The organism is Alphaproteobacteria bacterium, from assembly GCA_019635875.1.
GTDB lineage: Bacteria > Pseudomonadota > Alphaproteobacteria > Reyranellales > Reyranellaceae > JAFAZJ01.
The window spans coordinates 386,402-442,455 of sequence record JAHBYP010000005.1 but is presented as its reverse complement, the minus strand read 5'-3'; the positions used below and the strand labels follow the sequence as shown (position 1 = coordinate 442,455).

At 68.3% G+C, this 56,054-nt stretch carries 51 protein-coding genes (1 of these 51 cut by a window edge); 28 read left to right on the top strand and 23 right to left on the bottom strand.

Annotation, left to right across the window (positions count from 1 at the left end; genetic code table 11):
- Positions 1-1,806 carry the 5' portion of a cytochrome c gene (locus KF889_20100; protein ID MBX3501751.1) on the bottom strand. The gene continues 408 nt to the left of window position 1, outside the view, so 1,806 of the gene's 2,214 nt are visible here — the first part of the coding sequence; it begins with the start codon at positions 1,804-1,806; the stop codon falls past the left edge of the window.
- A 139-nt stretch (positions 1,807-1,945) separates the two neighbouring features.
- On the opposite strand from KF889_20100, the gene KF889_20095 reads away from it, so the two are divergent.
- Complete coding sequence (locus KF889_20095) at positions 1,946-4,243, top strand: penicillin acylase family protein (protein MBX3501750.1); 2,298 nt, start codon at positions 1,946-1,948, stop codon at positions 4,241-4,243.
- Positions 4,244-4,341: 98 nt separating this feature from the next.
- Here the strand turns inward: KF889_20095 and KF889_20090 are convergent, their stop codons facing one another.
- The 3 genes from KF889_20090 to KF889_20080 all read right to left on the bottom strand — a co-directional run bounded on the left by KF889_20090 (position 4,342) and on the right by KF889_20080 (position 6,925).
- A complete protein-coding gene (locus tag KF889_20090) occupies positions 4,342-5,121 on the bottom strand; it encodes a fumarylacetoacetate hydrolase family protein (GenBank protein ID MBX3501749.1) in 780 nt (259 codons plus the stop codon).
- A gap of 96 nt (positions 5,122-5,217) precedes the next feature.
- A complete protein-coding gene (locus KF889_20085) occupies positions 5,218-6,024 on the bottom strand; it encodes an N-acyl homoserine lactonase family protein (protein ID MBX3501748.1) in 807 nt (268 codons plus the stop codon).
- Positions 6,025-6,028: 4 nt separating this feature from the next.
- Complete coding sequence (locus KF889_20080; protein MBX3501747.1) at positions 6,029-6,925, bottom strand: NAD(P)-dependent oxidoreductase; 897 nt, start codon at positions 6,923-6,925, stop codon at positions 6,029-6,031.
- On the opposite strand from KF889_20080, the gene KF889_20075 reads away from it, so the two are divergent.
- Both KF889_20075 and KF889_20070 read left to right on the top strand, forming a co-directional pair.
- Positions 6,884-7,852, top strand: a complete 969-nt coding sequence (locus KF889_20075; protein ID MBX3501746.1) for a TIGR03084 family protein — start codon at positions 6,884-6,886, stop codon at positions 7,850-7,852. The two genes, KF889_20080 and KF889_20075, sit on opposite strands and share 42 nt — an antisense overlap.
- Complete coding sequence (locus KF889_20070) at positions 7,852-8,982, top strand: amidohydrolase/deacetylase family metallohydrolase (GenBank protein ID MBX3501745.1); 1,131 nt, start codon at positions 7,852-7,854, stop codon at positions 8,980-8,982. The genes KF889_20075 and KF889_20070 overlap by 1 nt, the downstream gene beginning before the upstream one ends.
- A gap of 135 nt (positions 8,983-9,117) precedes the next feature.
- On the opposite strand, the gene KF889_20065 is transcribed toward KF889_20070, so the two are convergent.
- Both KF889_20065 and KF889_20060 read right to left on the bottom strand, forming a co-directional pair.
- Positions 9,118-9,405 carry a hypothetical protein gene (locus KF889_20065; GenBank protein ID MBX3501744.1) on the bottom strand — a complete coding sequence of 96 codons (288 nt, stop codon included), beginning with the start codon at positions 9,403-9,405 and terminating at the stop codon, positions 9,118-9,120.
- Positions 9,406-9,477: 72 nt separating this feature from the next.
- On the bottom strand, positions 9,478-10,182 hold the full coding sequence (locus KF889_20060) for a hypothetical protein (protein MBX3501743.1): 705 nt from the start codon (positions 10,180-10,182) through the stop codon (positions 9,478-9,480).
- A gap of 146 nt (positions 10,183-10,328) precedes the next feature.
- Between KF889_20060 and KF889_20055 the strand changes: the two genes are divergently transcribed.
- The 4 genes from KF889_20055 (at position 10,329) to KF889_20040 (ending at position 14,099) form a co-directional block, all read left to right on the top strand.
- On the top strand, positions 10,329-10,820 hold the full coding sequence (locus KF889_20055) for a peptide deformylase (protein ID MBX3501742.1): 492 nt from the start codon (positions 10,329-10,331) through the stop codon (positions 10,818-10,820).
- 171 nt (positions 10,821-10,991) lie between these two features.
- Positions 10,992-11,540 carry a carboxymuconolactone decarboxylase family protein gene (locus KF889_20050; protein MBX3501741.1) on the top strand — a complete coding sequence of 183 codons (549 nt, stop codon included), beginning with the start codon at positions 10,992-10,994 and terminating at the stop codon, positions 11,538-11,540.
- Between the two features lie 4 nt (positions 11,541-11,544).
- Complete coding sequence (locus KF889_20045) at positions 11,545-12,627, top strand: LLM class flavin-dependent oxidoreductase (GenBank protein ID MBX3501740.1); 1,083 nt, start codon at positions 11,545-11,547, stop codon at positions 12,625-12,627.
- A 95-nt stretch (positions 12,628-12,722) separates the two neighbouring features.
- Entirely contained in the window at positions 12,723-14,099 is a 1,377-nt protein-coding gene (locus tag KF889_20040) for an IS1380 family transposase (GenBank protein ID MBX3501739.1), read from the top strand.
- A gap of 237 nt (positions 14,100-14,336) precedes the next feature.
- Here the strand turns inward: KF889_20040 and KF889_20035 are convergent, their stop codons facing one another.
- Positions 14,337-15,584, bottom strand: coding sequence for an LLM class flavin-dependent oxidoreductase (locus KF889_20035; protein ID MBX3501738.1), 1,248 nt, complete (start codon positions 15,582-15,584; stop codon positions 14,337-14,339).
- 178 nt (positions 15,585-15,762) lie between these two features.
- Between KF889_20035 and KF889_20030 the strand changes: the two genes are divergently transcribed.
- On the top strand, positions 15,763-17,370 hold the full coding sequence (locus tag KF889_20030) for an NAD(P)/FAD-dependent oxidoreductase (GenBank protein MBX3501737.1): 1,608 nt from the start codon (positions 15,763-15,765) through the stop codon (positions 17,368-17,370).
- A gap of 80 nt (positions 17,371-17,450) precedes the next feature.
- Here the strand turns inward: KF889_20030 and KF889_20025 are convergent, their stop codons facing one another.
- Genes KF889_20025 through KF889_20015 form a run of 3 tightly spaced genes read right to left on the bottom strand, consistent with a single transcriptional unit; the run spans position 17,451 to position 20,412 of the window.
- Entirely contained in the window at positions 17,451-18,227 is a 777-nt protein-coding gene (locus tag KF889_20025) for a nucleotidyltransferase domain-containing protein (GenBank protein MBX3501736.1), read from the bottom strand.
- Positions 18,224-19,282, bottom strand: coding sequence for an amidohydrolase family protein (locus tag KF889_20020; protein ID MBX3501735.1), 1,059 nt, complete (start codon positions 19,280-19,282; stop codon positions 18,224-18,226). Before KF889_20020 ends, KF889_20025 begins: the two co-directional genes overlap by 4 nt.
- A gap of 2 nt (positions 19,283-19,284) precedes the next feature.
- Entirely contained in the window at positions 19,285-20,412 is a 1,128-nt protein-coding gene (locus KF889_20015; protein MBX3501734.1) for an iron-containing alcohol dehydrogenase, read from the bottom strand.
- 94 nt (positions 20,413-20,506) lie between these two features.
- On the opposite strand from KF889_20015, the gene KF889_20010 reads away from it, so the two are divergent.
- The 8 genes from KF889_20010 (at position 20,507) to KF889_19975 (ending at position 28,561) form a co-directional block, all read left to right on the top strand.
- On the top strand, positions 20,507-21,592 hold the full coding sequence (locus KF889_20010) for a Zn-dependent alcohol dehydrogenase (GenBank protein MBX3501733.1): 1,086 nt from the start codon (positions 20,507-20,509) through the stop codon (positions 21,590-21,592).
- Complete coding sequence (prpB, locus tag KF889_20005) at positions 21,592-22,515, top strand: methylisocitrate lyase (GenBank protein MBX3501732.1); 924 nt, start codon at positions 21,592-21,594, stop codon at positions 22,513-22,515. Before KF889_20010 ends, prpB begins: the two co-directional genes overlap by 1 nt.
- A gap of 26 nt (positions 22,516-22,541) precedes the next feature.
- Positions 22,542-22,931, top strand: coding sequence for a hypothetical protein (locus KF889_20000; GenBank protein ID MBX3501731.1), 390 nt, complete (start codon positions 22,542-22,544; stop codon positions 22,929-22,931).
- A 24-nt stretch (positions 22,932-22,955) separates the two neighbouring features.
- Positions 22,956-23,894 carry an NAD(P)-dependent oxidoreductase gene (locus KF889_19995; GenBank protein MBX3501730.1) on the top strand — a complete coding sequence of 313 codons (939 nt, stop codon included), beginning with the start codon at positions 22,956-22,958 and terminating at the stop codon, positions 23,892-23,894.
- 152 nt (positions 23,895-24,046) lie between these two features.
- Complete coding sequence (locus tag KF889_19990) at positions 24,047-25,192, top strand: ABC transporter substrate-binding protein (GenBank protein MBX3501729.1); 1,146 nt, start codon at positions 24,047-24,049, stop codon at positions 25,190-25,192.
- Between the two features lie 3 nt (positions 25,193-25,195).
- A complete protein-coding gene (locus tag KF889_19985) occupies positions 25,196-26,053 on the top strand; it encodes a branched-chain amino acid ABC transporter permease (GenBank protein MBX3501728.1) in 858 nt (285 codons plus the stop codon).
- Positions 26,050-27,861 carry a branched-chain amino acid ABC transporter ATP-binding protein/permease gene (locus tag KF889_19980; GenBank protein ID MBX3501727.1) on the top strand — a complete coding sequence of 604 codons (1,812 nt, stop codon included), beginning with the start codon at positions 26,050-26,052 and terminating at the stop codon, positions 27,859-27,861. Before KF889_19985 ends, KF889_19980 begins: the two co-directional genes overlap by 4 nt.
- A complete protein-coding gene (locus KF889_19975) occupies positions 27,842-28,561 on the top strand; it encodes an ABC transporter ATP-binding protein (GenBank protein MBX3501726.1) in 720 nt (239 codons plus the stop codon). The genes KF889_19980 and KF889_19975 overlap by 20 nt, the downstream gene beginning before the upstream one ends.
- 155 nt (positions 28,562-28,716) lie before the next feature.
- Here KF889_19975 and KF889_19970 read toward each other — a convergent pair whose 3' ends face one another.
- A complete protein-coding gene (locus KF889_19970; protein MBX3501725.1) occupies positions 28,717-29,412 on the bottom strand; it encodes an alpha/beta hydrolase in 696 nt (231 codons plus the stop codon).
- A gap of 141 nt (positions 29,413-29,553) precedes the next feature.
- Here KF889_19970 and KF889_19965 point away from each other — a divergent pair, with 141 nt between their 5' ends.
- From KF889_19965 to KF889_19925, 9 genes are all read left to right on the top strand, one after another.
- Complete coding sequence (locus KF889_19965; GenBank protein ID MBX3501724.1) at positions 29,554-30,606, top strand: LLM class flavin-dependent oxidoreductase; 1,053 nt, start codon at positions 29,554-29,556, stop codon at positions 30,604-30,606.
- 237 nt (positions 30,607-30,843) lie between these two features.
- Positions 30,844-31,482 (top strand): nitroreductase family protein, encoded by a 639-nt coding sequence (locus KF889_19960; protein MBX3501723.1) that lies wholly within the window; start codon positions 30,844-30,846, stop codon positions 31,480-31,482.
- A 2-nt stretch (positions 31,483-31,484) separates the two neighbouring features.
- Complete coding sequence (locus KF889_19955) at positions 31,485-31,964, top strand: hypothetical protein (GenBank protein ID MBX3501722.1); 480 nt, start codon at positions 31,485-31,487, stop codon at positions 31,962-31,964.
- Between the two features lie 18 nt (positions 31,965-31,982).
- Positions 31,983-32,336 carry a hypothetical protein gene (locus KF889_19950; GenBank protein MBX3501721.1) on the top strand — a complete coding sequence of 118 codons (354 nt, stop codon included), beginning with the start codon at positions 31,983-31,985 and terminating at the stop codon, positions 32,334-32,336.
- A gap of 161 nt (positions 32,337-32,497) precedes the next feature.
- Entirely contained in the window at positions 32,498-32,968 is a 471-nt protein-coding gene (locus KF889_19945; protein ID MBX3501720.1) for a (2Fe-2S)-binding protein, read from the top strand.
- A complete protein-coding gene (locus KF889_19940) occupies positions 32,965-35,082 on the top strand; it encodes a xanthine dehydrogenase family protein molybdopterin-binding subunit (protein MBX3501719.1) in 2,118 nt (705 codons plus the stop codon). Before KF889_19945 ends, KF889_19940 begins: the two co-directional genes overlap by 4 nt.
- An 8-nt stretch (positions 35,083-35,090) precedes the next feature.
- Entirely contained in the window at positions 35,091-36,005 is a 915-nt protein-coding gene (locus tag KF889_19935; protein ID MBX3501718.1) for a hypothetical protein, read from the top strand.
- Between the two features lie 169 nt (positions 36,006-36,174).
- The gene (locus KF889_19930; protein ID MBX3501717.1) at positions 36,175-37,269 is read left to right on the top strand and encodes a mandelate racemase/muconate lactonizing enzyme family protein; all 1,095 of its coding nucleotides are present in this window, start codon (positions 36,175-36,177) and stop codon (positions 37,267-37,269) included.
- A gap of 160 nt (positions 37,270-37,429) precedes the next feature.
- Positions 37,430-38,629 carry an MFS transporter gene (locus KF889_19925; GenBank protein ID MBX3501716.1) on the top strand — a complete coding sequence of 400 codons (1,200 nt, stop codon included), beginning with the start codon at positions 37,430-37,432 and terminating at the stop codon, positions 38,627-38,629.
- 178 nt (positions 38,630-38,807) lie between these two features.
- Here KF889_19925 and KF889_19920 read toward each other — a convergent pair whose 3' ends face one another.
- Genes KF889_19920 through KF889_19885 form a run of 8 tightly spaced genes read right to left on the bottom strand, consistent with a single transcriptional unit; the run spans position 38,808 to position 47,243 of the window.
- Positions 38,808-39,122 carry a Na+/H+ antiporter subunit G gene (locus tag KF889_19920; GenBank protein ID MBX3501715.1) on the bottom strand — a complete coding sequence of 105 codons (315 nt, stop codon included), beginning with the start codon at positions 39,120-39,122 and terminating at the stop codon, positions 38,808-38,810.
- 9 nt (positions 39,123-39,131) lie between these two features.
- Entirely contained in the window at positions 39,132-39,401 is a 270-nt protein-coding gene (locus tag KF889_19915; protein ID MBX3501714.1) for a K+/H+ antiporter subunit F, read from the bottom strand.
- A complete protein-coding gene (locus tag KF889_19910) occupies positions 39,395-39,892 on the bottom strand; it encodes a Na+/H+ antiporter subunit E (protein MBX3501713.1) in 498 nt (165 codons plus the stop codon). Before KF889_19910 ends, KF889_19915 begins: the two co-directional genes overlap by 7 nt.
- Positions 39,889-41,430, bottom strand: a complete 1,542-nt coding sequence (locus KF889_19905; protein MBX3501712.1) for a monovalent cation/H+ antiporter subunit D — start codon at positions 41,428-41,430, stop codon at positions 39,889-39,891. Before KF889_19905 ends, KF889_19910 begins: the two co-directional genes overlap by 4 nt.
- Positions 41,427-41,756, bottom strand: coding sequence for a Na+/H+ antiporter subunit C (locus KF889_19900; protein ID MBX3501711.1), 330 nt, complete (start codon positions 41,754-41,756; stop codon positions 41,427-41,429). The genes KF889_19905 and KF889_19900 overlap by 4 nt, the downstream gene beginning before the upstream one ends.
- Positions 41,757-41,761: 5 nt before the next feature.
- Positions 41,762-44,575: a monovalent cation/H+ antiporter subunit A gene (locus KF889_19895; GenBank protein ID MBX3501710.1), complete on the bottom strand. Its 2,814-nt coding sequence runs from the start codon at positions 44,573-44,575 to the stop codon at positions 41,762-41,764.
- A gap of 31 nt (positions 44,576-44,606) precedes the next feature.
- Positions 44,607-45,302: a DUF502 domain-containing protein gene (locus KF889_19890; GenBank protein ID MBX3501709.1), complete on the bottom strand. Its 696-nt coding sequence runs from the start codon at positions 45,300-45,302 to the stop codon at positions 44,607-44,609.
- 60 nt (positions 45,303-45,362) lie between these two features.
- Positions 45,363-47,243: an acyl-CoA synthetase gene (locus KF889_19885; GenBank protein ID MBX3501708.1), complete on the bottom strand. Its 1,881-nt coding sequence runs from the start codon at positions 47,241-47,243 to the stop codon at positions 45,363-45,365.
- 257 nt (positions 47,244-47,500) lie between these two features.
- Between KF889_19885 and KF889_19880 the strand changes: the two genes are divergently transcribed.
- Positions 47,501-47,719 (top strand): dodecin domain-containing protein, encoded by a 219-nt coding sequence (locus KF889_19880; GenBank protein MBX3501707.1) that lies wholly within the window; start codon positions 47,501-47,503, stop codon positions 47,717-47,719.
- 74 nt (positions 47,720-47,793) lie between these two features.
- Here KF889_19880 and KF889_19875 read toward each other — a convergent pair whose 3' ends face one another.
- The 4 genes from KF889_19875 to KF889_19860 all read right to left on the bottom strand — a co-directional run bounded on the left by KF889_19875 (position 47,794) and on the right by KF889_19860 (position 53,625).
- Positions 47,794-50,037 carry a xanthine dehydrogenase family protein molybdopterin-binding subunit gene (locus KF889_19875; protein MBX3501706.1) on the bottom strand — a complete coding sequence of 748 codons (2,244 nt, stop codon included), beginning with the start codon at positions 50,035-50,037 and terminating at the stop codon, positions 47,794-47,796.
- Positions 50,038-50,246: 209 nt separating this feature from the next.
- Entirely contained in the window at positions 50,247-51,770 is a 1,524-nt protein-coding gene (locus KF889_19870) for a long-chain fatty acid--CoA ligase (GenBank protein ID MBX3501705.1), read from the bottom strand.
- Between the two features lie 131 nt (positions 51,771-51,901).
- The gene (locus KF889_19865; protein ID MBX3501704.1) at positions 51,902-52,858 is read right to left on the bottom strand and encodes a terminase small subunit; all 957 of its coding nucleotides are present in this window, start codon (positions 52,856-52,858) and stop codon (positions 51,902-51,904) included.
- Positions 52,859-53,181: 323 nt separating this feature from the next.
- Positions 53,182-53,625, bottom strand: a complete 444-nt coding sequence (locus KF889_19860; GenBank protein MBX3501703.1) for a hypothetical protein — start codon at positions 53,623-53,625, stop codon at positions 53,182-53,184.
- Between the two features lie 172 nt (positions 53,626-53,797).
- On the opposite strand from KF889_19860, the gene KF889_19855 reads away from it, so the two are divergent.
- The gene (locus KF889_19855) at positions 53,798-54,793 is read left to right on the top strand and encodes a Bug family tripartite tricarboxylate transporter substrate binding protein (protein ID MBX3501702.1); all 996 of its coding nucleotides are present in this window, start codon (positions 53,798-53,800) and stop codon (positions 54,791-54,793) included.
- 9 nt (positions 54,794-54,802) lie between these two features.
- Complete coding sequence (locus KF889_19850) at positions 54,803-55,765, top strand: DUF2971 domain-containing protein (GenBank protein MBX3501701.1); 963 nt, start codon at positions 54,803-54,805, stop codon at positions 55,763-55,765.
- Positions 55,766-56,054: the final 289 nt, after the last annotated feature.

Genomic DNA, 56,054 nt, shown 5'->3' with positions numbered 1-56,054 from the left:
GTTGGGGCAGTTGCGACGCGGCCCGCGCATCTGCCTCTCGAGCTCGGGCGGCACCGGCTTGCCGGCCAGCCGCTGGTCCTCGAACCACTGGTCAATTGTGCGATCGACGACGGCCATTAGCGCGAGCGCGAAGTTCGCGTTCGGGCCCGCCGAGGCGGGCAGGCCGCAATCGCCCTTGGCGTTCAGGACCGCGATCGGATCGAGGCCCAGCTCCGGCGGCAAGCGGACCTGGCGCGTGGTCAGGACCAGCGCTTGCTGCGGATCCGTGCCCATGTCCGCTACCGGCTTCTCGACGACCTTGTAGTACTGGCGGTCGCCGACCCTTATCCAGTTGTCGGCGTCCCAGAAGGAGCCCGTCGGCCAGGTCTTCGTGAGATCGCCGTCGCGCACCGGGCCGCGATGGCATTCGGCGCAATGGGCGCGGTACAGCTCGCGCCCGCGATCCACCATGTCGGCCCTGATCGACCACGCGGCGTCGCCCTTGAACTTGTCGGCGACATCCGACCATCGGGGCGCGACAAGGCCCGCGAAGGCGCGTCTGGCATGAACGCCGTCCATCGGGCCGCGCAGCAGCTCCTCGAAGCGATGGATGTTCATCATGTCGACGGAGGAACGGAAGACGGGGTTCCTGCTCCTGCCGTTCATGTTGACCTTGGCGTTGACGCCCAGCGCCTCGCCGGCATTGCGCACCAGCTCGTTGAAGATCGAGCCGTCGTACTGCGCCCAGCTGAACCACGGCGTGTCCCAGATCGGCGGGAAGCTCACCGGCGCGTCGAGGCGCGCGAAGTTGGGCGCCAGGCCGTCGGGCACGACGCGGCCGCGCGGCCCCTGGTTGGGCGTGCCGGGCTGCGCCTGCGTCAGTGCCTCGGGCGGCAGGAGATTCTCGAAGAAGACCTGGTTGCCGATACGATTCAGCGCATCGAGCCGGCCGAAGCCTTCATCGAGGCTCTCCCAGTTGAAGCGCCGCTGCACCTGCAGCGTCCATTCGAGGTTGAGGCCGATCCTGGCGAGCGCCGCGCGCAGCTCCGCCTCGATCTCCTGGTCGCTCCGGGTCTTCCATTCACCGCCGCGGCTGCGCACGGCGTCGGCGAAGCGGCTCAGCCGGAACGGCAGCTCGAGCGTGTAGAGGATGGCCAGGCCCGTGGCCTTCTCCAGCTTCCCGAGATCGATCATCGCCGGCCCGCCATCGAAGCGGATGCTGACGTTCCTGTACTCGATGTGGCCGGTGTGGCAGGCGGCACAGGTGAAGCCGAGCTGCGCCGGATAGGGCCGGCCGGTTTCGGGATCGATGCCGCCGGGAAGGCGGGCGAAGCCGACGGGCAGGCCGTCGTCGTTCGTCGGCACGTCGCCCGGCCATCCGGGATCGGCGAGGCCGCCGCGGCTGTAGCCGAACTGCTCGGCCTTGGCGACGAAGTCGCGCGACGAGGGGCTGTCGATGAAGCCAAAGCGCCTGAGATAGTCGATGTCGGCGAGGCGGCCGCGATCGAACAGCGTCACCCTCGGCTGCTCGAGGCTGACGAAGAAATCGTAGGGAACCGGGAAGGTCGCGGTGCCCTGCGAGGCGTGGTGGAACCAGTAGCGCTGCCGGCCCGTCCAGTTCTGCTCGAGCCAGTGACGCTCGGTGATCGTGCTGCGTTCGGGAAGCGGCGGCGGCAGGCCGTTCGCCGCGCCGGCCAACGCAACGAGCTTCGCGCGCACCGATTCGGGCGCGTAGGACACCGCAGCGAGAAGCGCGAGGCCGAGGCAGGCCAGGGGCAGCACCCACCATTTGAAGACCCGGACCGCGAAGCCGAACACTGCCCGCATAAGCTCCCCCGACGAACACTTCCGTCCGGCAGGCTATACAACCGCCAGAAAAGGGGAAGCGCCGAGGCGATTCGTTGTTTCGCCCGCAGCGCACGCTGTATGGTCCCGGCCGATTGCTTGGTGACGAGGCGTGCGGGATATGGCGGCGATTACAGTGGCGGATGTGCGAGCGGCGGTGCCCGACATGACGGGCGAGGTCGCCGTCAGGGGCCTCGCCGGCACGGTCGAGGTGATGCGCGATACCTGGGGCGTGCCGCATATCCGCGCCCGCGGCGCCGACGACGTCTTCATCGCGCTGGGCTTCGTGCACGCGCAGGATCGCCTGTGGCAGATGGATGCCACGCGACGGCGCGGCCTGGGGCGCTGGGCGGAGTGGGTCGGCCCGTCGGGAGTCGCCGCCGACCGGCTGGCGCGCCAGCTCGACGGCGAGGGCGCGGCGAAGCGCGACTACGACGCGCTGCCGGCCGAGACGCGCGGCATGCTCGAGGCCTATGCCGCCGGCGTGAACGCCTTCATCGCGCGCGGCATCTTTCCCATCGAGTACAAGCTGCTCGACCAGGCGCCCGAACCGTGGCGGCCGCAGGACGCCATCGCCGCGATGCGCCAGCGCGGGTTTCTGATGGGCTCGGTGTGGTTCAAGCTGTGGCGCGCCGCGGCGCTGCGCACCATCGGCGCCGAGCAGATCTCGAAGCTGCGCTACGACGATGGCGGCCGCGAGCTGCTGTGCATCCCGCCCGGTGCCGAGGCACTGCGCTGGATCGCCACCTTGCGGGAGCTGACGCCGGCAATCGAGGCGGTGGCGGCGCTCGGCGCGCCCGACTCTACCGGCGGCGGCAGCAACAACTGGGCGCTGGCGCCATCGCGCACCGCGGCCGGCCGGCCGCTGCTGGCCGGCGATCCGCATCGCCAGTTCGAGTTGCCCAGCATGTACGCGCAGACGCACATCGCCTGCGACGCCTTCGACGCCCTGGGCTTCAGCGTGCCCGGCGTGCCGGGCTTTCCGCATTTCGGCCACAACGGCCATGTCGCGTGGTGCGTTACGCACGCCTTCGCCGACATCCACGACCTCTTCGTCGAGCGCTTCCAGGACGATGCCGGGCGCTACGAATTCAAGGGCGAGTGGCGGCCGACGATCCGGCGCACCGAGTCGATCGCCGTGCGTGGCGCTTCGCCAGTCACAGTCGATGTCGTCGCCACGCACCACGGCCCGGTGATCGCCGGCGATCCGGCGAAGGGCGCGGCGCTGACCCTGCGCTCGGTGCAGTACGCCGACGCCGACCGGTCGCTGGCCTGCCTGCTGCCGATGCTGAGGGCCAGGGACGTTGACAGCTTCTACGACGCCGCGCGCGGCTGGGGCCTGATCGACCACAACGTCGTCGCCGCCGACACCAGGGGCCGCATCGGCCATCTCGTGCGAGCAATCGTGCCGGTGCGGCCCAGGATCAATGGCTGGCTGCCGGTGCCGGGCTGGACCGGCGCGCATGAATGGCAGGGCAACGTGCCGTTCGAGCGCATGCCGCGCGTCGTCGATCCCAACGGCGGCGCGATCGTCACCGCCAACAACCGCTTCGTCGCCGACAACCATCCCGACTATCTCGCCACCGACTGCCATCCGCCGTACCGTGCGCGGCGCATCATGGACCGGCTGAACACGCTGCCGGCGGCCAGCCTGCCCGACATGCTGTCGATCCATGTCGACGATCTCAGCCTGCCGGGTCTGGAGATCCGCGACCGCATCGCCAAGGCGGCACCGAAGACGCCGGCGGGCCTTGCACTGCGCGACCAGATCGCGGCGTGGGACGGCCACATGGCGGCCCGCTCGGTCGCGGCCGGGCGCTACATCGACGTGCGCCGCGCGCTCACGCGCCTGCTGGCCGAACGCTCCGGCCTGTCGCGCGCCTCGTCCGATCCGCTGACCAAGGTGCCGCCCGGTGTGGTGCCGCTGATCCAGCTCTGGTGGACCCTGCCGGCGCTGCTGCGCGCCGACGACACCGGGTTGCTCGGCGGCGCGAGCTGGGCGGAGCTAATCGCGATGGGGCTCGACGAGGTGGCCGCGACCGATGCGCCGGCGACATGGGGCGAACGCCATCGCCCGCGCTTCGCGCATCCGCTGTCGGCGAGCTTTCCCGACGCGGCGTCCTTGCTCGATCCGCCAGCCGTCGATGTCGGCGGCGACGGCGACACGGTATGGGCCAACGGCACGCTGGCCTCGGCCGGCGTCGATGCCGCCTATGGCGCGATCGCGCGCTATGCCTACGATGTCGGCGCCTGGGACACCGGCTCGTGGCTGGTGTTCCACGGCGCCTCGGGCCATCCGGGCAGCCCGCATTACGTCGACCAGCTGCCGCTGTGGGGCAAGGGCGCGCTGATCCCCGCGCTCTATGCCTGGCCGCGCATCGAGGCGCTGGCCCGGACGAGACAGCGCCTCACGCCTTGAGAACTGCTCTGTCATCCCGAGCGCCAGCGAGGGATCTTTCCGGCAATCAAAGATCCCTCGCTGGCGCTCGGGATGACAGGTGCGCTCGACCTGTCATCTTAAGTGTATGTCATCGTTACGCTGCCGAACGGCCCGAAATCGGCGGTGTAGGTCTCGCCGGCTTTCGGCGCCAGCATGCCGGTGAGCGTGCCGGTGCTGATCATCTGGCCGGCCTTCATGCCGATGCCGGTGCGCGACAGCTCGTTGGCCAGCCAGGTCAGCGGCACCATCGGATGGTCGAGCGCCGCGGCCGCGGTGCCGCGCCGGCGCGGCACGCCGTTGCACAGCAGAACGACCTCCTGACCGGCGATGTCGCGGTTGCGCCAGTCGTCGATGGCCGGGCCGTAGAGGATCGTGCCGCTGCCCGATCCATCGGCGAGCACCGCCGGCAGCGGTGGAAACGTCTCGTCGTGCACGAAGCGGCACTCGGCCAGCTCGAGTCCGGGATGCAGCGACGCCACCGCGTCGGTGACCTCCTCGACGCTGTAGGTCCTGTCGCGCGGCGGCAGGTCGATGGCGAGCACCGCCTGATACTCGACCTCCGGAATCGGGCTGCATTGGCTGGCGCGCTCGACCGAGACCGGCGAAGTCCTGGTGGCGTAGACGCGACCGTAGATCGGCGAGTCGGTGCGCAGCTGCCGCTGCATCTCCTCCTTCTGTGCCGCGATCTTCCAGCCCAGCACCGGCCAGCCCAGTTCCTCCTCGACCATGCGCGCAATGCGATAGGCGGTCGCCTTGTCGGGTGGCACCAGCGCCGCGTCGAGTCCGCTCTGCTGTCGACCCTCGCGCCGTAGGCTCGCGAGCAATTCGGCCAGTTCGCGCTGACGGGAGACATCCATGATTCACCTCGATTGGGACGAGGCGACGCTTACCGCAAGGGCCATCCGGTCGCGACTCCGGGAAATCGCACCGCGGACTCTCGTTCCGTGATGCGGTCAAGCGGTACGCGGCGCGACATCCAATCGAACGATCACGCCGTCGAGCTTCGGCGACACCGGCGGGTAGTATTGCATCACCAATGGATCGTGGCCGGGCACGATGTGGTCGGGCGAGGCGGCGAGCTTCTCGGCGGTGCGGTAGGCATCGACCATTTCGCCGAGATTGTACGCAGTGCCGAAGAACCGGTTCTTCTGCATGTGCTCGTAGTAGTGCGAGGCGTCCGAGGCGAGCACGACCCAGCCGCGCCGGGTGCTGACGCGCACGATCTGCAGGCCCGGCGTATGGCCGCCGACATGATGCAGCGTGATGCCGGCCGCGAGATCGACCGCGCCGCTGTGCTGCTCGACGCGGCCCTTGAAGTTCAGGCGCACCATCCCGACCACGTCCTCGACCTCGAAGCTGTGGCCGAATTTCGGGTACTTCATGTAGGGCCCGGTGACGAAGCCCATCTCCTTGACCTGCAGGTGGAAGCGCGCGTTGGGGAACTTGTCGAAATTGCCGACATGGTCGTAGTGCAGATGCGTCAGCACCACGTCGGACACTTGCTCCGCGCTGATGCCGAGCTCCGCCATCGTTGTCACCGGGCAGCGCAGGAACTCGCGCTTGCGCCTGGCCGCGACGTCGGCGGTGAAGCCGGTGTCGACGGCGATCACGCGGCCCGCACCGCGGATCACCCAGGTGAAGTAGTCCATCGGCATCGGCCCGTCATGCGGGTCGCCGCCGATGAAATGGTCGGCGCGGCGCGCATCGCGGCGCGCGTAGCGGATGGCGTAGACCTCGTATTGCGGCAGCGCGTCGGCCATGGGCTCACCCGTTGCCCCGCAGCTGCGCCAGGCGATCGGGCGGGACCGTCGCGTCGACGCCGGCACGCTCCTGCTGCAGCTTCAGGATGCTGCGCGAATCGAGGTTTGCCCAGCCGCGGTTCAGCGCCTCGGTCATCTCCTCCAGGGTGAGGTTGGAAAGCCGCATCGGCACGCCGACCTCGCGGCCGAGCTGCGTGGCAAGCGACACGTCCTTGTGCGCATGGCGCAGCTGGAAGGCCGGCGGGTCGTAGGTGCCGGAGAGGAACTGGTCGAGCAGGCCGTCAAAGGTGCGGCGGCGGCCCAGCGCACCCTGGCGCACCGCCTCGAACAGGTCGGCGGGATCGACGCCGGCCTTGATGCCCATGGTGAAGACCTCCCCCAGCGCCACGGTGAGCGCATAGCCGGCGCAGTTGTGCACCAGCTTGGCCACGGTCGCCTGGCCGATGGCGCCGACATAGCGCACCTGGTCGCCCATGGCGTCGAGCGCCGCGCGATCGCGCTCGAAGATCGCCTTGTCGCCGCCGACCCAGATCGCGAGCTTGCCGGTAAAGGCGCCCTTGGGCCCGCCGCTGACCGGCGCATCGAACATGTGCGCGCCCTTGGCGGTGAAGGCCTCGTTGATCTTGCGCACCGTCGCGCGCGAATTGGTCGACAGGTCGAAGTACGACGCGCCGGCCTTGATGCCCGCCAGCAGGCCGTTTTCGCCCAGCGCCACCGCCTCGACCTCGGGCGGGCCGGGCAGCGAGGTCAGCACGACATCCGATGCCGCTGCGACGGCCTTGGGCGAGTCCGCCCAGGTGGCACCGGCGGCGATATGCTTGGCCGCGGCGTCGCGGCGCACGTCGTGCACCGTCAGCGAATGGCCGGCCTTCTGCACGTTTGCTGCAAGGCTGGCTCCCATGATTCCCAGTCCAACGAAACCAACGCGCATGGTGTGATCCTCCCGCGCGCGATCGTGCCCCTGTTCGACGGTGGCGGACAAGCGCGCACCCATGCATGCTGCGCGCGGGAGGGTGCCGAATTGCTTTCACAAGCTGTCGATCTGCGGGCCGAGGCCGACGAACTGCACCATCTGCTGTCGCCGCTCCCGGACTCCGACTGGAGTCGCGCCACGCGCTTCAAGGGCTGGACCCTCAACGACATCGTCGGCCACCTGCACATGGGCGACCTGATGGGCTACGCCTCGGCCACCGACGAGGCGGCATTCTTCGCCCTGCAGGCCGACATCAAGGCCAGGCGGGAGAGCGGACTGACGCGACTGGAGGATCAGCGGCAACGCCTGGGTGATCTCACGGACCGCGCCCTGCTGGCGCGCTGGCACGAGACGCTGGGCAAGCTCGCCGACACGCTGGGGGCACGTGCGCCTGACGATCGCCTGAAATGGGCCGGTCCCGACATGGGCGTGCGCATGTTCACCACGGCGCGCCAGATGGAGATCTGGGCGCACGGCCAGGCGATCTACGACATGCTGGGCATGGTGCGGCCGCGCTCCGACCGGCTGCAGAACATCGCCGTGATCGGCGTGCGCACCTTCGGCTGGACCTTCGCCAATCGCGGCGAGAAGCCGCCGGGGCCGGCACCCTATGTGCGCCTCGACGCACCGTCGGGCGCGGTCTGGGAATGGAACACGCCTAGCAGCGACAACGCGGTCGAGGGCGATGCCGAGGAATTCTGTCAGGTCGTGGCGCAGACGCGCCACGTCACCGACACCAGGCTCAGGGTGAGCGGCGAGACGGCGCGCGCCTGGATGGCGATAGCGCAATGCTTCGCCGGTCCGCCCGAGACTCCACCCGCGCCCGGCACGCGGCGGCGCGAAACCAAGGGATGATCATGAGCGATCTGGTATTGAAGGGCGGGCGACTGATCGACCCGTCGCAGGGCGTCGACAAGGTCACGGACATCGCGTTCGCCGGCGGCAAGGTCGCGGCGATCGGCGACAATCTCTCGGGCTCGGACTCGCGCAACGTTGCGGGCAGAATCGTCTGTCCCGGCCTGATCGACCTGCACACCCACGTCTACTGGGGCGGCACGTCGCTGGGCGTGGCCGCGGAATCGCTGGCGCGCAGCGGCGGCGTGACAACGTTCATCGACGCCGGCAGCGCCGGTCCGGGCAACTTCCACGGCTTTCGCGCGCACGTGATCGAGCCGTCGCCGGTGCGCATCCTGCCGTATCTCAACCTCTCGTTTCCCGGCATCTTCGCCTTCTCAAAGGCGGTGATGGTGGGCGAGGCGGCCGACATCCGCCTGCTCGACTTGCGCGAATGCGCCCGCGTGGCGCGCGAGAACGCCGACCTGGTGCTGGGCATCAAGGTGCGCGTCGGCAAGGGCGCCGGCGGCGACAACGGCGTGATGCCGCTCGATATGGCGCTCGAGGTCGCGGAGGAGGTGGGCCTGCCGGTCATGGCGCATCTCGACAACCCGCCGCCCTCGCGTCTCGAGGTGATCTCGCGTCTGCGCCGCGGCGACATCCTCACCCACTGCTTCCGCCCCTTCCCCAACGCGCCGGTGCGGAGCGACGGTCAGGTGCGCGAGGAGGTGGCGGCGGCGCGCGAGCGCGGCGTGCTGTTCGATATCGGCCATGGCGGCGGCTCGTTCGGTTTCGCCACGACGCGTGGCATGCTGGCCGCCGGCTTCCTGCCCGACGCGATCTCCAGCGACGTTCACAGCGTGTCGATCGAGGGTCCGGCCTACGACCTGCTGACGACGATGTCGAAGTTCCTCTGCCTCGGCGTCGACCTCGCCACGGTGATCAGGCTGTCGACTGCCGGCCCCGCCGCTGCGATCCGCCGTCCCGATCTCGGCACCTTGAAGCCGGGCAGCGTTGGCGAAGCCAGCATCCTCGAGCTGAGCCAGGGCGGCTTCGACTACGTCGATTGCATCGGCGAGCACCTGAGGGGCGACCGCCGCCTGCTTTCGACCGGCGTCGTGCTCGGCGGAAAATGGTGGCATCCGACGTAGAGTCTCCGTCGTCCTGAGCGCAGCGAAGGACCTGGCGGTGGTGCGATTGGTCGCCACGTTTCGAGGGCCGAGATACCGCAAGGTCCTTCGCTGCGCTCAGGACGACATCGTGGACAATACCCCCTGATTCCGCGCTCACTCCTTGCCGTCGGCAAGGGCATCGATGCCGATCTCGGCCCGCACCGCGTGGCTGGCTGCCGCCTTGGCGTCCTCCAGCGGGATGCCGGTAGCGTCGGCGATGCGCACGACGGCATTGAAGATCGCCGCCACGCCGGCAGCGTCGGCCAACGCCTCCTCGCCCAGCGCGCGCCGCACCGCGTCGCGGCAGGCGGCGAGGGCGCGCTCGTCGCCGCCAACCACGGCGGCGCCGAAATCCATCAGCAGCTTGCCCTGCGGCACGCCGCCGTCGCCGCTGCCGTCCATGACGACGGAGAAATCGTAACCGTGTCCCGTAAACTCGCCGCTCCCCCGGAGCAGGACCACATGGCTGGTGGTTCAATAGACGCAGCGGTTGAGCGCCGACAGGCGCGCCGCCAGCAGCTCGATCTGCGCGTGCGTCAGCGCCCGGTACTCGGTGCCATAGTCGCGCAGCTGCCGGTCCGGCAGGTACATCGCGGCGTCGAGGTCGAAAAAGCCGATGACTTCGGCCGGCACGAGGCTGAGCGCGCGGTGGATGTTCACGCCGGCGAGGCCGGCGTAGAGCGGCGGATCGTCGGGCCCGACATCCTCGGGCGCCAGGGTGGGCACCCAGGCCCGGTCGATGCGCGCGCCGGCCGGACGCTGTTGCGATGCTGCCCCTGGTCGCGGTTCGGGCAGGTCGCGCGGCGCCCGCCCCAGTCCCTGCTCGAACGTATCGACGGCAATGACCGTGGCGATCACGCCGACCAGCTCGACGTAACGCTCCACGGCCAGCCCCTGGTCCAGCAGGCCGTCCAGCCAGCTTCGCGACAGACGCCCGGAATCGGTGCGAATGCGGTGGACGGCTTCCACGACGAGCGGGTCCAGGGCGCCCAGGCTGTCATGCGAGCCTGCGACGGCGCCGGCAGTCAGCGCCTGCGCGCGTTCGGCACACAGCCGGCAACGCATCGCCTGGCGCGCCTCGGCGGCGATCGCCACGCGCTCGGCGCCGGTCCACCACGTGCCGGGCGCGGCCAGGCGCGCCCGGGCGCGGTCCTGGGCCTCGGTCAGTTCGGTGCGCATGGTTCGTGCGGTGGCATGGGCGCACGTTAGTCCGACGCCAGCCGCCAACACAACAATGTCGCCGCGTGTGTTGGATCCAGGCAGGCGCAGTCGCGACTGCGTCAAATGGATTCGACGCGGGCCGGTTCCATGGTTCATCTAGGTGGATGGCCATCCATCCGATCGTCCGCTTTCCCGATCCGCGGCTGCGGCAGAAGGCGGCCGAGGTCACCGCATTCGACGATGCGCTGAAAGCGCTGGCCGCCGACCTGCTCGATACCATGCGCGCGGCGCCGGGCGTCGGCATCACCGGCCCGCATATTGGCGTCATGCGGCGCGTCGTCGTGATCGAGCTGGGCGGCGATGTGCGCGTCTACGTCAATCCGGTGGTCGAATGGTCCTCGCCCGAGACGACGCGCATCGCCGAGGGCAGCATCTCGATGCCCGGAATCAACGAGGAGGTCGAGCGGCCTGCCAAGGTGCGCGTGCGTTTCCGCGATCTCGATGGCGTGCAGAAGGCCGAGGAGGCGGACGGCTTCCGCGCCACCTGCCTGCAGCACGAAATCGACCAGCTCAACGGCATCTTCTGGATCGACCGGCTGTCGCGGCTGAAGCGCGACCGTCTCACCAAGCGGTTCGCCAAGCTCGGCCGGCCTTGAGCAGTTGCCGTATCGAGTGCTTTGCTGGGGCAAATCGAAGCGCCTCTGTCATCCCGAGCGCAGCGAGGGATCCAGGGAGTCATCCTGGATCCCTCGCTGCGCTCGGGATGACAGGAGGCTCAACTTGCCGGATGTTGCTTTGGTGCGGATGAACCCGAGGAGGAATGCCCGATGATCAAGCGCAAGCAGCGCGTCGCCATGCGCGACCTGTCGACCATGCCGGCGGCCGATCGCGAGATCGTCGAGAAGAACTCGATGAACGGCCAGATCTTCAACATCTTCAAGGTGCTGGCCAACCATCCGCAGCTGGTGAAGCGCTGGACGCCGTTCGCCGGCCATGTGCTCAGCAAGCAGACCCTTCCGTTCCGCGATCGCGAAATGCTGATCCTGCGCATCGGCTGGCTGAACCAGGCCGAGTACGAGTTCGCCCAGCACGAGCTGATCGCGAAGCGCGGGGGGCTGAGTGACGCCGACATCGAATGGATCAAGACCGGCCCGGACGCCGGCTGGAGCGAAAAAGAGCGCGCGCTCCTGCAGGCGGCCGACGACCTGTTCGAGCACTCCGTCGTGGCCGACACGACCTGGGCGATCCTGTCGAAGAGCTACTCGACCGAGCAGATGATGGACATCGTCTTCACCATCGGCCAGTACAACCTGGTGTCGTGGGCGCTCAACAGCTTTGGCGTGCCGCTCGACGATTTCCTGCCGAAGAAGGGCTGACGCCATGAAGTTCGGCGTCACCGTCGTCCCGCGCATCTCCGACTGGCGGCTGTTCGTCGATCTGGAGAACATGGGCTACGACGCCGCCTGGGCGGCCGATTCCCAGATGCTCTATTCCGACTGCTACGCCACCTTGTCGCTGGCGGCGGCCAACACCTCGCGCATCCGGCTGGGCACCGGTGTTTCCGTGGCCGGCACGCGGCTGGCGCCGGTGACCGCGCATTCCATCGCCTCGATCAACCAGCTCGCGCCGGGCCGCACCTTCATCGGCATGGGCACCGGCCACACCGCGATGCGGGTGATGGGCAAGGACCCGGTGAAGGCCAGGGAGTTCCGCGAGTACCTGCGGGTGCTGCGCGCGTTGTTGCACGGCGAGGAGGTCGACTACCCGCTGCTGGGCGAGACCAACGACATCCGCTTCCTTCATCCCAAAATGGGCTTCGTCAATGTCGAGCAGCCGGTGCCGATCTACGTCGCCGCCGACGGTCCGCTGGCGCTGAAGACGGCGGGCGCCTATGGCGACGGCCGAGTCTGCTCGCACAACCAGACCAAGGCGCGCCTGCTGCAGAGCCTCGATACGATGAAGGAGGGCGCCAAGGCGGCGGGCCGCGCGTTCCCGAAGGATTTCTATACCGCGGCGCTGGGCTATGCCTGCGTGCTGCAGCCGGGCGAGAAGATCAACTCCGACCGGGTGATCGACGAGGTCGGGCCGATGGCGATCGCCTCGCTGCATTACTGGTGGGAAGCCTACATGAAGGACGGCGACACCAGCACCGTGGCGCATCGCTGCCGCGACCTGTGGGAGGAGTATCTCGCTTTCACGCAGAAGATGGATGTGCCGGCAGCCAAGCGCTACCAGCAGGTCCATCTCGGCCACTGCGCCTTCGTGCCGCCGGAGGAGCGGCGCTTCGTGACCGAGGAGCTGATCCGCTCGACCGGCGGCCTGGTCGGCACGCCCGAGGAGATCATCACCGCGTTGCGCGAACGCGAGGCGATGGGCCTGAGCGAGATCACGCTGCTGCCGGCGATGGCGACCGCGCGGCGCAACCTGAAGGACTTCGCGGAGAAGGTGATCGCGAAGTACTAGCCCGGATATCTCAAAGGTAAAGGGTGCATCGGAGTCCTGCCTCTGAGAAAGTTGTTGTGCCGCAACGACTTTCGCGAACAGAGGAAAGAACCCCGATGCCGACAGAGTGTATCGCGGAATTGTTTGGCTTTGCAGCCGTGGAAAGACGCGTGGTCGCGGCGTCGTTCGACGGCGGGTCGATGACGTCGGATGCCGGCGGGCTGCTGCTGGGGGCGACGGACCGGGCGCTGGGTCTGATCGAGCGCTTTGCCGGCTGCTTCGTCGATCGTCGGAACCGCGAGTTGATCGAGCACGAGGTTCGTACCCTGGTCGGGCAGCGCGTCTATGGCCTGGCGCTGGGCTACGAGGATCTGAACGACCACGACTGGCTGCGGCACGACCCTGTGATGGCGGTGCTGGCGGGCAAGCTTGCGGCGCGGCGCAAGGACTGTGCGGCGGTGGCCGGCAAGTCGACGCTGAACCGGCTGGAGCTGAGCCGGCCGGAGCCGACGCGCTACCACAAGATCGGCCACGACGCGGCGGCGATCGAGGCGCTGCTGGTCGAGGTCTTCCTCGAGGCGCATGCCAAGGCGCCCGAGGAGATCGTGCTCGACCTGGATGCCACCGACGATCCGCTGCACGGCGCGCAGGAAGGCCGCTTCTTCCACGGCTATTACGGCCATTACTGCTACCTGCCGCTCTACGTCTTCTGCGGCCGCCACCTGCTGGCGGCCAAGCTGCGGCCGGCCAACATCGACGCCGCGGCCGGCGCACAGGAGGAGATCGCGCGCATCGTCGCCCAGATCCGCGCCCGCTGGCCCGCGGTGCGCATCGTGCTGCGCGCCGACTCCGGCTTCGCCCGCGAGGCGCTGATGGCCTGGTGCGAGGCCAACGCCGTCGACTATCTGTTCGGCCTGGCGCGCAACGCCCGCCTGGTCGGCGAGATCGCCGCGGAACTGGCCATGGCCGCTGCCGAGAGCACCATCACTGGCGCCCCGGCGCGCCGCTTCAAGGACTTCCTGTGGACGACGCGCGACAGCTGGAGCCGCAGGCGTCGCGTCGTCGGCAAGGCCGAGCATACCCAGGACGAGGCCAACCCGCGCTTCGTCGTCACCTCGCTTGGCCCCGACCGCGCCGGCGCCCGCGCTCTCTACGAGGGCCTCTACTGCGCCCGCGGCGAGATGGAGAACCGCATCAAGGAGTGCCAGCTCGACCTCTTCGCCGACCGCACCTCCAGCGCCACCATGCGCGCCAACCAGCTGCGCCTGTGGTTCGCCTCGTTCGCCTATGTCCTGCTCGACGGCCTGCGCCGCATCGCCCTGAAGACCACCGCCCTGGCCGATGCCACCTGCGGCTCGATCCGGCTGAAGCTGCTCAAGATCGGCGCCCTCGTCCGCGTCTCCGTCCGCAGGGTCAGGATCGCCATGGCCTCAGGCCATCCCTGGCAGCGCGACTGGGCCATCGCCTACCACGCCATGGCCGCCGACGCCTGACACGAACCAGACACCGCACAGCCGACATACCTTCCGCTCACCGCTTCCGGCGGCCTTCATCCGCGCTCGCGATCCGGCCAAAATCACCGATATCACTCAGACCATCACGCCACACACCCTGCGCCCATCACTCCACTCTCTCACTTCTTCCCTGTGAGATATCCGGGCTAGCGTTCTCCCTGACTTCCTGGGAGCGCCGGCGGGACGCCGGCGCTCCCAAAGAGGAAGAGGGTCGCGCTACTTCTTCGCCCCGGCCTTCGCCCGTGCCTCGCCGAGATCCGGAACGTTCGAGCTCGACGCCGCGAGCATCGGCGACCTGGTGACGGCGAGCGCCGCGGCGGCGGCCTCGTTGCCCATGATCTTGCTCATCACCGCCTCGCGTGCGCGCATGAAGACGTCGCGGTTCTCGATCACGAATTTCTGCGAGGTGCGCAGGCCCTTCAGGTAGCCGTTGATCTCCGGCACGACGTAGCGCGCCACCATGTCCCAGCTGCGCATCGTGTTCTCCGGATTGGCCCAGTCGTGCACGAAGCCGACCACCGTGCCGAAGCCGCCGCTGACCTCGAGCACCGACTTGATCCTGGCCACCAGATCGTCGGGGGTGCCGATGGTCGCGGCCGTGCCCTCGGAGAACGCCATCTTGTCCACCGCCTCGTCGGGCGACTTGAAGGGCCGCGCGCCCGGCCGCTGCAGGGTGGCGGTGATGTACTCGTTGTGATGCCGCAGCAGGCCGTCACGCGCCTGTTCGCGTGCCTTCTCGCGCGTCTCGGCGATGTGCCAGCTGAGCAGCACGCGCCAGTTCCTGCGATCGACGGTGGTGCCGTGCTTCTTCGCCGCGTCCTCGGCGAAGGCCCATTGCTGCGGCAGCGACTGCAGGCCCTCGTCCGACATCGAGCCGATCGAGATGATGCCGATGCCGTGCTTGCCGGCGAGCGTCATGCCCGAGGGGCTGATCTGCGAGGCCACCACGAAGGGCATGTCCTCCTGCAGCGGCAGCAGCTGCAGGGCGGCGTCCTGCAGGGTGTACCAGTCGGTCTTCGCCGTGACCCGCTCGCCGCGCATCAGCCGGCGGATGACGCCGATCGCCTCGTCCTGGCGGTCGCGCAGCACCATCGGGTCCATGCCCAGGGTATGCGCGTCCGAGGCCAGCGCGCCGGGGCCCGAGCCGAAGATGGCGCGGCCGCCGGTCATGTGGTCGAGCTGCACCATGCGCTGGGCGACGTTGAAGGGGTGGTGGTAGGGCAGCGAGACCACGCCGGTGCCCAGCATGATGCGCTTCGAGCGCTCGCCGGCGGCGGCCAGGAACATCTCCGGCGAGGCGATCATCTCCCAGCCGGAGGAGTGGTGCTCGCCGCACCAGAATTCGTCGTAGCCCAGCCTGTCGAGGTGCTCGACCAGATCGAGGTCCCGGCGGAACTGCAGCATCGGGTGCTCGCCGATGGGATGATGCGGCGCGAGGAAGGCGCCAAACTTGAGGCGGGCCATGGGAGGAGCTCCTGGGGCGCTGGGGAGGAGGGGTGCTGGGGGCGGGCCGGAAGTTAGCATTGCGGCGGCGGGCGCCGGTTCGCTCCGCGACATCACGCCCGGCCGCAGGGGGCATGTCACCGTTGCAGAAAGTCCGCAGCCGTGGCGGTTATACTGTAGCTGTCACGGGAGTGAGGAAATGACCGCTTTGCCGCAGGATTTCGATGCCATCGTCATCGGCGCCGGCATCTCGGGCCTGTACCAGCTCTACCGCCTGCGCGAGCTGGGGCTGAAGGTGCGCGTGCTCGAGGCTGGCACGGGCGTCGGCGGCACCTGGTACTGGAACCGCTACCCGGGTGCGCGCTTCGACTCCGAGAGCTACTCCTACGGCTACTCGTTCTCGCGGGAGCTGCTGGACGAGTGGGACTGGACCGAGCATTTCTCACCCCAGCCCGAGACCCTGCGCTACCTCAACTTCGTCGCCGACAAGTTCGATCTGCGTCGCGACATCCAGTTCCGCAGCCGGGTCAAGGTGGCGCACTACAACGAGGCGCGCCGCGGCTGGGACATCGCCCTGGAGGATGGCAGCCGCTTCCGCTGCCGCTTCATGATCACCGCCATCGGCCCGCTCTCGGCGCCGACCATGCCGCGCATCGAGGGCATCGACAGCTTCAAGGGACGCTCCTTCCATACGGGCCAGTGGCCGCACGAGGAGGTGAGGTTCGAGGGCAAGCGCGTGGCGGTGATCGGCACCGGCGCCACCGGCGTGCAGACCATCCAGGAGGTCGCCAAGACGGCCGGCACGCTGACGATCTTCCAGCGCACGCCCAACTGGTGCGCGCCGCTGCACAACGGCAAGATCGGCAAGGAGGAGATGGCCAGGATCCGGGCCGAGTATCCGGCGATCTTCCAGCGCTGCCAGGAGACCTTCAGCTGCTTCCTGCACACGCCCGATCCGCGCAGCGCGCTGGAGGTGACGGACGCGGAGCGCGAGGCCTTCTTCGAGAAGCTGTATGCCGAGAAGGGCTTCGGCATCTGGCAGGGCAATTTCAGGGACATCCTGACCGACCGCAAGGCCAACGCGCTGATCTCCGACTTCGTCGCCCGCAAGATCCGCGAGCGGGTGAAGGACCAGGCGGTTGCCGAGAAGCTGATCCCGAAGAACCACGGCTTCGGCACGCGCCGCGTGCCGCTCGAGACCAGGTACTACGAGGTCTACAACCAGCCCAACGTCAAGCTGGTCGACATCAACGAGACGCCGATCGAGCGCGTCACCGCGACGGGCATCAGGACCAGCGACGCCGAGTACGAATTCGACATCATCATCTACGCCACCGGCTTCGACGCGATCACCGGCAGCTTCGACCGCATCGACATCCAGGGCGCCGACGGGCTGAAGCTGAAGGAGCACTGGAAGGGCGGACCGAAGACCTATCTCGGCGTGATGGTCGAGGGCTTCCCCAACATGATGATGCTGATGGGCCCGCACACCGCGCTCGGCAACATCCCGCGCAGCATCGAGTACAACGTCGAATGGGTCACCGGCCTGATCCGCCACGCCCGCGACCACCAGGTCTCGCGCATCGCGGCGACGCCCGCCGGCGTGAAGTCGTGGACCGACCATGTAAAGGCGCTGGGCGTGGGCCTGCTGTCCAACGAGATCGATTCGTGGATGACGGGCATCAACCGCAACGTCGAGGGCAAGACCACGCGCATCATCGCGCGCTACAGCGGCAGCGCGCCGGCCTACCGCCAGCGCTGCGACGAGGTTGCGGCCAACGACTACAGGGAACTGGCGCTGGGTTAGTTCTCTGTCATCCCGAGCACAGCGAGGGATCCAGGGAAAGCCGCCTGGATCCCTCGCTGCGCTCGGGATGACAGGTGATCTTAACGATCGATGAAGTCGATCATCAGGCCGGGCATGCCTGCCACGGGCGACGGCGGCGGCTCGGACTGGCGCAATTCGACATAGAGGGCGCAGGTGAAGCGATACGCCTCGGCGGTCGCGACCGGGTCACAGGTCGGCATCGTCGGCACCAGCTTCTCGCGCGCCCCCGGTATCTCCTCGATGCGCCGCACGTTGCGCTGACGGACGCCGGCATTGCGCTGCAGCATCGGGCCCAGCACCATCAGCCGGATGAAATCGAGCGTGCTCGCGGCCTCCATCAACTCGCCGCGCAGCAGCTTGGTCGCGCCGTAGTGGAGCCAGAGCCACATCCGCTCCTCGTACCATTGGGCGTCGCGCGTCTGCGGTGGCGAAATCCTCGTATTGGCAATTCGCCGCCTGATCGCCTCGTCGTCGCGTGCCCACAGCACGAGCGGCCGCTCGTAGAGTTCGTCGAGGTCAGCTGGCGTGATGAACTTCAGATCGACATGCAGCAGCGGCGGCCCGTAAAGGCAGATGAGAAGGCGCGGCTCGCCGACATGCTGGCCGGTGAAGGCCGAGAGCAGTGAACCGAACTGCGCGGCGAAGGCGCGGGCGTCGGCGAGCAGCGCGACATGCGCGTCGGCGTGCACCACGACGATCAGGTCGAGGTCGGATTGCTCGTCGAAGCCGCCCTGCACCATCGAGCCGCCGCCGAGCAGCGCCGCGATCCTGGCGTCGCCGGGCAGCGCCGCCTTGATGCGTTCGAGCATGCCGGCGTGCAGCGCCGGCAGCTTCATGGCGCGGTCATCTTGTAGACCCGCGCGGCGGTGCCGCTGTAGAGCGCCTTCTTCTCGCTCGATGAGAAGTTCGCGGTGATGCGCTTGAAGGCGTTCCACAGCTCGGTGTAGCCGCAGGACTGCTTGTCGGGCGGGAAGTTGCTCTCGAACATGCAGCGATCGACGCCGAAGGCCTCGATGCACGGCTCGATATAGGGCTTCCAGGTCGCCGCCAGCTCCTCGGAGGAGGGCGGCACGTCGCGCTCGTGGAAGCCGAAGCCGAACGAGGTCATGCCCAGGCCGCCGAGCTTGATGTTGACGTTGGGGCAGGCGGCGAGGTCGGCGATGCTCTTGCGCCAGATCGGCATGATCTCGGCGTTCTTGCCGGCGTATTGGCCGACGCCCAGCACGCCGCCGACGTGGTCGACGATGATCGTCTGCTGCGGAAAGGCACGCGCGAGGTCGACCAGATCCGGCAGCTGCGGATGGAAGTGCCAGGAGTCGAAGGTCAGGCCGAGCTTGCCCAGCTCGGCGAAGCCCTCGCGGAACTTGGGATCGAGCAGGCGGTGTTGCGGGATGCGGCGCGAGACGTACTTGCCGGCGATGCCCTCGTCGTAGGACGTGCCGTAGCGCGTGCCGCGGAAGCGGCCGTTGCCGGCGGCGATCAGCGCTTCGAGCACCTCGCGCACCTTTGCGCCCAGCATCAGGTCGGCCCAGCCGACAATGGCCTCGCAGACCCGCGTCTTGCCGTAACCGTCCGACGCCGCCATGGCTGCGACGCCGTTGACGAACTCGACCTCGCCGACTGACTTCATCTCGTCGGGACCGCTGGCGCGGAACATCGACTGGCATTCGAGGAAGACGCTGGAAACGATGTTGTGGCCGCCGCCGGCGTCGGCGAGGAATTCCGGCAGCAGGTACTCGCCGCGCTGCGGCGTGTCCCACAAATGGTGGTGCGGATCGATGATCGGCAGCTCGGGCTCGAGCGCCGCCTCGGCCTGCCGCTTCGCCAGCCACGCGGCGAGGTCGGCATTGTTGCGGTGGATCAGCCCGCGATATTCGCCCTTGGTCGCCATGGTCAGGCCGCCAGCTCGAGGATCTCGCGCACCTGCGCGGGCGTCGGGATCGGCCGCGGGTTGCGCGGCACCCAGGGCGTACTCATCGCGCCCGCGGCGATCTTGTCGAAATGCTCCGGCCCGATCTTCACCGCGCCGAGGCTGCGCGGCATGCCGAGACCGGCGATGAACGCGTGCAGCACGTCGGCGGCCTCGGCGTCCGGCTTGCCCATGGCGGCCGCGACCATCGCCTGGCGATCGGCATTGGCCGGCTTGTTCCAGCGCATCACCGAGGGCAGCATGATGCACGACGTATGGCCGTGCGGCACGTCGAAGGCGGCGCCCAGGATGTAGCCGATGCCGTGGCTGGCGCCCATCGGCACGCCGCTGGCCAGCGGGCCCATCGACAGCCACGAGCCGAGCTGGCAATCGAGCCGTGCCTCGAGGTTGGACGGGTCGGCCTTCACGGCGTTGAGCCCCTGCGTCAGCAGGGTGAGCCCGCGCAGCGCCTGCGCATCGGCATAGGGATGCGCCTCGTTCGAGCACACGCCCTCGACGCAATGGTCGACGGCGCGGATGCCGGTCGACAGCCACAGCCATTCCGGCGTGTGCACCGTGACGCGGGGATCGAGGATCACCGCCTGCGGGATCACCATGGGATGGCGGAACAGCTCCTTGACCTTGGTGCGCTCGTCGGTGACACCCGAGATGGCGCTGAACTCGCCGGCCGACAGCGTGGTCGGTACGCTGATCTGGCGGATGCCCAGCGCCGGCTCCGGCGCGCTGTCCTTGCCCGGGGTTGCGCGGCATTCATCCATGCCCTCGGGCGTGGTGATGTTGCGCGCCAGGCAGAGCTGCACCGCCTTGGCGCCGTCGGTGATCGAGCCGCCGCCCAGGGTGACGATCAGGTCGGCTTTGGCCTCGCGCGCCTGGCGGGCCGCCTCGATCACCGCCTTGCGCGGCGTGTGCGGCGGCATCGTGTCGAAGGTGCCGACGCAGTGATTGCCCAGCGCCCGCCTGAGCTTCTCGATCTCGTCGGTGCTGCGGTTGAGCGTGCCGCTGACCATCAGGAACACGCGCTCGGCGCCGACGCGCCCGACCACTTCGGCCACGGCCTCCGCCGCCGGCTTGCCGAAGATCACTTCCTCCATGCGGCCCAGCGCGACACGTCCGGTCTTGAGCATCGTTCGTTTCCTCCGTCATTGTGTGGGCGCTAGTCTAGTCCGTCAGGAGGGGAGGCGTCCCATGAAAGCCAAGGCAGCCGTCATGCACCGGCCGCACGAGCCGTTGACGATCGAGATGATCGATCTTGACCAGCCGGCGCGCAACGAGGTGCTGATCAAGACGGCGTTCGCCGGCGTCTGCCACAGCGACCTGCACTACATGGAAGGCCTCTACCCGCGCGCTTGCCCCTGCGTGCTGGGCCATGAATCGTCCGGCGTGGTGCTCGCGGTCGGCGCCGACGTCACCTACGTCAAGCCGGGCGACCACGTCATCACCTGCGTCTCGGTGTTCTGCGGCGAATGCGAGTACTGCCTGAGCGGCCGCATGTCGCTGTGCGTCAGTCCGGCGACGCGCCGGCCGGAGACCGCGCCGGCGCGCATGAGCCTGAATGGCGTGGCGATGCCGCAACCCGGCAATCTCTCGTCCTTCGCCGACCACATGCTGGTGCACGAGCACGCCGTGGTGAAGATCCGCCAGGACATGCCGTTGGATCGCGCCGCGCTGATCGGCTGCGCCGTCACCACTGGCGTGGGCGCGGTGTTCCGCACCGCGAAGGTCGAGCCGGGCTCGACGGTGGCGGTGATCGGCCTGGGCGGCATCGGCCTGTCGGCGATCAACGGTGCGGCGATCGCCGGCGCCGGGCGCATCATCGCCATCGACCGCGTGGCCTCGAAGTCGAACCTGGCAAAGGAGTTCGGCGCCACCGACTTCGTCGATGCCTCGACGGTCGATCCGGTGAAGGAGATCCGCGCCATGACCGACGGCGGCGTCGACTACTCCTTCGAGTGCGTCGGGCTGAAGCAGACCGTCGAGCAATCCTTCCGCATGACGAAGCGCGGCGGCTGCGCGACGGTGATCGGCATGATGCCGGTGGGCATGCGCTTCGAGGTCTCGGGGGCGGAGATCCTGGGCGAGAAGCGCATCCAGGGCTGCGCCATGGGCTCGAACCGCTTCCGCACCGACATGCCGCGCTTCGTCGACTTCTACATGCGCGGTCTGCTCAAGCTCGACCTGATGATCTCCGGCCGCGTGGCGCTGGAGCAGATCAACGAGGCCTATGCCGAGCTCAAGAAGGGCGAGGTCGCGCGCCAGGTGATCGCCTTCTGATGCCCTACCTTGTCGACTCCGATCGGCCGCGCGAGCCTGCGGGCCAGCGATTCCGCCAGCTGCTCGCGAAGCCCGGCATCCTCGGCATGCCGGGCACGCACAATGGCCTGGCCGCGCTGCAGGCGAAGGCCGCCGGCTTCGAGGCGGCCTATCTCTCCGGCGCGGCGATGTCGGCGTCGATGGGCCTGCCCGACCTCGGTATCATCACCGTCGACGAGGTCTGCTTCTTTATCCGCCAGGTAGCACGCAGCGGGCTGCCGGTGCTGGTCGACGGCGACACAGGCTACGGCGAGGCGCTCAACGTCATGCACATGGTGCGTGCCTTCGAGGAGGCGGGCGCCGCGGCGGTGCATGTCGAGGACCAGCTGCTGCCCAAGAAATGCGGCCACCTCAATGACAAGAAGCTGGCCGATGCGCGCGACATGGCGGCCAAGGTCGCGGCCGCCGCCCGGGCCAGGCGCCATCTCTTCCTGATCGCGCGCACCGACGCGGCGGCGAGCGAGGGCATCGACGGCGCCGTGGCGCGCGCGAAGCTCTATCTGCAGGCCGGCGCCGACGCGATCTTTCCGGAGGCACTGACCAGCGCCGAGATGTTCCGGGCCTTTGCCCAGGCCATGCCCGGCGTGCAGCTGCTGGCCAACATGACCGAGTTCGGTCGCACGCCGTTCTTCACGGCGTCCGAGTTCGAGGCCATGGGCTACCGCATGGTGATCTGGCCGGCGTCCTCGCTGCGCGTGGCGAACAGGGCGCAGGAGGAGCTGTACGCCGCGATCCGGCGCGACGGCGGCACGCACAGGATGGTGCCGCGCATGCAGACCCGCGCCGAGCTCTACGCCACCATTGGCTATCACGACTACGAGGCGCTCGACGCCTCGATCGTCCGCACGGTATTGCCGAACGGGCCAGCGGATCGCCTAGAGTGAGGCGCCGCAATCGGGGAGAACGGGTGATGAAGGGGATCAGGTTTGCCGGCGTCGTGCTCGCCCTGGCACTCGCAGCATGTGGTGCGCTCGGCACCGGAATCTACACCGTCGACAAGCCGATCCCGGCCGCGGTGCAGCCCGCCGGCGCCTACCAGATCGAGGCCTACATCAACCAGGCGATCACGACCAAGGGCTGGAAGGCCGACAAGATGCGGCCGGGCGAGCTGCGCGCGACGCAGGAGTGGGACAACAAGGTCGCCGTCGTGACGATCCTCTACAGTCCGCAGCGCTACAGCATCCGCTATCACAGCTCGCTCAATCTCGACGAGCGCGATGGCACCATCGACAACCAGTACAATACCCGCGTCAGGCAGCTCGAGGCGGAAATCGACCGGCGGATGAAGCCCGCAGGCTGAGCGGGTTCAGCCAGGGAGGGACTCATGTCGATCTTCATCGTCGGCGGCACCGGCTTCATCGGCCATCGCCTGGTTCGCCTGCTGGTGGCACAGGGTCATCGGGTCACGTGCATGGACATCAACCCGGCGGCACATTCCTTCACCGATCTCGGCGACAACGTCGTCTCGCTGCGCGGCGACGTCACGCAGTTCGACGAGCTGATGGCGGCGATGGGCAAGGCGCAGCCGGAGCGCGTCGTCAATCTCTCGTACTTCCTCGGCTCGGAGCACGCGCCGCACGTGGCGATGAAGCTCAACATCCTGGGCATGGACAATTGCTTCGAGGCGGCGCGTCTGCTCGGCGTGAAGCACACCATGTACGCCAGCTCGCTGGCGGTGAACGGCAAGCAGACGCATTACGGCGACCGGCCGGTGACCGAGGCCGACGACGTGCATGGCGAGTACCAGTACGCCAAGCACAAGATCGTCAATGAATGGCAGGCGCAGGACTATGTCGAGAAGTTCGGCATGCTGATCACCGGCATCCGTCCGGCCAACGTCACCGGGCCGGACAAGGTGCGCGGATCGGTCGACCATGTGAACCTGATCACCGAACCGGCGCGCGGCAACGCCATCGCCTTCCCGTTCAAAGACGCGATGCGCTGCCCGATCCACGTCGACGATATCTGCGAGGTCTTCGCCCGCGTGCTGATGGCGGAGAAGCCCGCGCATCGCATCTACAGCACCGGCGGCTTCACCATCAGCCTGGGCGAGATCGCCGATATCGTGCGCGGCTACCTGCCGGATGCGAAGATCAGCTTCGGCAAGGAGACCGGCGGACGCGACGCTTCGGGCAACTACATGATCGACAATTCACGCCTGGTGCAGGAGTTCGGCGTGCAGTACCGGCCTTACCGCGAGCGCGTGCTGCAGATCATCAACGACATCCGTCGCGACAACGGCAGGCCGGCGTTGGGAGCATGACTGCCTTGCTTTGACCACCGGCTCGGGCGGGGACTAGGCTCGCCGCGCGAAATCGGAATCTGTGGGAGTGCCCGCCAAAGAAACGCAGTGGAGGAAACGCCATGTCGATGCGTCGTCGCCAGATTCTGTCCGGGGCCACAGCGATCAGTGCGCTGTCGCTCGCGTCCAGCCTGCCGAAGCCCGCGATCTCCGCGCCTGGACCGATCAAGATCGGCTATCTGCCGGCGCTCACCGGCCCGAGCTCCTCGACAGGCGTCGGCATCAACCGCGGCGCAATGCTCGCGGTCGAGGCGATCAACGCCGCCGGTGGCATCAACGGCGCCAAGATCGAGCTGATCGTGCGCGACACGCAGAGCGATCCAACCAAGGCGGTCAACGCGGTGGCCGAGCTGACCAAGCGCGAGAGGGTCGCGCTGATCTGGGGGCCGCTGAACTCGGGCGAGGCGCTGGCGGCGACGCCGCTGATCGCGCGCGACAAGGTGCCGATGCTGCACCCGTGCTGGGTCGACGAGCTGATCGACGTCAAGAAGTACCCGATGGCGTTCCGCCAGGCCCCGACCAACACCCAGGTCGGCATCGGTGCGCACCACTACGTGGTCGACGTGCTGAAGCTCAAGAAAGTCGCGGTGATCTCCGATACGACGGGCTACGGCACCGCCTCGGTCAAGACCTACGTGCCGATGCTCAAGGGCAAGGGCGCCGATGTGGTGTACGAGAATCATGTCGACGCGGCCAATCCCGACCTCAAGCCCGAGCTGCTGCGCATGCAGAGCGCCGGCGCCGAGGCGATCATGCCGTGGAGCGTCAACGCCGGATTCCTCTCGCGGATCCTCAACACCCGTGGCGCGATGGGCTGGGACGTTCCCGTCGTCGGCCAGACGACGCTGGGATCGGGCCAGACCAAGGCGCTGCTGGAGAAGCCCGAGAACTGGAACAAGGTCTACTCCAACAATTTCCGCAATTGCTGCTATGTCGACGGCAAGCTGCCGGACCGCGCCGCTGAATTCGTCGAGCGACTGAAGAAGGCCAAGATCGAGTTCGGCGACACGCTGCTGTGGTGGGTGGCGCTGGGCTGGGACGGCGTGACCCTGATCGCCGACACGCTCAAGCAGACCGGCACCAAGGCCGACGACATCGTCGCTCACTGGAACAAGCTCACCAACTGGCCGGGCATCTACGGCACGGTGACCTGGACGCCGCAGCAGCACAACGGCTTCCCCGACCGGGAGGTCGTGATGTGCGAGGTGAACTCGCTGAAGGACGGCGCCTTCAACCTCGCGCCCGGCTACAGCAGCTAAACGATGCTGCAGTCGATCGTCTCCTACGGTTTGGCGGTAGGAGCGGTCTACGCACTGATCGGCATCACGTACAACGTGATGTTCTCCGCCTCGCGCGTGTTCAGCTTCACCGCTGGCATGCTGGGAATGCTGGGCGGCGTGCTGGGCGCGCTCTTCATCAACAAGCTCGGCCTGCCGGCGATCGTGGGCCTCGTGCTCGTGCTCGCCTGCGGCGCTTTCCTCGGCGTCGTCACCGAGTTCCTGGCGGTGCGACCGGTGCTCAAGAGCGTCGAGCAGCATCTCTACGTGCTATCGACGCTCGCCTTCGCGCTCATGGTGCAGCAGGTCGTCGCCATATACTGGGGCACCGACGCGCAGCCCTTTCCGCGCCTGATCCCGATCGGGCCGGGCATCCTCGACCAGCAGTTCTGGCTGCCGATCCTGGCCTGCGTGCTGACCATCGTCGGCCTGGAGCTCCTCTACCGCCGGACGCTGATCGGCCGCGCCTTCCTCGCCATCGCCGAGGACAGCTACGCCGCCCGCGCGCTCGGCCTGCCCGAGACCCGGCTGAGGATCGCCAGCTTCATGCTGGCCGGCATGATCGGCGCGCTCGCCGGCTTCACCGGCGCGCAGATGCTGCTGGCCTTCTTCGGCAACCAGGCGATCCTCGCCTTCTACGGGTTCATCCCTGTGGCGCTGGGCGGCATGGGCTCGAATCGCGGCGCGGTGATTGGCGGGCTGTCGCTGGGACTGTTCCAGCAGGCCGCCAACTTCCTGGTCGGCGGCATCTTCGCCTCGGTCGCCGTCTTCGTCGTCTTCATCCTCGTCCTGCTGCTGCGGCCAGAGGGGCTGGCCGGCGCGGCCACGGCCAGGCGGGTATGACGGAAGCGACCGCCTCACCGTCCGTCGCGGGCGCGAGTGCGGCCGGTCGCCTCGCGCGTCTCGAGAGCGCCGCGCCGTGGGTCGCGCTGGCGATCGCCGGCGTCGGCCTGCCGCTGCTCGACGATTCCTACATCGGCGTCATCGTCCAGCGCGCCTGCATCTACTGGATCCTGTGCGCCGGGCTGAACCTCGTGGTCGGCTATGCCGGCCAGATCGCCATCGGCTGGGTGGCGCTGCTGACCGTGGGCGCCTACACCACGGCGGTGCTCACCGCCGGGCGGGTGACGACGGCGTGGGACCCGTTCCTGGCACTGGCCGCCAGCGCCGTCATGGGCGCGGTATTCGGCGTCATCGTCGGCCTGCCGGCGCTGCGCCTGCGCACCTTCTACTTCGCGATGACCACTCTGGGCTTCTCCACCATCATCACCCAGGTCGCGCTGGCGTGGACGGACGTCACCGGCGGCGGCGTCGGCACGCCGGGGCCGGAGTTCCCGTGGCCCTTCAACCCCGAGTGGGGCTTCTACTATCTGTGCCTGCTGCTGGCGGCGCTGGCGACGTGGATGACGGCCAACGTCGCCTCAAGCCGCTTCGGCCGCGCGCTGGTGGCGATCCGCGACGCCGAGGTCGCGGCCGAGGCCTCGGGCATCGCCAAGCCGCGCCTGCTGATGACGGTGTTCGTCTTCGCCGGCGCGCTGGCCGGCGTCGCCGGCGGGCTGTTCTCCTCGCTGCAGAGCTACATCACGCCCGACGCCTTCACCTTCGATCTCTCGGTGCTGTTCTTCATCGCCATCCTGATCGGCGGGCGCGGCTCGATCATGGGGCCGCTGCTGGGCACCATCATCCTCACTGCGCTGCCGGAGTTCGCCGCACCGCTGGTCGCATGGTCGACCTTCCTCTACGCCGCGCTCCTGCTGGTGATCGTGCTGGCGATCCCCGGCGGCATCGCCGACCTGCTCGACTACAAGAACCGCCGCCCGCTGCAGCAGCACCGCGAGATCCTCGCCCGGCCCGAGCTGCTGGCGCGCGTGCTCGATCGCGCCCAGGACGCCAGGCCCGGCGCCATCGAGCTGCGCGACATCTCGCTGCATTTCGGCGGCGTGCGGGCGATCGACGGGCTCGATCTGGAGATCCGCTCGGGCGAGGTGCACGGGCTGATCGGCCCCAACGGCAGCGGCAAGACCACGACGCTCAACGTGATCTCCGGCTACTACGCGCCGCGCTCGGGCACGGCGACGCTCAACGGCGCGCCGCTGCCGTTCGGCGCGCCGCACACGCGGGCGAGTTACCGCATCGCGCGCACCTTCCAGACGCCGCGCCTGATCGGCGGCGCCTCGGTGCTGCAGAACGTGATGATCGGCGGCACGATCGACGGCCAGGCCGGCTTCGCCGAGTCGATGCTGCTGCTGCCGCGCCACCTCAGGGACGAGCGGAAGCTGCGCACCGCGGCGATGCTGGCGCTGCAGACCGTCGGCCTGGAGTCGCTGGCGGCGGTGCGCGCCGACCGCCTGCAGCACAGCGAGCTGCGCTTCATGGAGATCGCCCGCGCCCTGATGCTGCGGCCCGCCTTCCTGATGCTCGACGAGCCGGCCGCCGGCCTGTCGGCGGAGGAGATCCGTCGCCTGAGCGCGCTGATCAAGGCGATCAGCCGCGAGGGCGTGGGCGTGATGCTGGTCGAGCACCACGCCGACATGGTCTTCGAGGTCAGCGACCGGGTGACCGTGCTCAACCTCGGCAGGATGCTGGCCGCCGGCACGCCCGACGAGATCCGCTCGCACCGGGAGGTGGTGAATGCCTATCTCGGCGGCTGAGCCGCTTCTCGAGATCAAGGGGCTGTCGGCCGGCTACGGCAAGATCGGCGTGCTGAGCGGCATCGACCTTTCGGTCGGCGCCGGCGAGATCGTGGCGCTGCTGGGCCCCAACGGCGCCGGCAAGAGCACCTTGCTGAAGGCGATCTCCGGCCTGCTGCCGCGCACCGGCAGCATCCGCTTCGGCGGCCAGGACATGAGCGGCGCCGGCCCGCGCGACGCCGTCAACGCCGGGCTGGTGCATGTCGTCGAGGGCCACCGCGTCTTCACCCAGCTCAGCGTCGCCGACAACCTGATGCTGGCCGGCTACGGCATGGCCGCGGCCGACCGCGCCCAGCGGGTCGAGGAGGCGCTGTCGTACTTTCCGGAGATCGCCGAGAAGCGCCACGACCGCGCCGTGACGCTGTCCGGCGGCCAGCAGCAGATGCTGGCGGTGGCGCAGGGCCTCGTGCGCCGGCCGCGTCTGCTGATGCTCGACGAGCCGTCGGCCGGCCTGTCGCCGGTGCTGGTCGACCGGGTGCTGACCACCGCCGGCCAGCTGCGCGAGGCGGGCACCGCGGTGCTGCTGGTCGAGCAGCTGATCGACAAGGCCCTGAAGCTCGCCGACCGCGTCTACGCGCTCGCCCGCGGCTCGATCGTGCTCGAGGCCGACACCAAGGAGCCCGACCTGCACAATCGCCTGGAACGCGCGTACTTCGGTTAGCTTCCCTCGCCCCGCGGGCGGGGAGAGGGAGGGGCCCGTCGCGCGCAGCGCGATGGGAGGGTGAGGGGTTCGTGCGACAAACCGCGGCCGCGGTCCGATGATTCCCGGCCCCTCCCGACCCTCTCCCCGCACGCGGGGAGAGGGAGATACTGCGATCAACCCGACAAGATCAACTTGGTCAGCTCGTCGGGCGTGCTGAGCATCGGGTAGTGGCCGGTGTCGATGACGTGCCAGCTTGCCTTGAGCCGATCGGCGCAGCGGCGCTGGTGCGGCTCGCCAGGGTTCTGTGCCTGCGGGCAGTAGACCACGCTGGCATTCCAGTCCTGCTGCCAGAAGGACGGCAGCGTCACCGGCTGGGTGAAGACCTTGATCGGATGCGGGGTGATGCGATCGGCCGCCCATTCGGCGAGCGACCGGTCCATGCCGGCGAACATGCGGCCCAGCGCATCCTCGCGCGAGGGGCCCAGCGAATGCTCGTTGTTGATGGTGGCGGGGCGGCTGACGATGTCGCGCAGCTTCTCGCCGTCGAGCAGCGCCAGCGCGTCGACATAGACCAGCCGGGCGATGCGATCGCGCGCGCGCTCGGCGGCGGCGGCCAGCACCATGCCGCCGCTCGAGGTGCCGACCAGCACCACGTCCCTGAGGTCCTCGTAGTACATCAGCCGGGCGATCTCCTCGCCGTGCGATTCGGTGTCGATGCCCGGCCGCAGCTGCGGCGCGCGTTCGGCGCAGCCGTCGAGCGAGGGGGCGTGGACCGTGTGGCCGGCGGCGCGCAACCGCTCGGCGACCAGCTTCCAGATCCAGCCACCCTGATATGCGCCGTGGATCAGCACGAAACTGGTCATGGCCATCCCTCCCGTATCCCGTCTCCTGTCATTCCGAGCGAAGCGAGGAATCCAGGGAACGTTCTGGATTCCCCGCTTCGCTCGGAATGACAGGATGTTTCTATCCGTTGGAAATGTGCTCTAGCATGCGTCGAGGGAGGAGCGGCCATGGAAATCGGCATGTTCCACGAGTTCCAATGCCCGCGCGGCTACAGCGAGGAGCGGGCCTTCGCCGAGTCGTTCGAGCAGGTCGACGCGGCGGAAAGCTGGGGGCTGGACTGCATGTGGCTGGCCGAGCTGCATGTCGCGCCGACGCGCTCGGTGGCCTCCGCGCCGCTGGCGATCGCCAGCGCCATCGCCGCGCGCACTACGCGCATGAAGATCGGCATCGCCGTGCAGGTGCTGCCGCTCTGCCATCCGCTGCGCGTGGCCGAAGAGGCGGCCACGGTCGACCACATCAGCCGCGGCAGGCTGATCTTCGGCGTCGGCCGCTCCGGCTTCCCGCGCACCTACCAGGCCTATGGCGTGCCCTACGGCGAGAGCCAGGAGCGCTTCGCCGAGGTGCTGGAGATCATCCGCCGCGCCTGGACGCAGCCCAGCTTCTCCTTCCAGGGCAGGTACCACAGCTTCAGCGACGTGCATCTCGTGCCCAAGCCGTGGCAGAAGCCGCACCCGCCGATCCGCATCGCCGCCACCAGTCCCGACAGCTACGCGCGCATCGGCACGCTGGGCTTCCCCATCTTCGTCGCGGTCCGTCTCGGCGTGCTGTCGGAGCTGGCGCCGCTGATCGCGCAGTACCACGCCGCCTGGCAGAAGGCCGGCCATCCCGGCCGGGGCGAGATCTACCTGCGCGTGCCGGTCTATGTCGCGGAGAGCGAGTCGCGCGCCTACGAGGAGCCGCGCGCCAGCATCATGCAGTTCTACCAGGACATGGCCGCGATCCTGGCGGCCAGCGCCAATGCCGAGGGCACGCGCGCGCTCGAGGATCGCGCCGGCCGGGCGGCGCAGCTGGGCAGCGTCAGCTACGACGAGGCGCTCAGCGAGAAGATCATCGTCGGCACGCCCGATCAGGTCGTCGCACGGCTCAAGGCGCTGCAGGCCGAACTCGGGCTGGACGGCATCCTCGCCGAGATGAACTGCGGCGCGCAGATCCCGCACGCCCGGGTGATGCGCTCGCTCGAGCTGCTGTGCAAGGATGTCATTCCGCACGTGCGCAACTAGGGAGTGTCATTCCAGGCGCGGCGCAGGATCATTGGCAGGCATGTCCTTCTCCCCGCGAAGGCGGGGAGAAGGTGCCCGAAGGGCGGATGAGGGGCTTCGCGGAGGCTCGACAGCACCGATGCTTGTCGTTGCGCGAGAAGCCCCTCATCCGCCTCGCTGACGCTCGGCACCTTCTCCCCGCCTTCGCGGGGAGAAGGGAAGATGCAACGCTCGGGATGACGAGGAGGAGCGAACACCATGGCTGACAGCACCGACGTCTTCGACATCATGCACACGACGCGGGCGATGCGGCGGCTGAAGCCGGATCCGGTCCCGGACGAGCTCATCCGCAGGATCCTCGAAGCCGGCATCTGCGCCGCCAACGGCGGCAATGCGCAGAAGTGGAAATTCATGGTGCTGAAGAAGCCCGAGATCAAGAGGGCGGTGCAGGTCTGGTACAAGAAGGCCTTCGACGAGGTCGTCGGCCCGCGCTACGCCAGCTCGGCGCCGCCGCCGGGCTCCGACCCGGCGAAGTTCAAGCGCCAGCACTCCGCCGTCGAGTACCTCACCGAGCACTACCACGAGGCGCCGGTGTGGATCGTCTGCTGCCTCGAGGACGGCGCGAATCCCAATCGCTCGGCCGGTGCGTCGATCTATCCGGCGGTGCAGAACATGCTGCTGGCGGCGCGCGCGCTCGGGCTGGGCTCGACCCTGACCACGCGCCACATCCTGTTCGAGAAGGAGGCCGACGCGGCGCTCGGCCTGCCGCCGGGCGTGCATTCGTATGCGATCCTGCCGATCGGCTATCCCATGGGCAAGTTCGGGCCGGTGGGTCGCGGCAGGCTGTCGGAGTTCGTGTATGCGGAGAAGTGGGGCCAGCCCTACGCGGAGGCGTGATGATGGATAGTTCACCGACCGGCTACATGGAGCGCACGCGGCACTACTACCGCGCGCTGGGCTACGCCAACGACTATGTCTGGGCGCATTTCGACGACGTGCCGTTCGCCCGGTTGAGCAAGCCGTTGTCGCAGGCGCGCATCGCGCTGATCACCACGGCCGGCCCGCCCGATGACGGCAATCGCGACGCGCATGGCGTGCGGCATGCCTGGTCGGCGCCGGTGTCGCCGCCGCCGCAGGGCCTCACGACCAATGTCGCCTGGGACAGGGACTCGACGCACACCGACGATCGCGAGAGCTACCTGCCGATCGAGGCCGTGACGGCGCTGGCGGCCGACGGCGTGATCGGCGGCATCGCGCCGCGCTTCGTGGGCGTGCCGACCGAGTACAGCCAGAAGAAGACGATGGAGCGTGACGCGCCCGACGTGCTGGCGCGAATACGCGAGGACGGCGCCGATGCCGCGCTGTTGTGCGCGCTTTGACCCGTCTGTCACCAGACCGTGAGTCTGGTCGCCCGTCATCTCGAAGCCCACGGCGTGCCGACCGTGATCCTCGGCTCGGCGCTCGACATCGTCGAGCATTGCGGCGTGCCGCGTTTCCTGTTCAGCGATTTCCCGCTGGGCAATCCCGCCGGCCATCCCTGGCGGCCCGACATGCAGCGAGCCATCGCCGAGCAGGGGCTGCGCCTGCTGGAGTCCGCGAACGCGCCGCGCACGACCGTTCGCACGCCCTTCGCCTGGAAGGACGATCCCGGCTGGCGCGCGCGCTACAACCGCATCGATCCGGCGGAGCGCGAGGCGTTGCTGGCGCGCGGCGAAGAACGCCGCCGCCAGCGCGCCAGGCGGCCGTCGTGATGCCTTCAGCTCCCTCTCCCCGCGTGCGGGGAGAGGGTTGGGGTGAGGGGGCGCTTCAGGTAGCGCACAGCCGCGGTACGCCACCTGATACAGCCCCTCACCCCGACCCTCTCCCCGTAAACGGGGAGAGGGAGAGATGGCGTGCGCTGGGGAGGTAGAGCATGGACATCGCCTTCACCGTCAACGGCGTGGCCCGCACGGTCGATGCGCCGCCGACCGCGAGCCTGCTCGACGTTCTGCGCAATCGGCTGGGCCTGATGGGCACGCGCTACGGCTGCGGGCTGGAGCAGTGCGGCAGTTGCGTGGTGCTGGTCGACGGCGCGCCGGCGCATGCCTGCACGCGCGAGATCGGCACGCTGGCCAAGCGCTCGGTGATGACCGTCGAAGGGCTGGGCACGGCGGACAGGCCGCACCCGATCCAGCAGGCCTTCCTCGACGAGCAGGCGGGCCAGTGCGGCTACTGCCTCTCCGGCATCGTGATGTCGACCAAGGCGCTGCTCGATCGCAATCCCAACCCGTCGCGCGCCGACATCGTCACGGCGCTCGACAGGCATTTGTGCCGCTGCGGCACACACCAGCGCATCCTGCGCGCGGTCGAGCGCGCCGCCTCTGCCTTGCGCGGTGCCGCATGAACGCGCCCACCCTGCCGGCCAGCCTGGTCGAAAATCCCCGGCTCGATCGCTGGATCGCCTTCCTGCCTGATCGCACCGTGCGCATCGCCACCGGCAAGGTCGAGATCGGCCAGGGCGTCGTCACCGCCATCGGCCAGATCGCCGCCGACGAGCTCGACCTGCCGCTAGAGCGCGTCGTCGTGCTGTCGGGCGACACCGATGCCGGACCCGACGAGCTCTACACGACCTCGTCGCTGTCGATCGAGGTGTCGGGCGGCTCGGTGCGGCTGGTCTGCGCCGAAGTGCGGGCCAAGGCGATCGAGCGCGCGGCGCTGCGGCTGAACTGCAGCCCCGACGATCTCAGCGTCGAGGGCGGGCGCTTCCTGCGCAACGGCGCCGAGAGCGGCCAGGACTACTGGAGCGTCGCCGGCGAGATCGATCTCAGCCAGAACGTCACCGGCAGCGCGCCGGTGAAGCCGAGCGCGTCGTACAAGGTCGTCGGCCAGAGCGTGCCGCGCATCGACCTGCCGGCGAAGCTCAGCGGCGCCGCCTTCGTGCACGATGTGCTGCCGGCGGACGTGCTGCACGCGCGCACCCTGCGTCAGCCCTCGCGCGGCGCGACCTTGGCTGCGCTCGACGAGGCCGCGATCCGCCGCGCTGCGAAGGGCGAGCTGCAGATCGTGCGCGAAGCCAACTTCGTCGCTTTCGTCAGCCCGGTCGAGAGCGTGGCACAGGCAGCGGCGGTGGCGGCCGAGCGCTACGCGACCTGGCGCGACGTGCGGCCGATCGGTCCCGAGCAGCAGGAAGCGCAGTGGCTGAAGGACCAGCCGGCGGAGGATCGCCATATCGGCTCGCCGGCCGCGACCGCGCCGCCCAAGAATATGGCGCGGATCACCGTCTCGCGGCCCTATGTGGCGCACGCCTCGATGGCGCCCTCCTGCGCGTTGGTGCGGTTCCATGACGGCCATCTTACCGTGCGCTCGCACGGGCAGGGCATGCATCCGCTGCGCAAGAACCTGGCGGCGGCGCTGAAGCTGCCGATCGAGGCGATCACGGCGCAGCATCTGCACGGTGCCGGCTGCTACGGCCACAACGGCGCCGACGACGCGGCGCTCGATGCCTCGCTGGTCGCGCTGCGCATTCCCGATCGCTGGATCCGCCTGCAATGGCGGCGCGAGGAGGAGTTCGCCTTCGAGCCGGTCGGGCCAGCGATGCTGGTGACCCTGCATGTCGACCTGAACGAGAAGGGCAGGCCGGTCGACTGGACGACGGAGATCTGGAGCCCCACGCACGTGCAGCGGCCGGGCAGCGGCAGCGGCTATCTGCTGGCGACCGAGGCGCTGGCCGATCCGCCGCCCGAGGTGAAGCCGACCGATCCGCCGGAGGCGCGCGGCGGCGGCGGCACGCGCAACGCCGTGCCGATCTATGATGTGGCGGCGCATCGCATCGTGCATCACCTGGTGCAGCGGCCGCCGGTGCGCACCTCGGCGCTGCGCGGGCTGGGCGCGCTGCCCAATGTCTATGCCATCGAGATGCTGATGGACGAGCTGGCGGCGAAGGCGGGCGAGGATCCGTTGGCCTATCGCCTGTCGATCCTCTCGGAGAAGCGCGCACGCCACATCCTCGAGCGGGTCGCCGGGCGCGCCGGCTGGAATGCGCGCGGCACCGGCGGTTCGGGCAAGGGGCTGGGCCTGGCCATGGCGCGCTACAAGAACCGCGCCGCCTATGCCGCGGTGGCCGCATCGGTCACCGTGCAGGAGACGGTGAAGGTCGATCGCGTGTGGTGCGTCGCCGACGCCGGCCTCGTGGTCAATCCCGACGGCGCGCGCAACCAGCTCGAGGGCGGCATCGTCCAGGCGGTGAGCTGGACCCTCAAGGAGCAGGTCAGGCTCGACGCGCAGGGCATCGCTTCGCGCGACTGGGACAGTTACCCGATCCTGCGCTTCAGCGAGGTGCCCGAGATCGAGGTCGAGTTGGTCGACGCCGCCGGCAATCCGCCGCTCGGCGTCGGCGAATGCACCGTCGGCCCGACGGCGGCAGCGATCGGCAACGCCGTCGCCCATGCGTTGGGCGTTCGTATCCACGACATGCCTCTGACGCGCGAGCGCGTCATGGCGGCGCTTCTCAAGAATTGAGGTTGGCGATGAGCAAGACCTTCGATCGCAGCGCCGAGGATCTCGGCAACGTTGTCGGGCTGGAGCATGTCAACGTCACCGTGCCCGACCAGGGGCTGGCGACGCTGTACTACGTCAGTGGGCTCGGCCTGACGCGCGATCCCTACATGATGACCAGCATCGACAGCATGTGGATCAATGTCGGGCCGCGCAGCCAGTTCCATCTGCCGACCGGCTCGCCGCAGGTGCTGCGCGGCCAGGTCGGCCTGGTGATCCCCGACCGCGCGGCGCTGCTGACGCGTCTGGGCCGCGTGAAGGAGCTGCTGCGCAACACCCGCTTCGCTTTCACCGAGTATGAGGACTATGTCGAGACGACGTGTCCCTGGGGCAACGTCATGCGCTGCCACGAGCCGTCGGCGGATTTCGGCCGCACGACTCTGGCCATGCCCTATGTCGCCTTCGACGTGCCGATGGGCGCCGCCAAGGGCATCGCCGCGTTCTACCGCAAGGTGATGGGCACGCAGGCGCGGGTCGAGGAGACCAAGGCGGCCAAGGCGGCGCACGTGTCCGTCGGCGAGGCGCAGGAGCTGGTGTTCCGCGAGACCGACGCGCCGATCAAGCCCTACGACAACCATCACATCCAGGTCTACGTCGCGAGCTTCTCCGGCCCGCACAAGGCGCTGTCGAAGCTCGGCCTCGTGACCGAGGAGAGCAACAAGTACCAGTATCGCTTCGCCAGCATCGTCGATCCCGAGAGCGGCAAGGAGCTGTTCAAGATCGAGCACGAGGTGCGCAGCATGACGCATCCGATGTACGCGCGCCCGCTGGTCAACCGCGATCCGCAGCAGAACAACCGCAACTACGCGCAGGGCCACGACGCGTGGATCGCCGGAATCCGCGAATCGATGGACAATCCCCGCGACGCCCAGCGCCGGCGGTTGTGAAAGGACAAGACTACCTTCCCCCGGAGGGGGAAGGTGCCCGAAGGGCGGATGGGGGATGTCGAAGACGGACTCCTGCGTTCGTCTTCGACATCCCCCATCCGTCAGCGCTTCGCGCTGCCACCTTCCCGCTCCGGGGGAAGGTAGGACTGATGCCCAGGAGAATACGTCAATGAAGATCGCCAGCTACGAGGCCACGATCCTGCGTGTGCCCGAGGACGATCCGCTGGCCGACATGCCGGAGGAGGCGGGCCGGCTGCGGCCCATCGTCATCCTGCGCCTGCGCACCGACAGCGGCATCGAGGGTATCGGCGTGACGCTCTATGGCGGGCGCCTGACGCGTTCGCTGCATGCCGCGGTCGAGGATCTCGGCGCCGCGATCGTCGGCGAGGATCCGATGCGCATCGAGCACATCGTCGCCAAGCTGCGCGCCGGCACCGGCGATGCCTGCGGGCCGGGCGGCATCTTCACGCTCGCGCTGTCGGCGATCGACACCGCGCTGTGGGACATCAGGGGCAAGGCGCTCGACCAGCCGCTGTGGAAGCTGCTGGGCGGCCATCGCGATCGGGTTGCGACCTACGCCTCGGGCTCGCTGCGCCGTGGCCTGACTGACGCGCAGGCCAGGCAGGCGGCGGGGATCCTGGTACGCAAGGGCTTCAAGGCGATGAAGACCCAGATGGCGCTGCCCGGCAATCCGACGCCGGCGGAGGAAGCGCGCCGCGTGCGCGTGGTGCGCGAGGCGATCGGGCCGGACATCACCCTGATGTGCGACATCAACCAGCGCTGGCGGCCGGAGCAGGCGATCGACTTCGGCAGCCGCATCGAGGATGTCGGGCTGTTCTGGCTCGAGGACGTCACGGCGCACGACGACTACGCCGGCCTCGCGCGCGTCACGGCGGCGCTGAAGACGCCGGTCGCCGGCGGCGAGTATGTCTGGGGCATCGTGCCCTTCCGCCACATGATCGAGGCGCGCTCGGTCGACATCGTGATGATCGACCTGGCGCGCGTCGGCGGCGTGACGCAATGGATGAAGGTCGCCGGCATGGCCGAGGCCTTCAACCTGCCGGTGGTCAGTCACGTGATGCCCGAGATCCTGCTGCACATGGTGGCGGCGTGCCCCAACGGGCTCACCGTCGAGTACATGCCGTGGATGCTGGCGCTCTACGAGGAGACGCCGGCGATCGAGGACGGCATGCTGGTGCTGCCGCACAAGCCGGGACTGGGCCTGACGTTCGACGAGAAGGCGATCGCCCGGTTCAAGGCATGAGTTGCCTTCCCCCGGAGGGGGAAGGTGGCGCGCAGCGCCGGAAGGGGGATGCCGAAGACGGACGCTGGAGTGCGTCTTCGACATCCCCCTTCCGCCCTTCGGGCACCTTCCCCCTCCGGGGGAAGGGGAGATGAGGTCAAGTTGGCCATATGCTACGAGCGTGACGGAGGCCCGACCGATTTCCCCGCTCAAGATCGCCCTGGTGGCGATGCTGCTGCAGCAGACCTGCGCCACCCTGGGGCGCGCGGTGGTCCCGCTGATCGCGCCGGCGATCGTCGCCGATCTGGCGATCAGCCCGGCGCTGGTCGGCGTCTTCCTCAGCATCTCCTCGGCCGCCGGCTTCCTCTCCACCCTGGTCTGCGGCGGCTTCATCCTGCGCTTCGGCGCGCTGCGCATGACGCAGGTCGGCATGCTGTCGCTGGGCGGCGGGCTGGCGCTCAGCGCCATCGGCTGGGTCGGCAGCTTCGTGCCCGGCGGCTTCGCCAGCGGCCTGGGCCAGGCGGTATCGACGCCGTCGAGCTCGCATCTGCTGGGCCGCTTCTCGCCGCCGCACCTGGCGCCGCTGATCTTCTCGCTCAAGCAGACCGGCGTGCCGGCCGGGCTGATGCTGGCCGGCATCCTCGCGCCGGCGCTGGTCGAGGCCTATGGCTGGCAGGCGGCGATCCTGGTCTGCGCCGCGATCTGCGCCGGCACGGCGGTGGCGCTGCAGCCGCTGCGCGCGCGCTTCGACACCGACCGCAACCCGACGCAGCCGCTGACGCCGGCGGCGATCCGCGGCAACATCGTCTCGGTGCTGCGCGAGCCGGCGTTGCGCCTGCTGTGCTTCACCATGTTCAGCTTCGTCGGCCTGCAGGCGCTGTTCACCGGCTTCTTCGTGCTCTACCTGGTGCAGGGCCTGGGCAACGAGCTGGCGCGCGCCGGGCTGGTGTTCTCGGTCGCCGTCGCCGTCGCGGTGCCGGCGCGCATCGGCTGGGGCTGGGTCGGTTCGCGCCTGATGCGGCCCGACCGGCTGCTCGCCCTGCTCGGCATCGCCATGTCGGCCGCCGCCGCTCTGACCGCCGCGCTGCAGGGCGACTGGCCGATCTGGCTGCTGGTGCTGTCGGCGAGCCTGTTCAGCGCCACCGCGGTGAGCTGGCACGGCGTGCTGCTGGCCGAGGTCGCGCGCCTGTCGCCGCCCGGGCGCATCGGCGCCACCACCGGCGTCGTGCTGTCCTTCGGCGATGCGGGATCGCTGCTGCTGCCGCTGCTGTTCAGCGCCGCGCTGGCGCTGGCCGACAGCTACCGCATCGGCTTCGTGATTGGCGGCCTGCCATGCCTCATCGTCGGCCTTTACGGCCTGCGCGTTCTTGCGCGTGGCTAGAGCGACGAGCCCGAATCCGGCACCACCCTGTCATCCCGAGCGCAGCGAGGGATCCAGGCTCAGCCCTAGATCCCGCGCTGCGCTCGGGATGACAGGTGACTTCGAATCTTCGCTCGCTGCTCTGGCGGGGCAGGCCGGCAAACTTGCCCGTGTCGTGCTCTCCGCCAAGGGACGTGTGTCAGCTTTCGGCCCCCTCGTCGCCGCGTCGGCTGCTCGTGCGGAGCATGGCCTTTCCGAGCAGATGCGCGCTGACCGGCGCCGTGATGAAGAGAAACAGCGAGATCGCGAGTTCCCTCAGGCTCACGCCGCCGCTCGTGGCGCTGGAGTGGACCAGCGAGGCGATCACGATCGCCCCAACGCCAAGCGTCGTGGCCTTGGTCGGGCCGTGCAGGCGGGTGAAGAAATCCGGCAGACGCGCCAGCCCGATCGAGCCGAGGAGCGCGAACGCCGCGCCGATCAGGATGAGTATGGATATCGCCAGCTCGGTGAGCATGTCAGGCTCCTACTCGATGATGTCGCCGCTCAGGAGGAACTTGCAAAGCGCGACCGTCCCGACGAAGCCCATCATGGCGATCAGCAGCGCCGCCTCGAAGTAGACCGCGGACGACAGGCCGATGCCCACCAGCATGACAAGGGCCATGGTGTTGATGGCAAGAGTATCGAGCGCGAGGATGCGATCCGGCATGCTCGGGCCCCTGGCGAGACGCCAGAGATTGAGCGCCATGGCAACGGCAAGCACTGTGAGGGCGAGGGTGATGGCGATGCTCAGCATCGGAAGATCTCCTTCAGCGGCGCCTCGTAACGCGACTTTATCGTGGCGATCATCCTTGATTGGTCCTCCACATCGAGGGCGTGAACCATCAGCACGTTGCGCTCGCGGTCGATCTCGATCGACACGGTGCCGGGCGTAAGGGAGACGATGCTGCCGAGAAGGCTGGCGACGAAGGGGTCCTCGATCTCGATGGGAATCTCCACGAACGCTGGACGGAGCCGTTTGAGCGGGCCGACGACCAGGCGCGCCACCTGCCAGTTGGCGATGAGAATGTCGCCGACGATGCGAACGAACAGCAAGGTGCCGCGAAGCGGGCGGGCGACGCGCGGGAAGTCCGGCCAGAAGCTCTGGGTAAGCCACGGGATGGCCAGGCCCAGAATCGTGCCGAGCAGCAGATTGCCGAGACTCGGGCTCGATGCGAGCACCATCCACAACCCGAGGATCGCGAGTGTCATGATCGGTTGCGGAACGAGGCGTTCGATCAGGCTCATGGTCGGCGCTCCCGCTCGATGGTGGCTCGCATCCCCAGCACGGCCGTCACGTAGGCCTCCCTGGCCGCCAGCTCCCTGGCCGTGGCCCGCGCGTATCCGGCGATGGGGCCGGCCGCCAGCGTCAGGACAGGTGTCACGGCGAGCATCAGGATCAGCGCCAGCCACAAGCCTCTGGTTCCCGTCGACGCACGACTGGCGGGCGGGGCCGCATTATCCGCCGTGCCCGGCTCCCAGAAGAAAGCGCTCGCCGCCCGCGCCAGGACCAGCGCGACGACGAGGCCGGAGACCAGCAGCGCTCCCCATGCGGCAGGTCCCGTGCCGGTCCCGGCGAGGGACTGCATGACCATCAGCTTGCCGATCAGGCCGGAAAGCGGTGGTGCACCGCTTGCCGCTACCGCGAGCAGTAGATACGCGGTGCCGAGGGCCATCAGGCTGGCCAGCCGTGGGCCCTTCCCCAGGCTGTCGGCAAGCGCGCCGCGCTGCCGCGCGAGCGCGTCGACCAGCAGGAACAGCGCGGCGGTGACGATCGTCGTGTGCACCAGGTAGTAGAGCGCGGCCGTCGTCGCCTCGATGCTCGAGGTGGCGACGCCGAGCAGCAGCGTTCCGCTCGACATCAGCACCACGTTGGCGACGACCATCGCAAGGCGATCGGCGGCCAGCGCGCCGACGGCACCGACGGCGATGGTGCCGATCGCCAGCCACGGCAGCCAGGGCTGCAGGAGGTCCGCCGTGAAGGGCGCCGCAGCGAAGCCGGTCAGGGAGACGCGCAGCAGGGCGTAGACGCCCACCTTGGTCATGATCACGAACAGAACGGCCACGGGCAGGCAGGCCGCCGTGTAGACATGGGGAAGCCAGAAGCCGAGCGGCAGCAGCGCGGCCTTCAGCAGGAACACCGCCACCAGCAGTGCCGCCGCCGTCTTGACCAGCGCCTGGTCCTGCGCGGCGACAAGCGGCAGGACCGTCGCCACATCCGCCATGTTGAGGGTGCCCAACGTGCCGTACAGCAGGCCGAGCGCGATGAGGAAGAGCGCCGAGCCGACGAGGTTCAGGATCACGTAGGCAAGTCCCGCGCGAGCCCGCGCGAGTCCGCCGCCGTGCAGCAGCAGCCCGTAGGAGGCGAGCAGCAGAATCTCGAAGAAGACGAAGAGATTGAACAGGTCACCCGTCAGGAACGCGCCGCTCAGCCCCGCTATCTGGAGCTGGAGCAGGGCATGGAAGTGCCGGCCCCGCGTGTCCGCGCCCGACGTCGCCGCCAGGACGACGGGCAGCGCCAGCGCCGCGGTCAAGGCGACCATGAGGGCCGCGAGCCGGTCGAGCACGATCACGATGCCATAGGGAGCCGGCCAGTCGCCGAGCCGGTAGACCTGGATCGGGCCCTCGCTCGCCGACCACAGCAGGGCGACGGCGACAGCCGCGAGAGCCAGCACCGAGACCAGAGAGACGATGCGCTTTCCCGCGCTGCCGATGCCGTGCAGGACGAGCAGCAACGCCGCGGCGCCGAGCGGGATCACGACGGGAAGGATGGGCAGATGGCTCATCGATCTTCCGCCGCATCGACGTGGTCCGTGCCGCTCTCGCCCTTCGCGCGCAATGCCAGGGCGACGAGGTAGGCGGTCATCCCGAATCCGATGACGATCGCCGTCAGCACGAGAGCCTGCGGCAGCGGATCGGCATGACCGCTCGAGCCAGGGAGCATCAGCGGCGGCGCGGTCGCATTGAGCCGCCCGCCGAAGAAGATCAGCGTATTGACCGCGTAGGACAGAAGCGTGAGGCCGAGCACGACCGAGAAGGTCGACGGCCTCAGAACCAGGTAGAGGCCGCAGGCAGTCAGCAGGCCGATACCGAGCGAAACTAGTGCTTCCATGTCGCCTAGGGCCTCGTCTTTCCGGATTGCGCTGACGCCTCGCGCCGGCTCAGGGTTCCGAGCTCGGAGAGCGCCAGCAGGACGCTCGCCACCACCACCAGGAACACGCCGAGATCGAAGGCCATTGCCGAGGCCAGCTCGAACTTCTCGATCACCGGCGGATGGACGTAGCCGAAGGTGCTGGTGAGGAAGGGATAGCCCAGGAGCCAGCTCGCCACGCCCGTAGCCGTGGCGACGCTGAGGCCGACGCCGAGCACGCGGACGTAGTCGGCCCGAAGCCGCGCCGTCGCGAAGTCGATCCCGCCGGCCAGGTATTGCAGCATCAGCGCGACGGCGGCGATGAGGCCGGCGATGAAGCCGCCGCCCGGCAGGTTGTGCCCTCTGAGAAAGATGTAGACAGCGACGGCGAGCGCCAGCGGCAACAGCGGGCGCATCAGCTGGGCCAGCATGATCGGATGGCGATCCGCCTCCCTCTGGGCGCCGCCCGCATGGGGCGCGAGGCGCAGACCGTCCAGCAGTGCGTGCAGGCCCAGCGCCGCCATGGCGAGCACGGCGATCTCGCCCAGCGTGTCGAAGCCCCGGAAGTCGACGAGAATGACGTTGACCACGTTGCTGCCGCCGCCGCCCGGTACGGCATTGGCAAGGTGAAAGCCGGAGATCGTCTCGAATGGCCGCGTCAGCATGGCATAGGCGAGTGCCGCGACGCCGCCGCCACCGAGCAGGGCGAGTCCGGCGTCGCGCGATCTTCGGGCGGACGAGCTGAGCGGCCTAGCGTCGCCGGGCAGGAAGCGCAGCGCCAGGAGCAGGAGAACGATCGTCACCACCTCGACCGAGAGCTGGGTCAGGGCAAGGTCCGGGGCCTTGAAGCGAATGAAGGCGAGGGCGACGACAAGCCCGACGACGCTCATGAAGATGACGGCGACCAGCCTTTGACGACGGAAGGCGACGGTGCCGACGGCGCCGACCGCGAGGGCGACGAAGGCCGCGACGCTCATGGCGTCGGGCGGTGTCACGCCGAGCGGGCCAGACAGCTGTCTTGTCTGGACACTCCACCAGGCCCACAAGCAGTAGAGCACGACGAACGCGAGGAGCAGGGTCAGGTAGCGCTGCAGCGAGCGGTTGTCGATGGCGTGCAGGAGCCAGGACGACCAGCGGCCGGCTTCACGATAGACTCGCTCGAAGGCGACGGGGCTCGAGATCTTCGGCGCGTAGCGCTCGTGCAGATCGAACAGATGGCGGCGGCGCCAGTAGTGCATGAGACCCAGGCCGAAGGCGGCGATGCTCATCGTCAGGGGCAGGTTCCAGCCGTGCCAGACCGCCAGCTTGAAGTCGGGCGCGGCCCCCGCCAGCACGGCTTCCGCAGCGGCCGTGAGGATGGTCCTGACGGAGAACTGCGGCAGGAGGCCGACGAGCAGCACGAGGACGACCAGAACCTCGACCGGCAACCGCATCCAGCGGGCCGGCTCGTGCGGCGTTCGCGGCAGGTTGACCGGCTCGCCGTTGAAGAACACGTCGTGCACGAAGCGCGCCGAATAGGCGACGGAGAGCATGCCGGCGATGGTCGCGAAGGCCGGCAGAAGCCAGGTCGTATAGCCCTGAAAAGCGGGATGCCCGACCGTCTCGGTGAAGAACATCTCCTTCGACAGGAAGCCATTGAGGAGCGGCACGCCGGCCATCGAGCCGGCGGCCAGTATCGCCAGCGTCCCTGTCCAGGGCATGTACTTGAACAGCCCGTTGATGCGCCGCATGTCGCGCGTTCCGCACTCGTGGTCGATGATGCCGGCCGCCATGAACAGCGAGGCCTTGAAGATGGCGTGGTTGATGATGTGGAAGACGGCGGCGACCGCGCTCATCGACGTGCCCAGACCGAAGAGCAGCGTGATGAGCCCCAGGTGACTGATGGTCGAGTATGCCAGGAGGCCTTTGAAGTCGTGCTTCAGCAGCGCGACATAGGCCCCGTAGGCGAAGGTGACCGCCCCTGTCGTGCCCACCAGAACGAGCCACAGGTCGGTGCCCGACAGCACCGGATAGAAACGCGCCAGCAGGAACACGCCGGCCTTCACCATCGTCGCCGAGTGCAGATAGGCGGAGACCGGCGTCGGCGCGGCCATGGCGTTGGGCAGCCAGAAGTGAAAGGGAAACTGCGCCGACTTGGTGAACGCGGCGAGCAGGATCAGGACCAGCATGAGGGGATAGAGCGGATGGGCGCGGATGGCGTCGCCGCGTCGCAGAATCTCGCTCAGCTCGAAGCTGCCCGCGATGTACCCAAGCAGCAGGAAGCCCGCCAGCAGCGCAAGGCCGCCTGCGCCGGTGACGGCAAGCGCCATGCGCGCGGCGATGCGGGCGTCGTGCGCCTCGTACTTGTAGGCGATCAGCAGGAAGGAGGTGAGGCTCGTCACCTCCCAGAACACCAGCATCAGGATCAGGTTCTCGGCCAGCACGACGCCGAGCATTCCGCCGGCGAACGTCAGCAGGAGCGCGTAGAAGCGCCCGAGACGATCGTATTCAGGCAGGTAATAGGCCGCGTAGAGGACGATGAGCAGCCCGATGCCCAGAATCAGGAGCGCAAACATCAGCCCGAGACCGTCCAGCCTCAGCGCGATGTCGAGCCCCCATTCGGGCAGCCATGACAGGCGTACGACGGTCGAATCGCCGGCCAGCACGCCCGGTACCAGGGGGGCCAGCAGCGCCAGCCCCACCAGCTTCGCCGCGGCCGCGGCCCAGGCCGCATCGCGTCTTCTCCGCCGTGCCAGAGCCGCGACCAGCGGCGCCGCGACAAAGGGTGTCAGCAAGAGCGCGATGAGCGGTGCCGGCTCCATGGCTTACCTCAGGACCGCGCCAGCAGGATGGTCATGTCGCGCTCCCTTGCTCATCCGGCTTGGCGAAGTACGTGATCGTCTCGGGCGCATTGGAGCCGCCGGTGACGACGAATGCCATCGCCTCGTCGAAAGTCCAGTCGGTGAACGTCACGTTGCGCATGGGCACGATCTCGATATAGCCCGAGGTCGGGTTCGGCGAAGTCGGCACGTAGACGGCAGCCAGCTCCTTGCCGGTTTCCTTGTCCCTGAGCGTGCGGGTGATGAGGCCGATGGCCTTCATTTCGGGCGAGGGGAAGTTGATCAGGACCACGCGCCTCTCGCCATCGGACGAGCTGCCAGCGACCGTCAGGAATCGCTTCGTCGCCTGATAGATCTTGTCGACGAAGGGGACCAGGCCGATCAACCTCTCGAAGAAGCCGATCAACCGTCGCCCGACCACACGGGTCGTCATCCAGCCAAGCGCCCATAGCGCGGCCAGTATGGTGATGGCGGCAAGGATCGACAGAAGCGTCTCGTTCTGGAGCCAGGCGGCCAGGAGGGGCTGTTCCGGGGCAACCGTACGCGCAACCGCTCTCACCCAGGGACGTCCGATGCGCGACAGCTGCCCGAAGAGGAAGTCGACGATGATCCAGGTGATCGCAAGCGGCGCCGCCGTGATGACCCCGACGACGATGTATCGTCCGACAGACCTTATGGGAGTTCTCTGGCTCACAGGGGCTCTCTCCATGACTGGATCGCTCGCTACGCTCGGGACGGCAGCGATGGGTCGGCGCGATAGCGAAGCGCTTCAGAGGAACGTCACGGCGTGGCGGATCTGGAAGCCGCCCAGCAGATCCGCGCAGCGTTTGACGATCGCGTCCTTCGACGCCTCGCCGGCGGCTGCCACGCGCACCGTTGCCAGCGTGCCGTGCGTTGCGTCATTGCCGACCGTGACCTCGGCGCCCACGCCCTCGGCGCGCAGCGGCGCCAGCGCGGCGTCGAAGGCGCGTTGCGCCGCGTCGAGCCTGAGCGCCGGCTTGTAGATCTTGCCGACGCCGGTCACCGGCATGACCGGGATCGTCACGACCTGCACCGGCACCGCGGCACGTTCGGGGATCTCGCTGCGGCAGAATTCGCGCAGCTCCTCGGCCGTCGCCGTCGCGCCGGGCCTGAGCTGCACGTAGACCATCGGCAGCTCGCCGGCATAGGTGTCGGGCAGGCCCACCGCGGCGGCGGTCTCGACCGCGGGATGACGGTTGAGCGCCTCCTCGATCACCACCGGATCGATGTTGTGGCCGCCGCGGATGATCAGATCCTTCGAGCGGCCGGTGAGCCAGACATAGCCGTCGGCGTCGAGCCGGCCGAGATCGCCGGAATCGAGCCAGCGATCGGCCAGCATCGCGCCCCTGTCGTGGCGGGTGTCGAGATAGCCCGGCGTCACCTGCGGCCCCTTCATCAGCACATGGCCGATCTCGCCGGTGGCGCAGTCGCGCCGGATCGTGCCGTCGGGCGCGACGTCGGCGATGCGCAGCTGCAGGTAGGGCAGGCGCAATCCGACCGATCCCGAGCGGCGCTCGCCGTGCAGCGGGTTCATGGTCGAGTAGCAGTGCACCTCGGTCATGCCGTAGCCCTCGATCACCGGCGCGCCGATCTCGCGCTCGATGCGGCGGATCAGCTCGACCGGCACGGTGGAGCCACCGGTGACGAAGGCCTTGAGCGAGGAGATGTCGTGGCCCTCGCGCGGCACGTTCATGATCGCCGCCAGCGAGGTCGGCACGGCGCCGCCGATGGTGACCTTGTGGCGCTCGACGATGCCCCAGTAGTCGCGCACCACGTTGGGGTTGCGCGCGCCCAGCGGCGTGGGGATCACCACCGTCCAGCCATTGGCCACCGGCGCCAGCGCGCCGAACAGCGAGCCGCCGACATGGAATTGCGGCAGCGGGTTGAGCAGCACCGTGCCCGGCGCCATGTCGAACAGCAGCGTGTTGGTCCACGCCATCAGCGCCAGCGCGCCATGCGTGTGGCGCGCCAGCTTGGGCAGGCCGGTGGTGCCGCCGGTGTGGAACAGCGCGGCCAGCGTGTCGGCGCGCAGTGGCTTCTTCGACAGCAGCCAGTCGCCGGCCTGCGCCGCGCGTCCGGCGTCGAAGTCGATAACGCCGGGCAGGTTGCCGCCGCCGCCGACGCGAAAGACCTTCAGCTCCGGCATGGCGGCGCGGATCGCCTCGACCTTGGGCCAGATGTCCGGGAAGATCGACGGGTCGGCGGCGATCAGCGCCTTGGCGCCAGCCTCCTTCATGATGCCGGCGATCTGCTGTGCCTCGAGGAAGTAGTTCACCGGATTGGCGACCGCGATGATCTGCGCGCCCCACAGGGCGTAGAAGGTCTGCGGCACGCTGGGCATCAGCAGCGTCACGACGTCGTCGTGGGCGATGCCGTGGCTGCGCAGCAGGTTGGCGGCCTGGATCGTGCGCCGCAGCAGCTGCAGGAAGTTGACGTCCTCGATCTCGGCGTCCGGCCCGGTGCCGGCGAGGTAGCGCAGGGCGACGGAGCGGCCGTTCTTCTGCGCCGCCCCCTGCAGCAGCTCCAGCACGTTCTGCGCCCGGATGCGCTCGCCCACCGGCACGCGCTCGAGCGCCTCGATGTCGGCCAGGTTGCGGACCCTGTTGTCGTGCGCCGCGCGATCCGTCATAATGCCTGTCCTTGTTCCAACAACCGAAAGGAGGTGATCCAGTGTCTCATTGTCACGTTCGGCCCCGTAAGGCCAAGGCCTGGATCGTTGCTGTCTCCACTTCGGGGAACACCGACTGATCGAGCCGTCTTGGCCCCGGAAATCGAGGCCGTGGCAATGGAAGGGCCGCCCGCGAGGGCGGCCCTTCTTGCATTTGGGCCACGTCGTTGCCACGTGCGTGAGATCGCCGGCCGTTCGTGACAGGGAGGGAGGGGCCCATGACCACCAACCGTACGTACGTGAAGACCGAAGTGGTGGGCACGTCCGACAAGTCGGTCTCGGACGCCATCGACTCGGCGATCGGCACGGCGTCGCGCACGCTGCGCAACCTCGACTGGTTCGAGGTCGCCGAGGTGCGCGGCACCATCCGCGACAACAAGGTCGCGAGCTACCAGGTCACGCTCAAGCTCGGCCTGCGCTACGAGCCCAAGGCTTGACCCTGTCATGTCGAGCGAAGCGAGACATCCAGGGGCGGCCTGGATCCCTCGCTCCGCTCGGGATGACAGAAAGGCTACTTGTCCAGCGCCGCCAGCACCTTGGGCGGTGACATCGGCAGGCTGTCGAAGCGGTGGCCCGCCGCGGCGGTGAGCGCGTTGGCGACGGCGGCCAGTGCGGGCACCAGCGGCACCTCGCCGACGCCGCGCACGCCCTGGGGATGCTTCGGGTTGGGGATCTCGATCATCACCGTGTCGAGCATCGGCAGGTCCGAGGCCACCGGCATGCGGTAGTCGAGGAAGCTCGCGTTATCGACGCGGCCGTTCTTGTCGTAGATGTATTCCTCGTTCAGCGCCCAGCCGATGCCCTGGGCCACGCCGCCCTGCATCTGGCCCTCGACGTACGCCGGATGGATCGCACGGCCGACATCCTGGAAGGACGTGTAGCGCACCACCTTGGACTGGCCGGTCGCGGGATCGAGCTCGACGTCGCAGATATGGGTGGCGAAGCCACCCTCGGCGCCCGTGGTGTTCAGCGAGACTCCGCCGCCGATCGGCCCGCCGGTCTCGCTGGCGCGCGCCGCGATCTGCGCCAGCGACAGCGGGTCGAACTTGCCGGCGTTGTCGCCGGCCGGCCGCGCCTCGCCGTTCTCCCAGACCACCGCGTCGGGGTCGATCTTCCAGATCTTGGCCGCGCGCTCCTTGAGCGTGGTGATCACCTTCTCGGTCGACTGCGTGACCACCATGGCCGAGGCGTAGGTGACGCGGCTGCCGCCGGTGAGGTTGGAGAAGCCGATCGTCGCGGTGTCGCCGATCAGCACGTTGACCTTGCGGTAGTCGATGCCGAGCAGCTCGGCGGTGATGTTCGCGGTCGAGGCGCGCGAGCCGCCGATATCGGGATGGCCGGTGATGACGACGACCGTGCCGTCCTCGTTGATGTTGACCTGCGCGCTCGACTCGCCGCCGGCGTTGAACCAGAAGCCGCTGGCCACGCCGCGGCCCTGGTTCGGCCCGAGCGGCGCCTTGTAGTGCGGATGCGCCATCGCCGCCTTGATGGTCTCCATGTAGCCGATCACCGGGAACACCGGGCCGTGCGCGGCCTTGGTGCCCTGCTTGGCGGCGTTCTTCAGGCGGAACTCCAGCGGATCCATGCCGAGCTTCTGGCACAGCTCGTCGATCGTGCACTCCACCGCATAGGCGCCGATCGGCGCGCCGGGCGCGCGATAGGCGGCGACCTTCGAGCGGTTCGACACCACGTCGAAGCCCTGGCTCAGCACGTTGGGGATGTTGTAGGGCGCGAAGGAGCAGCCCGCCGCGCCGCGGATCGGCGAGCCGGGCAGGGCGCCCGCCTGCAGGTAGAAGATGCCGTGCGCGGCGACCAGGGTGCCGTCCTTCTTCGCCCCGAGCTTGACCGTGCACACCGAGCCCGAGGTCGGGCCCGAGGCGCGGAAGACCTCCTCGCGCGTCATCTGCATCTTCACCGGCTTGCCTGACTTGCGCGACAGGATCAGCGCCACCGGCTCGAGGTAGACGATGGTCTTGCCACCGAAGCCGCCGCCGATCTCCGCCGGGATGGCGCGGATGTCGCTCTGCGGGATGCCCGTGAGGTACGAGCACATGGCGCGCACCATGAACTGGCCCTGGCTCGAGCTCCAGATCGTCGCCTTGCCGTCGGCCAGCACGCTCACCAGGCAGGCATGCGGCTCGATATAGCCCTGGTGCACCGGCTCGGTGGTGAACTTGCGCTCGACGATCACCTCGGCTTCCTTGAAGCCGGCCTCGATGTCGCCCAGCTTGTGCTCGAGCTTGCCGGCGATGTTCGAGGGCTTGTCGTTGAAGCGGATGTGATCGTGCAGGATCGGCGCGTCGGGCTTGATCGCGTCCTCGATGTCGATGGCGAAAGGCAGCACCTCGTAGTCGACCTTGATCAGCTCGAGCGCCTGGGCGGCGATCGCCTGCGTCGTCGCCGCCACCGCCGCGACCGGGTGGCCGGGGAACAGCACCTTGTCGCGCGCCATGACGTTGCGCGACATCCAGCGCATGTCCTGGATGCCCAGCATCACCGACTTCTCGACCGGGAAGAACACCATGTCCTTCGCCGTCATCACCGCCTTGACGCCCGGCAGCTTCTCGGCCGCCGCGGTGTCGATCGACTTGATGCGGGCATGGGCGTGCGGGCTGCGCAGCACCTTGCCCCAGATCATGCCGGGCATGGTGGTGTCGGCGGCATAGGCGGCGCGGCCGGTGACCTTGTCGAGGCCGTCGGGCCTAAGCGTGCGCTGGCCGATCCATTTGTTGCTGGCCGGGGCTTCGACGTTCATGGCGGGCATCCCTGGTGGTCGCGTTCGGGGGCGAGACTAGCAGGCGCCGGTTTGATTGTGCAGCAAGGCTCTTATGCCTCCTTTTACCTTCCCCCGGAGGGGGAAGGTGGCGCGCAGCGCCGGAAGGGGGATGTCTCAACCCGTTCGGCGTCCGTCTTCGGCATCCCCCTTCTGCCCTTCGGGCACCTTCCCCCTCCGGGGGAAGGGAACTATGTCCGCGGCAGCTGGTGCTTGAGGATCTTGCCGGTGGCGTTGTGCGGCAGCTCCTCCATGAATCTCACCTCCTTCGGCACCTTGTAGCGCGCCAGCTGGGTGCCGCAGTGGTCGAGCACGGCGCCCTCGTCGAGGTTGGCGCCGGGCTTCAGCACCACGTAGGCGCGGCCGACCTCGCCCCATTTGTCGTGCGGCACGCCCACCACCGCGTTCTCCAGCACGCCGTCGAGCTGGTAGATCACGTTCTCGACCTCGACCGGATAGACGTTCTCGCCGCCGGAGATGAACATGTCCTTCCAGCGGTCGACGATATAGTAGTAGCCGTCGTCGTCCTGGCGTGCGGCGTCGCCGGTGTGGAACCAGCCGTCCGCGGTGAACGACGTCCGGTTGGCCTCCGGCCGGTTCCAGTAGCCCGGCGTGACGTTGGGCCCCTTGATCATCAGCTCGCCGGTCTCGCCGCGCTTGACCTCGTTGCCCTCGGGATCGCAGATCTTCAGGTGCACGTAGAGCGGCGGCAGGCCCGACGAGCCGATTTTGGAGAGCGCCTTGTCCGCCGTCAGCAGCAGGCCCAGCGGCCCGGTCTCGGTCATGCCCCAGAGCTGCTGCATCGGCACGCCCTTGCGCGAGAAGGTCTCGATGACCTGCAGCGGCGCGGCGGAGCCGCCGATGCCGAGGTGATGCAGGTGCGAGAAATCGGCCTCGGCGAAGCCCGGCTGCTGCGACAGCATCAGGAAGTTGGTCGGCACGCCCAGCGCATGGGTCAGCCCGAGCTGCTTGTCGGTCAGCAGCGCCAGGAACTGCGCGGCATCGAAGGCGCGCATCACCACGTTGAAGCCGCCGGTGTGGAAGGTCGGGTTGCCGTAGACGTTGAGCCCGCCGGTGTGGAAGGTCGGCAGGAACACCAGGTTGCGGCTCTTCGAGGTCAGCCCGACGCCGATCGAGCAATGCACGCAGTTGAACGCCGCCATCTTGTAGGTGATGCGCGCACCCTTGGGCCGGCCGGTGGTGCCCGAGGTGTACATGATGGTCCAGGTGTCATCGAGGTCGAGCGCCGGCTGATCGAGCGTGCCGGTCGCGGCGGCGAGGCCGGCCTCGTAATTGCTATGCTTTCCGTTGGCCAGGCTGGCGATGTGCGGGATCGCGGCGAGCTTCTGCACCGCGCGCGCCGCCTCGGCGAACTCCGTGCCGTGGATCAGCACGACGGGCGTCGAGTCCCTGGCGATGAACTCCAGCTCCGGCACCGCCAGCCGCCAGTTCAGCGGCATGAAGATCGCGCCCAGGCGCTGGCAGGCGAATTGCAGCTCGAAGACGTCGGTGTCGTTCATCGACAGCACCGCGACCCGATCGCCGCGCGTCACGCCGAAGGCGCCCCGCAGCCACAGCGCCGCGCGGGTGATGCGTTCGTCGAGCTGCGCGTAGGTGAAGCGCCGCCCCGACGCCAGGTCATGCGCCGCCGGCGCCTGCGGCGTCATCAGCCTGTGATGCGCGATCCAGTCCTCGGCCGTGATGCCGGTTGCCATACGCGTGCTCTCCCCGTTGTCGTCGCGAGCGCCGCGAGGGATCCAGTCGCCATCCTGGATCCCTCACGGCGCTCGGGATGACAGCATTGTGGGAGAGGGACGGGCGCAGTGCCAGACCCGTCATCGCCGCTTCACCGTAATGCCGCGCGGATGTGGGCGGCGATCTCCTCGCTGGAGTCCTCGGCTTGCCTGGAACAGCCGGGCGGGTCGAAGCCGCCGGGTTTCATGTCGCGCAGGGCGTCGGCCCAGTTCGGCCCGAGCCGGGGCCCGCTGCGTTGGATCATCTTGCCGTTGAGATGGCCGGGCGTGTAATCCGGCGGCGGCGTCGTCGGCATGCCCGGCTCCACCGCGCGCTGCGGCTCGGCTTTCGTCTCGGCAGGCGGCGACTCGGCGGGTGGCGGCTCGGCGGGCGGCGACTCCGTAGGCGACTCTGGCGGCGGCTTGCCGGGGCCGGGGCGGATCAGGTTGGCGGCGTCGATGGTGGCGTGCGCCGCCTTGAGCGCCGCGCGCACCTCCTCGAGCTCCTGGCGCCAGCGCCGTTTCTCTTCATCTCTATGGTCGAGCCCGCGCTCGTAGCCGGCGATGCGCTCCTCGTAGCGCTCGCGATCCTCCGGCGTCAGCCCCGGCTTCGGCTTGGCCACCAGCAGGCCGACCTGCTTCGTCAGCATGTTCAGCGCCTGCAGCTTGCCGAGCTTCAGGGTCACGGTCTGCTCTTGTTTGCCATGGTTGCTGACCTTCAGCTCGACGATGCTGGCGCACTGCGCCTGGCTCGCCTTCATCAGGTCGACGCGCACCCGGCCGTCGGCCTCGACGGTGAGGAAGTCCACGACATTGGCGAAGGCGATCCTGGCGTATTCCTGGGCCAGGCGGGTGACGTCGACCTCGAGCGCCTGGGCCATGCGCGCCCGGCCGGCGGTGATGGCGGCCTCGATCCGGGGGTCACGCAAGAGCCGGGAGGCGCTGGGCTGTGCGCCGCGCGGCGAATAGCCGGCGCGGACATAGGCCTGGGTGGCGTTGCCGTCCTTGAGGAACTCCAGGACGAAGCGCTCGTGGCGCGGCGAGAGAGGGGGTGTGGGTTCGGTGCTCATGGCGGCGAAGCTACGCCTCTCGCCGCCGGGAGCAATTTATACCCCTACGCGTGTCGCCGACGCCGCTTTGGTGCAAGTGGGACAGGGATTATTTAGATTCCTAGCGGTGCTCGGCACGACAGCATCCCTTACCTTCCCCCGCCAGCGGGGGAAGGTAAGACTTATTCCCTTCCCCCGGAGGGGGAAGGTGCCCGAAGGGCGGAAGGGGGATGTCGAAGACGGACACCGGCTTCGTTGAGGCATCCCCCATCCGGCGCTGCGCGCCACCTTCCCCCTCCGGGGCAAGGTACTTCATGAGTGAAACTGCCCGTATACGATCGCGTCTAGGTCCTGGCTGCCGGCATCAGCAGGCGGTGGAACAGCAGCATCGAGGCGCCGACGCTGGCGAAGAAGACGATCGTGTGCGGTGCGCTGTCGGGCACGAAATATTCCCCGGCGACGCCGCGGCTCCAGAACAGCGCGTGGAAGAGGAAGCCCAGCGCGATCAGCACGAGCGCGCCGATGGCCACGATCAGCATGCCGCGCCGCGCCGCGCCGGGCTGCTCGGTCCACTCCCTGTCCGCGTCCGGTGCCGTCCATGCGCCGGCGGCGCCGTAGGCGAACAGGCCGGTGAAGACGCCCAGCACGAACCAGATGACGTAGGGCAGGGGCGCGCTCTTGAACCGCAGCGGCGCCACGTCGATCACGACGCAGGCGATCACGCCGACGATGTCGGCGACGACCAGGCAGCCGAGCAAAGCGGCGACGATCTTGACGAGGTTCAGCATCGGCACGTCCCATCCCTGCAGGCTGCTCTGTCCCGGTCCGGACCTTGCAACCGCATCTGTACCCTTTCCAGCCCGAAGCGCGTCTCCGAATCGTCTCCCGATTCGTCCCATGGCGCCCCGCCGCCAATTGCGCGACACTTGCCGCAAGAATTGTCCCGGGGAGCGAGCAACCATGACGACCATCAACCGCCGCGCCTTCGTCGGCGCTTCGGCCGCCGCGCTGGCGCTGGCGGCAACGACCACCGCCGCCCATGCCCAGGCGCCGCTCGACAACGCGCGCATCGTGCTGGGCTTCCCGCCGGGCGGCACGTCGGACACGCTCTCGCGCCGCACCGCCGAGGCGCTGCGCGTCGGCGGCTACGCCAAATCGATCCTGGTCGAGAACAAGCCCGGTGCCGGCGGCCAGATCGCCGTGCAGTCGATGAAGGGTGCGGCGACCGACGGCTCGGTGCTGCTGCTGACGCCGGCCTCGATGCTGATGATCTATCCGCACATCTACAAGAAGCTCGCCTACGACGCCTTCGCCGACGTCACCGCGGTGTCGCTGGGCTGCACCTTCGATTTCGGCTGGTGCGTCGGCCCGGCGGTGCCCGACAGCGTCAAGACCGTGCCGGACTTCCTCGCCTGGGCCAAGGCGAACCCTGACAAGGCCAACTACGGCTCGCCCGGCGCCGGCGCGGTGCCGCACTTCATCGGCGTGCTGCTGGGCCAGGCCGGCGGCGTCGAGCTCAAGCACGCGCCCTATCGCGGCTCGGCGCCGGCGGTGCAGGACCTGCTCGCCGGCCAGATCCAGGCGGTGTCCGCGCCGGTCGGCGAGTTCACCCAGCACGTCGCCGCCGGCAAGCTGCGCCTGCTGGCCACGACGGGCGCCACACGCAACCGCTTCGCGCCCGGCGTGCCGACCCTGGTCGAGCAGGGCTTCAAGGACCTCATCTTCAGCGAATGGTTCGGCTTCTTCGCCCCCGGCGGCACGCCCGCCCCGGCGATCGCGCGCGCCAACGCCGCGCTGGTCAAGGCGCTGGCGACCAAGGAGGTGATCGACGGCGTGGCGACCATGGGGCTGGTGGCGACCTCGTCGTCGGCGCAGGAGCTGGCGACGCTGCTGAAGACGAGCTACGACCGGTGGGGGCCGATCGTGAAGAAGATCGGGTTCACGGCGGATTCTTGATTCGTGGGCATGGGCGATCCGACCGGCAGCCCGATCCTCGATGCTGCCCTACAGGAGATGTCCAATTGGGCGCGCGAGCGGGATGCGAATCTTGACCTGCACGTGAAGGTCTCGATTGACGATCCTCTATTCCACTACACAGGAAGTGACGTCGCATCAATTATTCTCGGTACGTCGCTACTTCGATTGACAGACTTCCGAGACCTCAAGAAGTGGGACAAGGTTGAGATCGAATATGGAATGATGCTGGCACGCAAGATGCTGCAGCGAATCGGGGACCGCGTCAGGGAGAACAACTGGCGAGCGCAAACCGTTCGGTTCTTCTGTGTGCAGTCAGCGAGCTGGATGACCGCGAAGTCCATGTCGAAGGTTTTCCGCTTCTTCATCGGGTGCTTCACCCGGCACATCGATAGCGCGAAGCACTGGAAATCGTTCGGCCGCGATGGGACGGGGACCGCAATCGGGCTACGCCCAGCGTATTTTCATCCAAGAGTGCAACGACGGCCGAAAGACCCCACACGGATCGTGTTCGCGCAGCCTATCGTTTACAATCGGGCACAAGCGATCAGGCGCCAGCGACAGGTGATTGAGAAGACATTGCAGGTGATAAGTCGGCCCGAAATCTTGGCGGAGCTGAACCTCTTCTCGCGACCAGGCTTTTTGCAGGCGATGGCTGTCCACATGGCGGTTCCACTCTTATCTAACGCGATCTGCACCAAGCGACCCCACTACGCCGATGAGCGCGAGATCAGAATATTTGTGATCGGAGATAAGAAACTACTTTCTCCGCATGAGCGGAGGGAAGGCAGCAGGCGCTTCATCAGTACCAAACTGCCGTTGAGGTCGAGCCTGCACAAAGTGATTGTCGGATACCATGCATCACCCGTTGCGTTGCAACGCGCCAAGCGATTGTTAGCCCGTCTTGGCTACCCCGCGACGTTGGTCCGGCGGTCACCGATCAAGGTCATCTGAGTGAATGTATAAGATGCCACACGCGTTTGATTGCTGCCGGATATGATCATCGAGAGGTTGTCATCATGGCGGCGTCAGGCTTGCGTTACTGAACTCTCGGCCGCTACCAAAGCTGTGAACTCTCGCCTATCTTTCGCTGGCATCCAGACATTAGCCCGTCGGAACCTGCGCTGTAGTTCGTGACCTACAAGGAATTCTCCGGCGTGGATCGTGAACAGAGGCTTCAATGAAAATCTCCTGGGCTGCCAAAGTGAGAGATGGATTGCATCGATATTGCCGATAGCGCCTT

Excerpts from the sequence above, each read along its gene's own strand:
- KF889_20095 (MBX3501750.1), top strand. The coding sequence starts at position 1,946 with ATGGCGGCGATTACAGTGGCGGATGTGCGAGCGGCGGTGCCCGACATG.
- KF889_20090 (MBX3501749.1), bottom strand. The coding sequence starts at position 5,121 with ATGGATGTCTCCCGTCAGCGCGAACTGGCCGAATTGCTCGCGAGCCTA.
- KF889_20085 (MBX3501748.1), bottom strand. The coding sequence starts at position 6,024 with ATGGCCGACGCGCTGCCGCAATACGAGGTCTACGCCATCCGCTACGCG.
- KF889_20075 (MBX3501746.1), top strand. The coding sequence starts at position 6,884 with ATGGCCGGCCTTCTGCACGTTTGCTGCAAGGCTGGCTCCCATGATTCC.
- KF889_20080 (MBX3501747.1), bottom strand. The coding sequence starts at position 6,925 with ATGGGAGCCAGCCTTGCAGCAAACGTGCAGAAGGCCGGCCATTCGCTG.
- KF889_20065 (MBX3501744.1), bottom strand. The coding sequence starts at position 9,405 with ATGGACGGCAGCGGCGACGGCGGCGTGCCGCAGGGCAAGCTGCTGATG.
- KF889_20060 (MBX3501743.1), bottom strand. The coding sequence starts at position 10,182 with ATGCGCACCGAACTGACCGAGGCCCAGGACCGCGCCCGGGCGCGCCTG.
- KF889_20055 (MBX3501742.1), top strand. The coding sequence starts at position 10,329 with ATGGCCATCCATCCGATCGTCCGCTTTCCCGATCCGCGGCTGCGGCAG.
- KF889_20050 (MBX3501741.1), top strand. The coding sequence starts at position 10,992 with ATGATCAAGCGCAAGCAGCGCGTCGCCATGCGCGACCTGTCGACCATG.
- KF889_20045 (MBX3501740.1), top strand. The coding sequence starts at position 11,545 with ATGAAGTTCGGCGTCACCGTCGTCCCGCGCATCTCCGACTGGCGGCTG.
- KF889_20040 (MBX3501739.1), top strand. The coding sequence starts at position 12,723 with ATGCCGACAGAGTGTATCGCGGAATTGTTTGGCTTTGCAGCCGTGGAA.
- KF889_20035 (MBX3501738.1), bottom strand. The coding sequence starts at position 15,584 with ATGGCCCGCCTCAAGTTTGGCGCCTTCCTCGCGCCGCATCATCCCATC.
- KF889_20030 (MBX3501737.1), top strand. The coding sequence starts at position 15,763 with ATGACCGCTTTGCCGCAGGATTTCGATGCCATCGTCATCGGCGCCGGC.
- KF889_20025 (MBX3501736.1), bottom strand. The coding sequence starts at position 18,227 with ATGAAGCTGCCGGCGCTGCACGCCGGCATGCTCGAACGCATCAAGGCG.
- KF889_20020 (MBX3501735.1), bottom strand. The coding sequence starts at position 19,282 with ATGGCGACCAAGGGCGAATATCGCGGGCTGATCCACCGCAACAATGCC.
- KF889_20015 (MBX3501734.1), bottom strand. The coding sequence starts at position 20,412 with ATGGAGGAAGTGATCTTCGGCAAGCCGGCGGCGGAGGCCGTGGCCGAA.
- KF889_20010 (MBX3501733.1), top strand. The coding sequence starts at position 20,507 with ATGAAAGCCAAGGCAGCCGTCATGCACCGGCCGCACGAGCCGTTGACG.
- prpB (MBX3501732.1), top strand. The coding sequence starts at position 21,592 with ATGCCCTACCTTGTCGACTCCGATCGGCCGCGCGAGCCTGCGGGCCAG.
- KF889_20000 (MBX3501731.1), top strand. The coding sequence starts at position 22,542 with ATGAAGGGGATCAGGTTTGCCGGCGTCGTGCTCGCCCTGGCACTCGCA.
- KF889_19995 (MBX3501730.1), top strand. The coding sequence starts at position 22,956 with ATGTCGATCTTCATCGTCGGCGGCACCGGCTTCATCGGCCATCGCCTG.
- KF889_19985 (MBX3501728.1), top strand. The coding sequence starts at position 25,196 with ATGCTGCAGTCGATCGTCTCCTACGGTTTGGCGGTAGGAGCGGTCTAC.
- KF889_19980 (MBX3501727.1), top strand. The coding sequence starts at position 26,050 with ATGACGGAAGCGACCGCCTCACCGTCCGTCGCGGGCGCGAGTGCGGCC.
- KF889_19975 (MBX3501726.1), top strand. The coding sequence starts at position 27,842 with ATGCCTATCTCGGCGGCTGAGCCGCTTCTCGAGATCAAGGGGCTGTCG.
- KF889_19970 (MBX3501725.1), bottom strand. The coding sequence starts at position 29,412 with ATGGCCATGACCAGTTTCGTGCTGATCCACGGCGCATATCAGGGTGGC.
- KF889_19965 (MBX3501724.1), top strand. The coding sequence starts at position 29,554 with ATGGAAATCGGCATGTTCCACGAGTTCCAATGCCCGCGCGGCTACAGC.
- KF889_19960 (MBX3501723.1), top strand. The coding sequence starts at position 30,844 with ATGGCTGACAGCACCGACGTCTTCGACATCATGCACACGACGCGGGCG.
- KF889_19955 (MBX3501722.1), top strand. The coding sequence starts at position 31,485 with ATGGATAGTTCACCGACCGGCTACATGGAGCGCACGCGGCACTACTAC.
- KF889_19945 (MBX3501720.1), top strand. The coding sequence starts at position 32,498 with ATGGACATCGCCTTCACCGTCAACGGCGTGGCCCGCACGGTCGATGCG.
- KF889_19940 (MBX3501719.1), top strand. The coding sequence starts at position 32,965 with ATGAACGCGCCCACCCTGCCGGCCAGCCTGGTCGAAAATCCCCGGCTC.
- KF889_19935 (MBX3501718.1), top strand. The coding sequence starts at position 35,091 with ATGAGCAAGACCTTCGATCGCAGCGCCGAGGATCTCGGCAACGTTGTC.
- KF889_19930 (MBX3501717.1), top strand. The coding sequence starts at position 36,175 with ATGAAGATCGCCAGCTACGAGGCCACGATCCTGCGTGTGCCCGAGGAC.
- KF889_19920 (MBX3501715.1), bottom strand. The coding sequence starts at position 39,122 with ATGCTCACCGAGCTGGCGATATCCATACTCATCCTGATCGGCGCGGCG.
- KF889_19915 (MBX3501714.1), bottom strand. The coding sequence starts at position 39,401 with ATGCTGAGCATCGCCATCACCCTCGCCCTCACAGTGCTTGCCGTTGCC.
- KF889_19910 (MBX3501713.1), bottom strand. The coding sequence starts at position 39,892 with ATGAGCCTGATCGAACGCCTCGTTCCGCAACCGATCATGACACTCGCG.
- KF889_19905 (MBX3501712.1), bottom strand. The coding sequence starts at position 41,430 with ATGAGCCATCTGCCCATCCTTCCCGTCGTGATCCCGCTCGGCGCCGCG.
- KF889_19900 (MBX3501711.1), bottom strand. The coding sequence starts at position 41,756 with ATGGAAGCACTAGTTTCGCTCGGTATCGGCCTGCTGACTGCCTGCGGC.
- KF889_19895 (MBX3501710.1), bottom strand. The coding sequence starts at position 44,575 with ATGGAGCCGGCACCGCTCATCGCGCTCTTGCTGACACCCTTTGTCGCG.
- KF889_19890 (MBX3501709.1), bottom strand. The coding sequence starts at position 45,302 with ATGGAGAGAGCCCCTGTGAGCCAGAGAACTCCCATAAGGTCTGTCGGA.
- KF889_19885 (MBX3501708.1), bottom strand. The coding sequence starts at position 47,243 with ATGACGGATCGCGCGGCGCACGACAACAGGGTCCGCAACCTGGCCGAC.
- KF889_19880 (MBX3501707.1), top strand. The coding sequence starts at position 47,501 with ATGACCACCAACCGTACGTACGTGAAGACCGAAGTGGTGGGCACGTCC.
- KF889_19875 (MBX3501706.1), bottom strand. The coding sequence starts at position 50,037 with ATGAACGTCGAAGCCCCGGCCAGCAACAAATGGATCGGCCAGCGCACG.
- KF889_19870 (MBX3501705.1), bottom strand. The coding sequence starts at position 51,770 with ATGGCAACCGGCATCACGGCCGAGGACTGGATCGCGCATCACAGGCTG.
- KF889_19865 (MBX3501704.1), bottom strand. The coding sequence starts at position 52,858 with ATGAGCACCGAACCCACACCCCCTCTCTCGCCGCGCCACGAGCGCTTC.
- KF889_19860 (MBX3501703.1), bottom strand. The coding sequence starts at position 53,625 with ATGCTGAACCTCGTCAAGATCGTCGCCGCTTTGCTCGGCTGCCTGGTC.
- KF889_19855 (MBX3501702.1), top strand. The coding sequence starts at position 53,798 with ATGACGACCATCAACCGCCGCGCCTTCGTCGGCGCTTCGGCCGCCGCG.
- KF889_19850 (MBX3501701.1), top strand. The coding sequence starts at position 54,803 with ATGGGCGATCCGACCGGCAGCCCGATCCTCGATGCTGCCCTACAGGAG.